The sequence below is a fragment of the Pseudomonas sp. D5(2026) genome (assembly GCF_057766845.1).
Map to the genome: position 1 here is coordinate 4,323,010 of NZ_CM173421.1, position 57,439 is coordinate 4,380,448.

The window sequence follows — 57,439 nt, forward strand, 5'->3', positions numbered from 1 at the left end:
TCTGGGTCTAATCGAAGGCGACTGCAATCACCCCGACCTGGAGGTTCAGCCGTGGGTCGAGGACGAACTGGTGGTGTTCTGTGCGCCACAGCACCCACTGGCGAAACTGGGCCGCGCCGATATCGAAAGCCTTTCGCAAGAGGCGTGGATCCTGCGCGAACAAGGCTCAGGCACGCGCCTGACCTTCGACCAGGCCATGCGCCATCACCGCGCCAACCTTAATATTCGCCTGGAGCTGGAACACACCGAAGCGATCAAGCGCGCGGTGGAGTCGGGCCTGGGCATCGGTTGCATTTCACGCCTGGCCCTGCGTGACGCCTTCCGCCGTGGCAGTCTGGTTCCTGTGGAAACCCCGGAACTGGACCTGCTGCGCCAGTTCTACTTCATCTGGCACAAACAGAAGTACCAGACCTCGGCCATGCGTGAGTTTCTCGAGCTATGCCGCAACTTCACTGCGGGCTTTACCCGCAGCGACGAAATCGTGCTGCCACCGATCGCTTAAAGCAGGATCACACCCCACACCAGCGCCACCATGGTCAGGGCCACCAGCTGTGCGGCGCTGCCCATGTCCTTGGCATTTTTCGACAGGGGGTGGCGCTCCAGCGAAATGCGATCGATGGCCGCCTCCACCGCCGAGTTGAACAGCTCGACGATCAGCCCCAGCAGGCAAACGGCGATCATGATTGCCCGCTCGGCGCGGCTGACCGGCAGCCAGAAGGCGATCGGGATCAGCAGCACGTTGAGCAGCACCAGCTGGCGGAATGCGGCCTCGCCCTTGAAGGCTGCACGCAGGCCGTCCAGCGAGTAGCCAGCGGCGTTGAAGATGCGTTTGAGGCCGGTCTGGCCCTTGAATGGCGATGTCATGTGAGTCACTTCACAGCAGAAAGGCCAGCAGACTAGACCGGCTCGGGTCAAAAAAGCGTGAAGCCACGCGCAGTCAGTTGCTGGCAACCGATTCAAGTTGTTGCAGCAGCAACGCAGCCTGGGTCCGGGTGCGCACGCCCAGTTTGCGGAAGATCGCGGTAACGTGAGCCTTGATAGTCGCTTCCGATACGCTCAGCTCATAGGCGATCTGCTTGTTCAACAAGCCTTCGCAGACCATGGTCAGTACGCGGAACTGCTGGGGCGTGAGGCTGGCCAAGCCTTCGCTGGCGGCCTTTGCCTCGGCCGAAACATCTACCTTTTCGAACGCCTGCGGCGGCCACCAGACCTCGCCGTCAAGCACCTTGCGCACCGCATCCTGGATCACTTCCAGGGTGCTGGACTTGGGAATGAAACCACTGGCGCCGAACTCGCGGGACTTGACCACCACGGCGGCCTCTTCCTGTGCCGAAACCATCACCACGGGGATCTGCGGGTACTGCCCGCGGAGCAGTACCAGACCGGAAAAACCGTAGGCACCCGGCATGTTCAGGTCCAGCAGCACCAGGTCCCAGTCGGCTTTTTCGCTCAGGCGGGTTTCCAGTTCGGCAATGCTTGCGACTTCGACCAGACGCACATCGGAGCCAAGCCCGAGGGTAACGGCCTGGCGCAGGGCGCCACGGAACAGTGGGTGGTCATCGGCAATCAGGATTTCGTATGTGGCCATCGATCTAAGGATCCTGTTCTGTGCCAGGCACTCGAGAGGAAGGGAAGCGCCCGGCGGGAATCGGCACCAAGGATGACGAGCACGGTGCAGGGTGATCAAGCCAATCGCCCTGCCGCCTCGCCCACCCCGGCTGCCAGCTCCGTCATTATGAACCAAAGCAGGGGTTATGCCCCTTGGACTATAGGAAGGTATGCAAACGCTGGTGGATGTCGTCCTGCTCGTCAAGCGGCAACCGCCGCTTGCCGCTCAGGTAATGCAGGCTGAACACATCCAGGTAGGCATCCAGCGCCTGCGAAGCCTGGCTGTCGCCAGCAAGGTCCAGGCACATGGCCGCAACTTCCGCCGTGCAGAAATGATCATCGCGCTTGGAGCGCCGCAGGCGGTAGCGCGACATCTGCTCGGCTTGCAGGCTCAACACCGGGAAGCGGTCCAGGTACGGGCTTTTGCGGAACATCTTGCGCGCTTCGGTCCATGTGGCATCCAGCAGGATGAACAGTGGACGCTTGCCCGGCTCGCGCACCACCTCGCTGACCACCCGTTCCTGGGCAACGAACTCGCCCGGAAATACGATATAGGGCTGCCAGCGCGGGTCATCGAGCAAGGCCAGCAGACGCTCGTCAACCGCAGTGCGCAACCAGCCGAAGGCCCAGGTGTCTTCGATCAGGTCGGCAATCAACCAGCCAGTGTTGGTGGGTTTCAGCGGCTCGGTGTCGTGCATCAGCAGGCACACACCTGCGTCAGCCTGCACCCGAGGCTTCCAGGCACACAGGCAATGGGTAGCGATGACCCGGCACTCCGGGCAACGCTCGGCACGCGAGCCACGGGCGATGAAAGGCTTGTTGCTGCGGGCCAGGCGTTCGGCACGCAGACGCGCTACCGCATGGCTCATGCCGGCAGGCCTCTGGACAGATTGGAAATGGGCACAAGGATGACTCGGAGAAAACAAGGCAGCCAGTTTACCAGAACGGGTGGCAATTGCTGTGCAGCCGGCACAGCGCTCCTTATAATCGGTTTTTTGCCGTGCCGGACCTCGCCGCACGCAATTCCACGGAACGCCGTTGACCCGCGCATGTCAAAGCGCCAGTCATCGAACCAGGAGAGACTCATGCTGCGCCTTATCGCCCCCGCCCTGAGCCTGCTGCTTGCCCTACCTCTGGCAGCTCAGGCGGCATCCAAGCAGGATTACGACCTGAACACCCTGCTGCAAAAGGTCGCCAAAGAGAGCAGCGTCGGCACCCCGCGTGCGATCAACGAGGACATCCTCGATCAGGGTTACACCGTTGAAGGCAAGGCGCTGGTCAACCATCTGAGCGTACGCCAGAGCCACGCAGAGCGCATGCAGGCCAACCCTGAGCAGGTGCGTAGCCAGCTCGGCGACAGCGTGTGCCGCAACAACGGCTTCCGCAACCTGATGTCCAAGGGCGCGGTCATGGTCTACCGCTTCACAGTCTACAAAACCAACCAGCCAGTCATGGACCAAGCCTTCGACAACGCCAGCTGCCTGGCCGGCAACAAGAAGAAGTAAGCACAGCGTTAACGCTACACCTTCTCGTCCTCATGAGCGCGCCAGCCACCTTCAGCGGCATCGGCGCGCATCTCCGCCAACAGCGCCTGCAAGTATCGCGACCGGCACTCCAGCCCCGACAGCCTGCGACGGCACTCGGCCTCAAGGCTCAGGTGATGCACCTGGGCGGCGTTCTCCAGCTGCTGGTAGAGCTGCCGGTCCACTTCGATGACCAAGCGATGCATACCGCCACCTCCTGCATCGACACATTTCGCTCTACCAGTTAACCAAACCCGTGCTGCCGATGGCCGCAGGCCGACAGGCGGCTGCGCCGATCACGTCGGCACGATCGGGCGCAAGGGTCTAGATTGAGGTCAGAGGTATTGGTGCAGAAGGAGACGTCGCATGCCTTACCATTCGAATGAACTGCTGTTCAGCCACTTCCGCGACAACAATATCGACCTGAGCAATATCGAAGCACAACTGCAACTGGTTGCCCCCAACAGCCCTAACCTGCCGCTCTACCGCGACATGATGCTGACCATCCTGCGCATGGCCCATGACGACAGCGACCGCTGGAGCGCCAAGATCACCCTGCAGGCCTTGCGCGAACTGGACCAGTCGTTTCGCACCCTGCAGCGCTACAAAGGCCGACGCAAGGTGACCGTGTTCGGCTCGGCACGCACCCCACCGGAGCATCCGATGTACGCCCTGGCCCGCGAACTGGGCGCCACTCTGGCGCGCTCCGACCTGATGGTCATCACCGGCGCCGGCGGCGGCATCATGGCTGCCGCCCACGAAGGGGCCGGCAGCGAGCACAGCCTGGGCTTCAACATCACTTTACCCTTCGAGCAACATGCCAACCAGACGGTGAACGGGACCGACAAACTTCTGCCGTTCCACTTTTTCTTCATCCGCAAGCTGTTCTTCGTCAAGGAGGCCGATGGCCTGGTGTTGTGCCCTGGCGGCTTTGGCACGCTGGATGAAGCGCTGGAGGTACTGACCCTGATACAGACCGGCAAAAGCCCACTTGTGCCAGTGGTGCTACTGGATTCGCCGGGCGACAGCTTCTGGCACGACTGCCTGGACTTCATCAGCCGCCAACTCGAAGAGAACCGCTACATCCTGCCCAGCGACCTGAAGCTGGTGCGGCTGGTACACAGTGCCGACGAGGCCGTGGAGGAAATCAACCAGTTCTACAGCAACTACCACTCCAGCCGCTGGTTGAAGAGCCAGTTCGTGATCCGCATGCATCACCCGCTCAGCGAAGCGGCGCTGTATGACATTCAGGAAGGTTTTGCCGACTTGCGCCTGAGTGGCAAATATCACCAGCAAGCGGATAGCAGCGCCGAACACGAAGTAGGCGATTACAGCCACCTGACACGCCTGTCATTCGCCTTCACTGGCCGGGACCAGGGGCGCTTGCGTGAGCTGGTGGATTTCATCAATCTGCCGGAGAACTGGGCAAAGCCAGAGCCCATGCATACCACGCAGAGGGCCAGGCAGGCGCTGAAAGTGAGTTGATGCTTTTTTGTAACAGTTCGCGTGTTACCTGCTGGGGCAACCTTGTGCTGCGCCTACACCTGATCGGTGGCCGGGCGCAGACCGCCCAAACCGATTATTCGCGACGTGCACGTCTCACTGTAGTTTCAAGCGTCAATAATCGTCGAGATCACGCCCGCTGAGCAGACGGCCGATCATGTCCATGGAGAACCCACGGTAAGCCAGGAACCGGGTCTGCTGGGCACGGCTGCGCGGATCTTGCGGGCGCTGCCCAGCAAACTTGCGCTGCCACACGTCTCGCATACGCTCGATCCAATTCACCTCACTTTCACGCAGGGCCTGGTCGATGTCTGCACGCGCCAAACCACGCTGGCATAGCTCTTCGCGAATACGCGCAGGGCCATAGCCAGAACCGGAACGATAACGGATGAAACTCTCAAGGTAGCGGGCTTCACTAAGCAGCCCTTCTTCGGCGAGCCGATCGAGTTCAGGCTCGATCAACTCGTCCGAAGCGCCGCGCTGACGCAGCTTGCGCGTCAGTTCGACTCGACCGTGCTCACGTCGTGCGAGCAGGTCCATGGCTGTCCGCCGGATGGCGACGGGGGTGTCGAGTACGGCAGACATATTCGGCTATCTACTGCGCAATCAATAACCGGCGTCAGCGTCGGCCATGTCATCGGCATCAGCTTCGGCAGCAGCTTTGCCGGCTTCAGCAGCAGCACCCGCTTTCAGCAACTTCTCACGAATTTGCTTCTCGATCTCGGCACCAATAGCCGGGTTCTCAGCCAGGTACTTGGCTGCGTTGGCTTTGCCTTGGCCGATCTTGTTGCCCTGGTAGGCATACCAGGCACCAGACTTCTCGACCAAGCCCTGAGATACCCCCAGATCAATGATCTCGCCGTTACGGTAGATACCTTTCCCGTAAAGAATCTGGAACTCAGCCTGACGGAACGGAGGCGAGACCTTGTTCTTGACGATCTTGACGCGGGTTTCGCTGCCGACCACCTCGTCGCCTTCCTTGACCGCGCCGGTACGGCGGATGTCCAGACGGACCGAAGCGTAGAACTTCAGGGCATTACCACCGGTAGTGGTTTCCGGGCTGCCGAACATCACACCGATCTTCATACGGATCTGGTTGATGAAGATGACCAGGCAGTTGGCGTTCTTGATGTTACCGGTAATCTTGCGCAGCGCCTGGGACATCAGGCGGGCCTGCAGGCCCACATGCATGTCACCCATCTCGCCTTCGATTTCGGCCTTCGGCACCAGTGCGGCCACGGAGTCGACAATGATCACGTCGACCGCATTGGAGCGCACCAGCATGTCGGTGATTTCAAGGGCCTGCTCACCGGTGTCCGGTTGCGAAACCAGCAGGTCATCGACGTTGACGCCCAGCTTGCCGGCGTACTCAGGGTCAAGGGCATGTTCGGCGTCGACGAAGGCGCAGGTGGCACCGTTCTTCTGCGCTTCAGCGATGACAGACAGGGTCAGCGTAGTCTTACCCGACGATTCCGGGCCGTAGATCTCGACGATACGGCCTTTTGGCAGACCACCGATGCCGAGGGCGATGTCCAGGCCCAGCGAGCCGGTGGAGATGGCTGGAATGCCTTGACGCTCATGGTCACCCATGCGCATGACCGCGCCTTTACCGAATTGGCGTTCGATCTGACCCAGGGCCGCAGCCAAGGCGCGCTTCTTGTTGTCGTCCATTGAAATCCTCACGTGTTCGACTTGGCCCTGACGGCCGGAATACCTGTATAAGTAGCCAGTATTATTCCACAGGCAGACGCCCGCGCAAACCCCTGTCGTCGATTTACTCGGCACCAAGCTGTAACAAGCCGTCTAACGCGGCGATCACCGTCTGTCGGCGCACCGCCTCGCGGTCACCGTCGAACTGCCGGCGTTCGCTGAACACCCGGCCGCCGTCACCCCAGGCCAGCCACACGGTGCCCACCGGTTTGGCTGGCGAGCCGCCGTCCGGCCCGGCCACACCACTCACCGCCACGGCGAAGCGTGCGCCACTGGCGGCCTGAGCCCCACGGACCATGGCTTCGACCACTTCCTGGCTGACTGCCCCCACCTGCCCGAACAACGCTTCAGGCACCCCCAGCTGGCGGGTTTTCTGGGCATTGGAATAGGTGACGTAACCGGCCTCGAACCAGGCCGAGCTGCCAGGTATGCGGGTGATGGCTTCGGCAATGCCACCACCGGTGCACGATTCGGCGGTAGTCACCTGTGCATTGAAACGGCGCAGGTGCTCACCCAGGCGGGTGGCGAGCGTGGTGATCGGGTCCATGTAGGGTGCTCCTGGTAGGCTGCCCTCTACCCTATCATTCCGGGGAGGGTGGACGGCACCCGATCTCACTGACGATAGACCACTCATGGCATGCATCAGAGCATCAGCGCAATTTTAAAGTACCCGCCGCCGCTCACTGATATTCAGCCAAATCCCGCAGCGGCTGGCCACAGCGCCCACAGACTCTACGTGAGATAACGATTTCTCCGACAAAAATGCGCTCGACCTCTATGGACCGGTGCCGGAACAGCCTACACACGATACGCCTGAACAAAATGACTACCTCAGAAGTTCAGCCGAAGCATGGTGCGCCAGATGTTTTTCAGAGGTGAGCGGCGGTGCTTCGCCCAGTTACGTTCCCACCATTCATCCTCATTGCGCACTACCTGCTCCAGGTCACTGCCTGCAACGGCGGCAGCATGCTGGCGGAACATCATGGGGAACACGCAATGCTGGCGGATCTTGTGTTTGACCAACACATCCACAGGCGTGCCATCATAGGGCGTCTCTGCCAGAATCCTGCAGCCCTCGCGGGACAGCACGTAAGCGTGCAGCGCAACAACCCGGCCCCTGGCGATGAACGGGAACCAAGTCAGCCAGGTTCGCCCCATCGAATAGCCCAGGTGCAGGGCCTCGAATCGCCGGGTCTGCATGAACCGGTTTACCCAGCGCACCTGCCAAGCCTTGAATTCATAGGCCTTGGCATCATCTTCAAAAATCAGAATCCTGTCGTGGCCATTGTCGAGCGCATGGCGGGCCAGTTGTTGATGCGACTCGTAGCACCCCCGCCTGGGGTCGCTGTTTTTTTCAACGACATGAAAGACCACTTGATTGTCGAGTTGCCGGCCGATGGTTTCGCGGAACAGGGCACGCCGGTCACTCCGCGTTTCGAGGGAAATACAAAATACCGCATCGACGTCAAAACGAATTCCGCTCACTGCTCTAATCAACCTTGCAATAGATGTTTACCGGGCCAGGTACCACCGCAGGTGAATGAGGCAGGCCACCCCTGATGATCAAGTTGCGCAATTCTCCACAGGGGGCACATGGTGTCAATAAGCCTTCATCGCGGTTGCCCGGTACTGCCTGCCCGGTACCCGTGGTAACCTATGCGACTTTAAAATCCGGTGGGTCTCGGCGTCGCAAACGCAACACAGAACGCCTCAAATTTGCCCCACAATGTTGAGACCTACTTTCTAAGCCATTGATGAATAAAGCAATCTCAGATCTTTCCGCACACACCCCGATGATGCAGCAGTACTGGAAGCTGAAGAACCAGCACCCGGACCAGCTGATGTTCTACCGCATGGGCGACTTCTACGAAATCTTCTATGAAGATGCGAAAAAGGCCGCGAAACTGCTGGATATCACCCTGACCGCCCGCGGTCAGTCGGCCGGCCAGTCCATCCCCATGTGCGGGATTCCGTTCCATTCGCTGGAAGGCTACCTGGCCAAGCTGGTCAAGCTCGGCGAGTCGGTGGTGATCTGTGAGCAGGTCGGCGACCCAGCCACCAGCAAGGGCCCGGTGGAGCGCCAGGTGGTGCGCATCATCACCCCCGGCACGGTCAGTGACGAGGCACTGCTCGACGAGCGCCGCGACAACCTGATTGCCGCACTGCTCGGTGACGAGCGCCTGTTCGGCCTGGCGGTACTGGACATCACCAGCGGCAATTTCAGCGTGCAGGAGATCAAGGGCTGGGAAAACCTGCTGGCCGAACTCGAGCGCCTGAACCCGGTCGAGCTGTTGATCCCCGACGACTGGCCCCGGGACCTGCCTGCGGAGAAACGCCCTGGCGCCCGCCGCCGCGCACCGTGGGACTTCGACCGCGACTCGGCACGCAAGGCCCTGTGCCAGCAGTTCGCGACCAAGGACCTCAAGGGCTTCGGCTGCGACAAGCTGACCCTGGCCATTGGTGCCGCCGGCTGCCTGCTGACCTACGCCAAGGAAACCCAGCGCACCGCCCTGCCGCACCTGCGTAGCCTGCGCCACGAGCGCCTGGATGATACGGTCATACTCGATGGTGCCAGCCGACGAAACCTTGAGCTGGACATCAACCTGGCCGGCGGGCGCGACAACACCCTGCAATCGGTGATCGACCGCTGCCAGACTGCCATGGCCAGCCGCCTGCTGAGCCGCTGGCTGAACCGCCCGCTGCGTGACCTCAAGGTGCTGCAAGCACGCCAGGACTCGATCCGCTGCCTGCTCGACAGCTACCGCTTCGAAAAACTGCAGCCGCAGTTGAAGGAAATTGGCGATATCGAGCGGATTCTCGCCCGTATTGGCCTGCGCAATGCCCGCCCGCGCGACCTGGCACGCCTGCGCGATGCGCTGGGCGCGCTGCCAGAGCTGCAGAACGCCATGACCGAGCTCGAAGCGCCGCACCTGGCGCGTCTGGCGGCCATTACCGGCACCTATCCAGAACTGGCCAGCCTGCTGGAACGGGCGATCATCGACAACCCGCCGGCGGTGATCCGCGATGGCGGCGTACTGAAGGCCGGCTACGACAACGAACTGGACGAGCTGCTGGCAATCAGCGAGAACGCCGGCCAGTTCCTGATCGACCTGGAAGCCCGGGAAAAGGCCCGTACCGGCCTTGCCAACCTCAAGGTCGGCTACAACCGTGTACACGGCTACTTCATCGAACTGCCGACCAAGCAGGCCGAGCAGGCCCCGGGCGACTACATCCGCCGTCAGACACTCAAAGGCGCCGAGCGCTTCATCACCCCAGAGCTGAAGGCGTTCGAGGACAAGGCATTGTCGGCCAAGAGCCGCGCCCTGGCCCGCGAAAAGATGCTCTACGACGCCCTGCTGGAAACCTTGATCAGCCACCTGGCACCGCTGCAGGACAGCGCTGCCGCCCTGGCTGAACTGGATGTGCTCAGCAACCTGGCCGAGCGCGCACTGAACCTCGACCTTAACTGCCCGCGCTTCGTCGACGAGCCTTGCCTGCGCATCGAGCAGGGCCGCCATCCGGTGGTGGAGCAGGTACTGACCACGCCGTTCGTGGCCAACGACCTGGGCCTGGACAACAACACGCGCATGCTGATCATCACCGGCCCGAACATGGGCGGTAAGTCCACCTACATGCGCCAGACCGCCCTGATCGTGCTGCTGGCGCACATCGGCAGCTTCGTCCCTGCGGCGAGTTGCGAGCTGTCGCTGGTCGACCGCATCTTCACGCGCATCGGCTCCAGCGATGACCTGGCCGGCGGGCGCTCGACCTTCATGGTCGAGATGAGCGAAACCGCCAACATCCTGCACAATGCCACCGACCGCAGCCTGGTGCTGATGGACGAAGTGGGCCGCGGCACCAGTACCTTCGACGGCCTGTCGCTGGCCTGGGCCGCCGCCGAGCGCCTGGCCCAACTGCGTGCCTACACACTGTTCGCCACGCACTACTTCGAACTGACCGTGCTGCCGGAGAGCGAGCCGCTGGTGGCCAACGTGCACCTGAACGCCACCGAGCACAACGAACGCATCGTGTTCCTGCACCATGTACTGCCCGGCCCTGCCAGCCAGAGCTACGGCCTGGCCGTGGCGCAACTGGCCGGTGTGCCGACGGTGGTCATCCAGCGAGCCCGCGAACACCTGGGGCGCCTGGAAACCACCAGCCTGCCGCACGAGCAGCCTGCGGCCGCAAAAGCCAAGGATGCGCCTCAGGTACCGCACCAGAGCGACCTGTTCGCCAGCCTGCCACACCCAGCCATCGAGAAGCTGGGCAAGCTGCAACTGGACGACATGACCCCGCGTCAAGCTATCGAAATGCTATATCAACTAAAGAACCTGTTATAACGGCGCCCACTACAAGCTGATAGAATCCGCCGCGGTTTGCTGGTGCTGCAGGTTATTAGCCTGGCCTGCAGCCACATCGCCGTAAACCGCGCGGCCCTGAGAGGAAGGGCCGCCGCCGTCGCCTGAGGAGAGAATTAGAAATGACCTTCGTCGTCACCGACAACTGCATCAAATGCAAATACACCGACTGCGTGGAAGTCTGTCCGGTGGACTGCTTCTACGAAGGCCCGAACTTCCTGGTCATCCACCCGGACGAGTGCATCGACTGCGCCCTGTGCGAGCCGGAGTGCCCAGCGCAAGCCATCTTCTCGGAAGACGAAGTGCCTGCTGGCATGGAGAACTTCATCGAGCTGAACGCGGAGCTGGCGGAAATCTGGCCGAACATCACCGAACGTAAGGATGCCCTGCCAGACGCTGAAGAATGGGACGGCAAGACCGGCAAGATTGCCGACCTGGAGCGCTGATAGCGCCCAGATGCGAAAAAGGCCCCTTGGGGCCTTTTTTGTTTTTCTGCGGGCAAAAAAAGGGGCGGTTTGACCCGCCCACATTTTTTCCGTAGTCCCTGCTTGTCCCAAACATCATCCTGATGAAATCGCTTCTTGCGATGTCCCTGGCCTTCATCCTGAAAGCCTGCGCATGTCCCTGTGCACAGTTCGAATACTAGCGGGTTGAGTCGGGCGGGCAAGCGCCAGACCTCACAGGGTATTTCCGAAGACACATTTGGTCAGCGGCGAATAAAGCATGATTTTCAATGACTTGTAAAAAACCAGCGCCAGGAAACGACAATGGTCTACTGAGACGTGCGTAGATAGCTTACAAAACGAGTAAGAAAAGGCTTACAGGCAATGTTACCGGGGTAGCGCAGTACATATTAGATATCTGTTCTGCCCTGAAGTGCCCCCCCCCCGACGTTCTCAAACTTTTCGCCCCACACACAAAAACGCCCCGAGGTCATCGGGGCGTTTTGAGTGACAGACCTTCGCTACTGGAACAGCGACTCACTGGACAGGCCATTCTTCTCAAGGATCTCGCGCAAACGCTTGAGCCCCTCTACCTGAATCTGCCGCACCCGCTCCCGGGTCAGGCCAATCTCCAGGCCAACATCTTCAAGGGTACTGCTTTCATGCCCACGCAGGCCAAAGCGACGCACCACCACCTCGCGTTGCTTGTCGGTCAGCTCACCCAGCCACTGATCAATGCTCTGCGACAGGTCGTCATCCTGCAGCAATTCGCACGGATCAGTCGGGCGGTCGTCGGTCAACGTATCAAGCAGGGTCTTGTCCGAGTCCGGGCCAAGCGAAACATCCACAGACGACACCCGCTCATTCAGGCCCAGCATGCGCTTGACCTCGGTAACCGGCTTCTCCAGCAGCGTGGCGATTTCTTCTGGTGAGGGTTCGTGGTCGAGTTTCTGGGTCAGCTCGCGCGCGGCACGCAGATAGACGTTCAGCTCCTTGACAACGTGGATCGGCAGGCGAATGGTGCGAGTCTGGTTCATGATCGCCCGTTCGATGGTCTGGCGAATCCACCAGGTCGCATAGGTCGAAAAACGGAAACCACGCTCCGGGTCGAACTTCTCGACCGCACGGATCAACCCCAAGTTGCCCTCCTCGATCAGGTCGAGCAGCGACAGGCCACGGTTCACGTAACGACGGGCAATTTTGACAACCAGGCGCAGGTTGCTTTCGATCATGCGCTTGCGGCCGGCAGGGTCACCCTTTTGCGACAAGCGCGCAAAATGCACTTCTTCTTCCGGCGAAAGCAGCGGCGAGAAACCAATCTCGTTGAGATACAGCTGGGTGGCATCGAGCGCCCTGCTGTAATCGATGTACTTGTGTTGCTTGAGCGAAGAGCCCGACTTGGCCCTCGTCCGAACCGAAGATACAGCAGGTTCGTCTGACACCACATCCGTTTCCAAAACGATGCCCGTCTCCATCAGGAGGACGTCATCATCGATGTCAAACTCCGGCACTTCTTTACTGAGAGCCATTGTTATAATCCTTTGCTGAGTTCGAACTCAGACTCGAGCGGCACCTTTATCCCTGGCAGCGCTTGAGCCTGTCCCCTCTACATCACAGGAACAGGCTGGGTACAACGATCAACGACGTGGCAGGAACTGGAGCGGATCGACGGGTTTGCCCTGGCGGCGAATCTCGAAATGCAGCTTCACCCGATCTGTGCCCGTAGACCCCATTTCAGCAATCGACTGCCCTGCCTTGACCTGCTGCCCCTCCCGAACCAACAGCCTGCGGTTATGACCGTAGGCACTGACGTAGGTGTCGCTGTGCTTGATGATGATCAGCTCGCCGTAGCCCCTCAAACCACTCCCGGCGTATACCACTGCACCATCAGACGCAGCAAAAACAGGCTGTCCCAAATCACCGGCGATATCAATGCCTTTATTCAAACTACCGTTTGAAGCAAATTTTCCAATCAGCACGCCGTTGGCAGGCCAAGCCCAGCCGCCTACCGCACGCTCCGCAGCCGGCACGCTGGCAACCACGGGCGCGCTGCCCGAAGAGGCCGGCGCGACTGGTTTACGGGTGCTGGCGGGCGCGGTTGCAGTGCTGCCCACAGGCCGCCGCGTGACCGTGGTGCGGCTTGACGAGGACGGGTTGGATACCACCGTGGTGCGGCTGCTGGAACCGCTGCTGAAACGGATCGCCTGCCCCGGGCGGATGGTATAGGGCGCCAGGATGCCATTGCGTGCAGCCAGCTCCTTGTAGTCCCAACCATAACGGAAGGCGATGGAGAACAGGGTGTCGCCTGGCTTGACGATGTATTGCCCGGAAGTCACCGCCGGGCGCTTGGGCACGGTGTTGTTGCGGTCGACCACCCGCGCGTTGTTGCTGCTGGTGCTTGAGCAACCCACCAGAAGCGCGCCCATGGCCAATGCAATCACCAGAAGCTTGAAACCCGACCCGTCCTTGCGCTGCCGAATGACTGTGTGACCCACCCGCGCTCCCCTCATGGTGCCGAAAATCTATATGAAGACAAGAAATGCAATATTGTTGCAATTATAACCAAGCCAGCCGGTATTGGCAGACGGGTACGAAAGACGGGCGAACCCCCCCGGCGCACGCTGTGCGTTAGCGCTTCGCACCGCCTGATAGACAGGGCGAAGCGACAAGAATTCGCCGGCGGCACAAAAATACACCGCGCCTCATGCCTGCACAGCTCAGATCAACAGACCTCAGGCCAGGGGACCATTGAGCAGTGGCACGAAACGCACAGCCCCCAGTACGCGACGGGAGAATCCATGCTCCTCGCGCACGATCAGCATCAGTTGCTGCACTTCGCCGGCAGGCCCTACCGGGATGACCATGCGCCCACCGGGTGCCAACTGGTCGAGCAGTGCCTGTGGCACTTCCGGCGCCACGGCGGTGACGATGATGCCGTTGTAGGGCGCAAGCGCCGGCCACCCCTCACAACCGTCACCCCAGCGGAATACCACGTTGCGCAGGTTCAGCTCCACCAGGCGCTCTTTGGCCCGGTCCTGCAGTACCTTGATGCGCTCTACCGAGAACACCCGCTCGACCAGCTGGGCCAGGATCGCCGTCTGGTAGCCCGAGCCGGTGCCAATCTCCAGCACCTTGTCCAGCGGCCCGGCCTCGAGCAACAGCTCGCTCATGTGCGCAACCATGAACGGCTGTGAAATGGTCTGGTTGTGGCCGATCGGCAGCGCGGTGTCTTCGTAAGCCCGATGGGCCAGCGCCTCGTCAACGAACAAGTGGCGCGGCGTACGACGGATTACGTCGAGCACCTGGGTGTTCGAAACACCCTCCTCGCACAAGCGCTGGATCAGCCGCTCCCGGGTACGCTGAGAGGTCATGCCGATGCCACGCCGCAGCATATCGTCCTCACGCATCAGAGCAGGCCCTCCAGCCAACCATCGAGCTGCTCGAAGGCATCATTGAAGGTGCGATCGAGTTGCAGCGGGGTAATTGATACGTAGCCTTGCATCACCGCGTGGAAGTCGGTGCCCGGGCCGCCGTCCTCGGCATCACCGGCCACAGCAATCCAGTAGCCTTCCTTGCCACGCGGGTTGACCACCTTGGTTGGCGCCGCCGCACGTGCCCGGTGACCGAGACGGGTGAGCTGGATGCCACGGATGTGCTCCAGCGGCAAGTTGGGAATATTGACGTTGAGTACGGTGCGTGGCGGCAACGCCAGGCGCGACTGTGCCTCGACCAGACGGCGGGCGATATAGGCCGCGGTCGGCAGGTTGTCCGGCAGGCGCGACAACAGCGAGAACGCCAGCGAGGTACCGCCGAGGAAGCGGCCTTCCAGCGCCGCAGCGACCGTTCCCGAATACAGCACGTCGTCGCCCAGGTTGGCACCGAGGTTGATCCCCGACACGACCATGTCCGGCGTCTGCGGCAACAGCCCATTGAGCCCCAGGTGCACGCAGTCGGTCGGCGTGCCATTGAGGCTGATGAAGCCATTGGCCAGGGTCTGCGGGTGCAGTGGCCGGTCCAGCGTCAGCGAACTGCCGGCGCCGCTCTTGTCTTGATCCGGGGCGATCACTGCGCACTCGGCATAATCCACCAGCGCAGCGTGCAGCGCGGCGATGCCAGGTGCGGTAACACCGTCGTCATTCGAAATCAGAATACGCATGGGCTGTCCGTCTGCCCTGCCGACACCAGATCCACGACTTCACGCACCACCACGGTGGCGAAGCATCCGGCCGGCAGGACGAATTCCAGTTGCAGGATATCAGGCTCGGGATAATGCCACGTCAGGCCGCCAATAGGGAGCCGCAGAATTCGTCGTTCGTGATCCATGCCCGCCTGGGCCAACCACTGGCAAAGTGCCGGCTGGCGTGCGCCGATAGCGTTTTCCAGCTGGGCAGGCACAGCGCCCGCAGGTGAAGCGCCCTCCCCCCACATCGGCCCGGTCGGGTGCAGGTCGAGAATCGCCAGGCGCGGGTCGGCACATTCCGCCTCACCCGCCGGGAAGAAACTGCGGCTGTCGGTGAACGCCAGCAGGTCCCCGACCTGGGCTCGGGCCCAGCTACCGTCAGCGACACGCGCAGCCAGCAACTGATTGAACAGATAGCTGCGCCCGGCCGAAAGCAGCCGCGAACGCACGTTGCGCTGCTCAGGCAAAGCCTTGCGCGCGGCCCAATCGAGGGCGTCATGAACGTTGCCACCGCCGTGCCCGAAACGCTGAGTGCCGAAATAGTTGGGCACACCGTGCTGTCTGAGCTGTTCCAGGCGCGCATCCACCGCCTGGTGATCGGCAGCCAGGGCCGTCAGGCGCAAGGTGAACCCGTTGGCCGAATGCGCGCCACGCTGCAGTTTGCGCTGATGGCGCACCTGCTTGAGCACACGCAGGCTGGCATCCTCTGCACGCGACAGATCCGGGTCGGCCTTACCCGGCAGGTGCAGGCTGAACCACTGGCGGGTCAGCGCCTGGCGGTCCTTGAGGCCGGCGTAGCTGATGCTGCGCACCGGTACGCCAGCGGCGCGGGCGAGGCGTCGGGCGGCTTCTTCGGTGTTCAGATCACGCTTTTCGACCCACAGCCACAGGTGCTCGCCTTGGCCCGATAGCGGGATATCCAGGACTTCGTCAACCTGAAAGTCTTCGGCAACCGCTTTGAGGACGGCGGTACCCAGTGCTTCACCCGATGCGCGAGGGCCCAGCAGTTCCAGTTCGGTCATGCTGGCAGCAACAGGGCGACCGAATGCACGGCAATGCCCTCCTCGCGGCCGGTAAAGCCCAGCTTCTCTGTGGTGGTGGCCTTGACATTGATCTGGTCGAGTTCGACCTGCAGGTCTTCGGCGATCAGCTGGCGCATGGTTTCGATGTGTGGGGCCATTTTCGGTGCCTGAGCGACGATGGTGGCGTCAACGTTGCCGACCTTCCAGCCTTTGGCCTTGACGATACCGACCACATGGCGCAGCAGCGCGCGGCTGTCAGCACCCTTGAACTGTGGGTCGGTGTCGGGGAAATGCTTGCCGATGTCGCCCAGCGCCGCAGCGCCAAGCAAGGCATCACTCAGGGCGTGCAGCAGCACGTCACCGTCGGAATGGGCCAGCAGGCCGTATTTGTGGGGGATACGCACCCCGCCCAGGGTAATGAAATCACCGTCGCAGAAACGGTGCACATCGTAGCCGTGGCCAATACGCATAAAAAAACGCCCTGAATGAGTCAGGGCGTGATTCTACCTGCTTTTGAGGCAGTGGGGCGTGAGGTGATTGACGCGGCATTGTCGGCGCCTGGGAGATCGGCGCCGCCCGCGCGGCGCATCGCGAGCTGCGCTCGCTCCTACGTTTGTTTCGGGCCAGTTATTTCTGAGGGATTTGCGCGCGAGCATTTTGCTGCATGGCGCGATATCACGTTGGACGAACAAGGCGGTCGCGCGCATTGGCACAGGCGTTACTGGCCCGAAACAAACGTAGGAGCGAGCGCAGCTCGCGATGCGCCGCGCGGGCGGCGCCCGATCTCCCAGGCGCCGAAAAAGCTACGCCTTACACCCGCCCCAGTGCCACCGCATGATGACGCAGGTGCTCCTCGATGAAGCTGGCAATGAAGTAATAGCTATGGTCATAGCCCGGCTGCATACGCAGGGTCATTTCATGGCCACCTTTGCGTGCCGCCTGTTCCAGCGCTTCAGGCTTGAGCTGCTTCTCGAGGAAATCGTCACGGTCGCCCTGATCCACCAGCAACGGCGGGCATTGGCCAGCAGGGGTTTCGGCCAGCAGCACGCTGGCATCCCACTCACGCCAGCGCCCACGGTCTTCACCCAGGTAGCGGCTGAAGGCCTTCTCGCCCCACGGACAATCCATCGGATTGCTGATCGGCGAGAATGCCGACACCGACCGGTAGCGCCCCGGGTTGCGCAAGGCGCACACCAGCGCGCCGTGCCCACCCATGGAGTGGCCGCTGATGCTACGCTCGCCCGACGCCGGGAAGTGCGCCTCGATCAGGGCTGGCAACTCCTCCACCACATAGTCGTGCATGCGGTAGTGCTGGGCCCAGGGTTGCTGGGTGGCGTTGAGGTAGAAGCCAGCGCCCAGGCCGAAGTCCCAGGCACCGTCCGGGTCGCCCGGCACCTGCTCGCCACGCGGGCTGGTATCAGGAGCAACGATGATCAGCCCCAGCTCGGCGGCCAGACGCTGGGCGCCGGCCTTCTGCATGAAGTTCTCGTCGGTGCAGGTGAGGCCGCTGAGCCAGTACAGTACCGGCAGCTTTTCGCCCTGCTCGGCCTGCGGCGGCAGGTACACAGCAAACACCATGTCGCAACCCAGCACCTTGGAGTGATGCCGGTAACGCTTGTGCCAGCCGCCGAAGCTCTTCTGGCAGGAGATGTTATCCAGGCTCATGGCAGACCTCAGAAGTGGATCACGCTACGGATGCTCTTGCCTTCATGCATCAGGTCGAAGGCCTTGTTGATGTCTTCCAGGCCCATCGTGTGGGTGATGAAGGTATCCAGCGGGATCTCGCCTTTCTCGGACATTTCCACGTAGCTCGGCAGCTCGCTGCGGCCACGCACCCCGCCGAACGCCGAACCACGCCAAACCCGACCGGTCACCAGCTGGAACGGACGCGTGGAAATTTCCTGGCCGGCACCGGCCACACCGATGATCACCGACTCACCCCAACCCTTGTGGCAGCATTCCAGAGCGGCGCGCATCAGCTGAACGTTGCCGATGCACTCGAAGGAGAAGTCCACGCCACCATCGGTGAGGTCGACGATCACTTCCTGGATCGGGCGATCGTAATCTTTCGGGTTGACGCAATCGGTGGCACCCAGTTGGCGGGCGATTTCGAACTTGGCCGGGTTGATGTCGATGGCGATGATACGTGAGGCCTTGGCCTTGACCGCACCGATCACGGCCGACAGACCGATGCCACCGAGGCCGAAGATGGCCACGGTATCACCCGGCTTGACCTTGGCAGTGTTGAGTACCGCGCCGATACCGGTGGTGACGCCGCAGCCCAGCAGGCAGACCTTTTCCAGTGGTGCTTCTTTCTGGATCTTGGCCACGGAAATTTCCGGCAGCACGGTGTACTCGGAGAAGGTCGAGGTCCCCATGTAGTGGAACAACTCCTGGCCCTTGTACGAGAAGCGCGTGGTGCCGTCCGGCATCAGGCCCTTGCCCTGGGTGGCGCGGATGGCCTGGCACAGGTTGGTCTTGCCCGAGAGGCAGAACTTGCACTTGCCGCATTCCGGGGTGTACAGCGGGATGACGTGGTCGCCCACGGCGACCGAGGTGACCCCCTCGCCTACCGCTTCGACAATTGCACCACCTTCGTGGCCGAGGATCGATGGGAAGATACCTTCCGGGTCAGCACCGGACAGGGTATAGGCATCGGTGTGGCAGACACCGCTGGCGACCACGCGCAGCAGCACTTCACCGGCCTTTGGCATGGCCACGTCGACTTCGACGATTTCCAGGGGTTTCTTGGCTTCGAAGGCTACGGCAGCACGGGACTTGATCATCAAAGGTCTCCAGACAGTGGGTCGATTCAGTCTCGCAGTGTAATTCAGCGCCTTTTGATGAATAATCAGGCCAAAGACAAAACATTATTGCCATACAGGGATAATCAATGAGCAGCCGATGGGAAGGCATCGACGAATTTGTCGCCGTGGCCGAATCGGGCCAGTTCACTGCCGCCGCCGAACGCCTGGGGGTTTCCTCATCGCACATCAGCCGGCAGATCGCCCGGCTGGAGGAACGCCTGCAAACGCGCTTGCTGTACCGCAGTACCCGCCGGGTAACCCTGAGCGAGGCCGGGCAGACCTTCCTGCAGCACTGCCAGCGCTTGCAGGATGGCCGTGAGGAAGCGTTGCGCGCCATGGGCGACCTGGCCAGCGAACCCAAGGGCTTGCTGCGCATGACCTGCGCTGTGGCCTACGGCGAGCGCTTCATCGTGCCGCTGGTGACACGATTCATGGCGCTGTACCCGCAGCTGCGCGTGGATGTGGAGCTGAGCAACCACACCCTCGACCTGCTGCATGAAGGCATGGACCTGGCCATCCGCCTGGGCCGCCTGGCCGACTCTCGGTTGGTGGCCACCCGTCTGGCGCCGAGGCGCATGTACCTGTGCGCCTCGCCGGCCTATCTTGAGCGCTATGGCCGGCCACACAGCCTGTCCGAGCTGGCGCGGCACAATTGCCTGGTGGGGAGTTCGGACTTGTGGGCACTACAGCAGGATGGCCGTGAGATCAGCCAGCGGGTACAGGGTAACTGGCGCTGCAACAGTGGCCAGGCCGTGCTGGATGCGGCGTTACAAGGGATAGGGTTGTGCCAGTTGCCGGATTACTACGTATTGGAACACCTCAATAGCGGCGCGCTGGTGTCGCTGCTTGAGGCGCACCAGCCGCCGAATACCGCGGTTTGGGCGCTGTATCCGCAGCAGAGGCACCTGTCGCCGAAGGTGCGACGGCTGGTGGATTACCTGAAGGAGGGGTTGGCAGGGTTGCCGGAATACCGGTTCGGCTAACGGGATGTACTGCATGTACTGGCCTCGTCGGGTGAACCCGCGAAAAGGCCAGTACAGGAGAATGTTCAGCGTTTACCCGCCCAGCGCTGGCGCAACCATTCGAGATCTTCGGGCCGGGTCACCTTTATGTTGTCACTGCGCCCTTCCACGAGCCGCGGCGCCTGACCGGACCATTCGATGGCAGAAGCCTCGTCGGTGACCACCACATCCGACACCAGGCATTCGGCCAGCGCCCGATGCAACGCTCCAAGGCGGAACATCTGAGGTGTGTACGCCTGCCAGATCGTGCTGCGGTCCACAGTAGCACTCACCCGGCCATTACTGTCGGCGCGCTTGAGGGTATCGCGCGCCGGCACCGCCAGCAGACCACCCACCGGATCGTCCGCCAGCTCCGACAACAGCTTGTCCAGGTCGCTGCGTGCCAGGTTCGGCCGCGCGGCATCGTGCACCAGTACCCAGTCGCTGTCAGCCGCCCCTTGGGCATGCAGCATCAGCAAGGCGTTAAGCACCGAGTCAGCTCGCTCACGGCCACCTGCCGCGCGCTGGATGCGTGGGTCGCTGGCATAGCGCAGGCCAGGCCAGTACGGGTCGTCTTCGGCAATGCTGACCACCACGCCTTTAAGCGCCGGATGGCCAAGAAAACAGTCGAGGCTGTGCTCGAGTAGCGTCTGCCCAGCCAGCTCCAGGTATTGCTTGGGGCGGTCGGCAGCCATGCGGGCACCTACACCCGCCGCAGGAATCACGGCCCAGAAGGCCGGCAAGGTATCGATCATTTCTGTGGCAACTGGAAGAGGGTTTCGCCCTCTTTTACCATCCCCAATTCATGGCGGGCTCGTTCTTCAACGGTCTCCATGCCTTTTTTCAGCTCTAGCACTTCAGCATCGAGCACGCGATTACGCTCGAGCAAGCGCTCGTTTTCGGCATGCTGATCGGCAATCTGCTGCTTCAGTTCGGTTACTTGCGCCAGGCTGCCGCTACCCACCCACAGGCGGTACTGCAGGCCACCCAACAGCAAGAGCAGAACGAGGAACAACCAATAGGGACTGCGCATCACGTTATCCAGGTTAAAAAGGCTGCCGCGTTTTACTTCGGGGCCTCGAATAGCACGAAGCCTGGCCGAGGCCAGGCTTCGTCGACAGAAACCCGTTGGTACGTAGGAAAGTTCAGTACGAACGTTCCTACAACTTCGGCTGCTGCCTTTTTACCATCTCTTGCTTAACCGCGAAACTCGGCACGACCGCGGTAAACCGCTTTGGCGCCCAGTTGCTCTTCGATGCGCAGCAGCTGGTTGTACTTGGAAACGCGGTCGGAACGGCACAGCGAACCCGTCTTGATCTGGCCAGCAGCAGTACCCACAGCCAGGTCGGCGATGGTCGAGTCCTCGGTTTCACCGGAACGGTGCGAGATCACTGCAGTGTAACCGGCAGCTTTGGCCATCTGGATGGCTTCCAGGGTTTCGGTCAGCGAGCCGATCTGGTTGAACTTGATCAGGATCGAGTTACCAATGCCCTTCTCGATGCCTTCCTTGAGGATCTTGGTGTTCGTCACGAACAGGTCGTCACCGACCAGCTGGACTTTTTCACCGATCTTGTCAGTGAGGATTTTCCAGCCAGCCCAGTCGGACTCGTCCAGGCCGTCTTCGATCGAAATGATCGGGAAACGCTCGGTCAGGCCTTTCAGGTAGTCGGCGAAGCCTTCGGCGTCGAACGACTTGCCTTCACCGGACAGGTTGTACTTGCCGTCTTCGTAGAATTCGGAAGCCGCGCAGTCCAGAGCCAGGGTCACGTCGGTGCCCAGCTTGTAGCCGGCTTTTTCGACAGCTTCGGCGATGGCGCCCAAGGCGTCTTCGTTGGATGCCAGGTTAGGGGCGAAACCACCTTCATCACCTACGGCGGTGTTCAGGCCACGGGCCTTCAGTACAGCCTTGAGGTGGTGGAAGATTTCGGTGCCCATGCGCAGGCCGTCAGAGAAGGTCTTGGCGCCAACCGGCTGAACCATGAACTCCTGGATGTCGACGTTGTTGTCGGCATGCTCGCCACCGTTGATGATGTTCATCATCGGAACCGGCATCGAGTACTCGCCTGGGGTGCCGTTCAGGTTGGCGATGTGCGCGTACAGCGGCAGGTCCTGGTCCTGGGCAGCTGCTTTGGCGGCAGCCAGGGAAACAGCCAGGATGGCGTTGGCGCCCAGCTTGGCCTTGTTCTCGGTACCGTCCAGTTCGATCATGGCGCGGTCCAGAGCCTTCTGGTCGGAAGGGTCCTTGCCCAGCAGCAGGTCACGGATCGGGCCGTTGATGTTGGCGACGGCCTTCAGCACGCCCTTGCCCATATAACGGCTCTTGTCGCCATCACGCAGCTCCAGCGCTTCGCGCGAGCCGGTGGAAGCACCGGACGGCGCGCAAGCGCTGCCGATGATGCCGTTGTCGAGCAGTACATCGGCTTCCACGGTGGGGTTGCCACGCGAATCGAGAACTTCACGACCTTTGATGTCGACGATTTTTGCCATTGTTGTAAGCACTCCAGAATTGACGAAAACAACGCAGCTTAGAGAATTCTTGCCGTTCACCTGGCTGAGATTGCGATTGGCAGGCCAAGTGAAGGGAGCCCCTGACCGGCGGGTCAGGGGTGGAACGGGCAGTACTTTACCCGAGAAATGAGCTTTACGCGGTTTCTACCGTCGGAAAACTTTTCACCAGGTCGTCCAGTTGCTTGAGCTGGGCCAGGAATGGCTCCAGTTTGTCCAGGCGCAGCGCGCACGGACCATCGCACTTGGCGTTGTCCGGATCGGGATGCGCTTCGAGGAACAGCCCGGCCAGGCCCTGGCTCATGCCGGCCTTGGCCAGGTCGGTAACCTGGGCGCGGCGGCCACCGGCAGAATCGGCGCGACCACCCGGCATCTGCAGGGCATGGGTCACGTCGAAGAACACAGGGTACTCGAACTGCTTCATGATACCGAAGCCGAGCATGTCCACTACCAGGTTGTTGTAGCCGAAGCTTGAACCACGCTCGCAGAGGATCAACTGGTCATTACCGGCCTCTTCGCACTTGGCCAGGATGTGTTTCATTTCCTGAGGTGCGAGGAACTGGGCCTTCTTGATGTTGATCACCGCACCGGTCTTGGCCATGGCCACCACCAGATCGGTCTGCCGCGACAGGAAGGCCGGCAGCTGGATGATGTCGCACACCTTGGCCACCGGCTCGGCCTGATACGGCTCGTGCACGTCGGTAATCACCGGCACATTGAAGGTGCGCTTGATCTCTTCGAAGATCTTCAGCCCTTCTTCCAGGCCAGGCCCACGGTAGGACGTTACCGACGAACGGTTGGCCTTGTCGAAGCTGGCCTTGAACACATACGGGATACCAAGCTTTTCGGTAACCCGCACGTACTCTTCGCAGACCTTCATTGCCAGGTCACGGGACTCCAGGACGTTCATGCCGCCGAACAGGACGAACGGCTTGTCGTTGGCGATCTCGATGTTACCGACGCGAATGATCTTCTGAGTCATTGATCAGGCCTTGTTCTTCTGAGCCAGGGCTGCCTTGACGAAACCACTGAACAGCGGGTGGCCGTCACGCGGGGTGGAGGTGAACTCCGGGTGGAACTGGCAGGCGACGAACCATGGGTGGTCCTTGGATTCGACCACTTCCACCAGCGCGCCGTCTTCGGAACGACCGGAAACCACCAGACCAGCGTCCACCAGTTGTGGCAGCAGGTTGTTGTTCACTTCGTAGCGGTGACGGTGACGCTCGGTAATCACGTCCTTGCCGTAGCAGTCGTGCACTTTGGAGCCGGCAGCCAGCTGGCAGTCCTGTGCGCCCAGGCGCATGGTGCCGCCCAGGTCGGAAGCCTCGTCGCGGGTCTCGACGGCACCGGTGGCATCGGCCCACTCGGTGATCAAGCCGACCACGGGGTGGCCGCTGTTACGGTCGAACTCGGTGGAGTTGGCGTCTTTCCAGCCCATCACGTTACGGGCGAACTCGATGACGGCCACCTGCATGCCCAGGCAGATACCCAGATACGGCACCTTGTTTTCACGGGCATACTGCACCGCGGTAATCTTGCCTTCCACGCCACGCAGGCCGAAACCACCCGGAACCAGGATGGCATCAGCGCCTTCCAGCAGGCTGGTACCCTGGTTCTCGATGTCTTCCGAGTCGATGTAACGCAGGTTGACCTTGGTACGGTTGGTAATGCCGGCGTGGCTCATCGCTTCGATGAGCGACTTGTACGCATCCAGCAGCTCCATGTACTTGCCGACCATGGCGATGGTCACTTCGTGCTCCGGGTTGAGCTTGGCATCGACCACCTTGTCCCACTCGGACAGGTCGGCGCCATTGCACTGCAGGCCGAAACGCTCGACGACGAAGTCGTCCAGGCCCTGTGCGTGCAGTACGCCCGGGATCTTGTAGATGGTGTCGACGTCTTCCAGCGAAATCACCGCACGCTCTTCAACGTTGGTGAACAGCGCGATCTTGCGACGCGACGAAGCATCGACCGGGTGGTCGGAGCGGCAGATCAGCACGTCAGGCTGCAGGCCGATGGAGCGCAGTTCCTTGACCGAGTGCTGGGTCGGCTTGGTCTTGGTTTCGCCAGCGGTGGCGATGTACGGGACCAGGGTCAGGTGCATCAGCATGGCACGCTTGGAACCCACTTCGACGCGCAGCTGGCGAATCGCCTCGAGGAACGGCTGCGACTCGATATCACCCACGGTACCGCCGATTTCCACCAGGGCCACGTCGGCATCGCCGGCACCCTTGATGATGCGACGCTTGATTTCGTCGGTGATGTGCGGGATGACCTGGATGGTCGCGCCCAGGTAATCACCACGACGCTCTTTACGCAGCACGTGCTCGTAGATACGGCCAGTGGTGAAGTTGTTGTTCTGGGTCATGGTCGTGCGGATGAACCGCTCGTAGTGACCCAGGTCGAGGTCGGTCTCGGCACCATCATGGGTGACAAAAACTTCACCGTGCTGGAACGGGCTCATGGTGCCCGGGTCGACGTTGATGTACGGATCCAGCTTGAGCATGGTGACCTTCAGGCCCCGCGCTTCCAGGATGGCCGCCAGGGAAGCCGAGGCAATGCCTTTCCCCAATGAAGAAACAACACCGCCCGTGACGAATATGTAGCGCGTCATGAAAAACCCTAGAAGTCTGCGTTAAGGCGGCCAGCGCCGCCGGAGAAAGCGAAGGAAGGCCGAAGCCCCCGATCACCTGCGTCAATCACAGTGCATCTCGAAAAACTGCCGCGTCTGTACAGCCAGGGTATCCCCGGCATGGCGTTCGCTCGTCATTTCCAGAATCAGCTCGGCAAAAAACTGCTTGGTAATCGGCAACTCCTGTGTTTTCGCGGAACCCACAGAAGTTGTATCAAGAAGGGAGGGTAGTCTACCGGAATGTACCCTTCAGCTCAAACCTTGCGCGTTCGTCGGTAACTGCCAGTGCAGCTGGCAATCCGCCTGCACCAGCCCGGGCAGGTTGGCTACCGCCAGCAGGCATTCGCCGCGATACAGCAACGGCAGGCGCGAGCGCAGGAAATGCGGCACCTGCTGCTCGTTGAGCAGGCGCTTGAGGTCACGCCGGCCACGGCCGGGAACCTCCAGCATTTCACCACCCTGACGGTAGGCAACGCGCAACCCGCCCGGCACGGCTGCGCCAACAAGACGCACGCTACCATTGCCCGGCAACCGCAATGGCACATCAGGCTCGGGCCAGGCCAGCGAGCCAGCCGGTTGCTGTAGCCAATCACCGCTCAACCACCAGATGCGCCCGTGGCTACGTACCAACCGTCCATCGGCAAGCCGCCAGACTGGCCGGGCATCGGCAGCGGCATCGCGCAGGTCTGCCCAGCCGGCCCAGTGCCGGGTATCGGGCAAACGGGTGCGCTGGCTCAGCCAGTACTGCAAGGCATTGCGCTGACGGGCCGGCGATAACGTCAACAGGGCGGCCAGGTCGAGGGAATCCAGCCCCGGCCAGACGATGGGCGCCCCCTTACGCGCAAGCGCCAGATCCTCCCGGGCCAGTTCGTCCAGCAAACCCAGCGCCTCACCCAGATGTTCTGCTGCACGGGCGAAGTTCTGGCTGGCCTGAGGCCAACGTTGCTGCAAGTGCGGCATCACTTCGCCGCGCAGGTAGTTGCGGGCGAATTGTGTGTCGGCGTTTGACGGGTCATCGATCCAGACCAGCCCTTGGGCTTTGCCGTAGTCCTGCAACTGCTGCCGGGAACAACCCAGCAACGGCCTGACCAGGCTGCCCCGCCCTAATGCCCGCTGCACCGGCATGGCTGCCAGGCCGCGCAGGCCCGCGCCGCGCAACAGGCGGAACAGCAGGGTCTCGGCCTGGTCGTCGCGGTGCTGGCCAGTGAACAGGATGTCGCCCGGGCCGAGGACTTGCCTGAAGGCGGCATAGCGGGCGTCGCGAGCGGCCTGCTCAAGACTGGCGCCGGGACTGACCTGGACGTGGATGACCTGGAGCTCGATGCCAAGATTGTCGCAGATGGCTTGGCAGTGGGCGGGCCAGGCGTCAGCAGCGGACTGCAGGCCATGATGGACATGAATGGCACGCAGCGGGGGGGATGTGTGCTGGCAAGCGAAGTCGGCCAGCTGGTACAGGAGGACGGTGGAATCGAGGCCGCCAGAGAACGCGATGAACCAGGTGGGGGCGTTGAGCCAGGGGGCGAGATCAATCATCAGGACCTCGAAAGGTTTGATGCCGCATTCGCGGGTAAACCCGCTCCCACAGGGGCCGTGCATTCCCTGTAGGAGCGGGTTTACCCGCGAACACCGGCGAAGCCGGTGCCGTCAATCACAAGGGCCACAAAAACGGCCCCCGGGGCAAATCAGAATCAGAGACCGTAGCTCATCAGGCGCTCGTAACGGCGGGCCAGCAGCGCGTCGTTGTCGAACTTGCCGAGCATGTCCAGCTGCTGCACCAGATCGGCACGAATGCTTTCGGACATCTTGGCCGGGTCACGGTGGGCGCCGCCCAGCGGCTCCTGGATGACCTTGTCGACAATGTTCAGGCTCTTCAGGCGCTCGGCGGTGATACCCATGGCTTCGGCCGCGTCTGCTGCTTTGTCGGCAGTTTTCCACAGAATGGAAGCACAGCCTTCCGGCGAGATAACCGAGTAAGTGGAGTACTGCAGCATGTTCAGTTGGTCGCACACGCCAATGGCCAGTGCCCCACCGGAACCACCCTCACCGATCACGGTAGCGATGATCGGAGTTTTCAGGCGTGCCATGACACGCAGGTTCCAGGCGATGGCTTCACTCTGGTTGCGTTCTTCAGCGTCGATACCCGGGTAGGCGCCCGGCGTGTCGATGAAGGTCAGGATCGGCATCTTGAAGCGTTCGGCCATTTCCATCAGGCGACAGGCCTTGCGGTAGCCTTCCGGGCGCGGCATGCCGAAGTTGCGACGCACTTTCTCGCGCACTTCACGGCCCTTCTGGTGACCAATGACCATGACCGGCTTGCCGTCCAGACGCGCAGTACCACCCACGATGGCGGCGTCGTCAGAGAAGTGACGGTCCCCGTGCAGCTCTTCGAACTCGGTGAAGATGTGCTCCAGGTAGTCCAGGGTGTATGGACGACGGGGGTGACGGGCCAGGCGGGCGATCTGCCAGCTGGTCAGGTTGCCGAAGATGCTTTCGGTCAGGGTGTTGCTCTTGTCTTGCAGACGGGCAATTTCATCGCTGATGTTCAGCGAGTTGTCGTTACCCACCAGGCGCAGGCCTTCGATCTTGGCTTGCAGGTCGGCAATCGGCTGTTCGAAATCGAGGAAATTCGGGTTCATAGTCATCCGTCTTGGGTCTACGGCCAGGCGGCCGGCCGGTTGATCCGTTTGGCGCCATACCTTAAGGGATCAGGCGCATTCAGGTCGAGATTAAATTTTTGTCGGTTCAACGATATTGCAGGAAGACGTTCTCACGCCCGAACTGGTCACGCAGCGCCTGAATCAGCCCATCGGCCGGGTCTATCGCCCACTGCTCGCCAAACTGCAGCATGGCCTTGGCGTCGCTGCCGGTGTACTCCAGCGTGATCGGGCAAGCACCACGATGGCGGGTGATCAGCTCGCCCAGCCACTTCAGCCGGTCGCCTTTCAGTGCGTCGTGCGCCACCTTCAGGCGCAGGCTCTCAGCCAGCTTGGTGCGCGCGTCTTCCATGGTCATCACCTGCTTCACCCGCAGGCGCAAGCCCCCGGAGAAGTCGTCATTGCTGACCTCGCCTTCCACCACCACCATGGCATCGGTCTGCAGCAAGGACTGTGCCGCCATGAAGGCATCGGCAAACAGCGATGCCTCGATCCGCCCGGAACGGTCATCCAGGGTGACGAAGCCCATCTTGTCGCCCTTCTTGTTCTTCATCACCCGCAACGCAATGATCATGCCGGCAATGGTCTGGGTTTCGCGCGACGGCTTGAGGTCGACGATGCGCTGGCGGGCGAAGCGGCGAATTTCGGTCTCGTACTCGTCGATCGGGTGGCCGGTCAAGTACAGGCCAAGGGTGTCTTTCTCCCCCTTCAAACGCTCCTTGAGGGTGAGCTCGCGCACCTTGCGATGGTTGGCATAGACGTCGACATCTGCCGCGTCGAACATGCCGCCGAACAGGTCGACATGGCCACTGTCAGCGGTGTGCGCAGCCTGCTCGGCTGCCTTGATGGCCTCGCCCAGCGCCGACAGCAAGGTTGCCCGGTTGATGTCGATGTTGGCGTGGTAGGCCTTGATCTCGTCATGGAAGTGCGGGCCAAGGCGGTCCAGCGCGCCACTGCGCACCAGCGCATCAAGGGTACGCTTGTTGACCCGCTTGAGGTCGATGCGTTCACAGAAATCGAACAGGTCCTTGAACGGACCACCCTGGGCACGGGCCTCGACAATCGCCTCCACCGGGCCTTCGCCGACGCCCTTGATGGCGCCAAGGCCGTAGACGATCCGGCCGTCGTTGTTGACGGTGAACTTGAAGTCCGAGAAGTTCACGTCCGGCGCGTCGAGGCGCAGCTTCATGCTGCGCACCTCCTCCACCAGCACCACCACCTTGTCGGTGTTGTGCATATCCGCCGACAGGACCGCGGCCATGAACGGCGCCGGGTAGTGGGTTTTCAGCCAGGCGGTCTGGTACGACACCAGGCCATAGGCAGCGGAGTGGGATTTGTTGAAGCCGTAGCCCGCGAACTTCTCTACCAGGTCGAAGATGTTACCGGCGAGGTCCGCATCGATATTGTTGGCTACGCAACCTTCGATGAAACCACCGCGCTGCTTGGCCATTTCCTCGGGCTTTTTCTTACCCATGGCTCGGCGCAGCATGTCGGCGCCACCCAGGGTGTAACCCGCCATCACCTGGGCGATCTGCATCACCTGTTCCTGGTACAGGATGATGCCGTAGGTCGGCGCCAGTACTGGCTTGAGGCCTTCGTACTGGTAGTCGGAGTGGGGGTAGGCCAGCTCGGCGCGGCCGTGCTTGCGGTTGATGAAGTCGTCCACCATGCCCGACTGCAGCGGGCCCGGGCGGAACAGCGCAACCAGTGCGATCAGGTCTTCCAGGCAGTCGGGCTTGAGCTTCTTGATCAGCTCCTTCATGCCACGCGATTCAAGCTGGAACACCGCCGTGGTTTCGGCCTTCTGCAGCAGCTCGTAAGTCTTGCGGTCGTCCAGCGGGATGAAGTCGATGTTGAGGTCGGGCAGGTTCTTCTTGGCCTGCTCGCGGTTGATGATCTCCATCGCCCACTTGATGATGGTCAAGGTACGCAGGCCGAGGAAGTCGAACTTCACCAGGCCGGCGGCCTCGACGTCATCCTTGTCGAACTGGGTTACCAGGCCACCACCCTCTTCATCACAGGCGATCGGCGAAAAATCGGTGAGCTTGGTCGGTGCGATAACAACACCACCGGCGTGCTTGCCGGTACCCCGGGTCACACCCTCCAGCTTCAGGGCCATGTCCCAGATCTCACGGGCGTCTTCGTCGCCCTTGAGGAAGTCGCGCAGGATTTCTTCCTGCTCGTAGGCCTTCTCCAGAGTCATGCCCACTTCGAAGGGGATCATCTTCGACAGGCGGTCGGCCAGGCCATAGGATTTGCCTTGCACCCGCGCCACGTCACGTACCACTGCCTTGGCGGCCATGGTACCGAAGGTGATGATCTGGCTCACCGCATTACGACCGTAGGCCTCGGCCACGTAGTCGATCACCCGGTCACGGCCGTCCATGCAGAAGTCGACGTCGAAGTCGGGCATGGAAACACGCTCAGGGTTGAGGAAGCGCTCGAACAGCAGGTCGTAGGCCAGCGGGTCGAGGTCGGTGATCTTCAGTACGTACGCCACCAGCGAGCCAGCACCCGAACCGCGGCCCGGGCCAACCGGTACATCGTTGTTCTTGGCCCACTTGATGAAGTCCATAACAATCAGGAAGTAACCGGGGAAGCCCATCTGGATGATGATGTCCAGCTCGAACTTCAAGCGGTCCAGGTAGACCTGACGCTTTTCTTCATAATTGGGCGTGGTCTCTTTCGGCCACAGCACCGCCAGGCGCTCTTCCAGACCTTCGTGGGACACATGCCGCAGATAGTCGTCGATGCCCATACCGTTGGGCGTGGGGAAGTCAGGCAGGAAGTACTTGCCCAACTGCACCTGGATGTTGCAGCGCTTGGCGATTTCGACGGTGTTGGCGATGGCGTCGGGCAGGTCACTGAACAGCTCGGCCATTTCCTCTGCCGACTTCAGGTACTGCTGGTCGCTGTAGCAACGCGGACGGCGCGGGTCGTCGAGGGTCCAGCCCTCGCCGATGCATACGCGGGTTTCGTGGGCGTCGAAGTCCGTCTGCTTGATGAAGCGCACGTCGTTGGTAGCCACCAGCGGGGCGCCAAGCTTGTCGGCCAACGCCACCGCCGCATGCACGTATTCCTCGTCGCGTGCGCGATTGGTGCGCTGCACTTCAACGTAGAAGCGCTCGGGGAACATGCCCATCCAGTCCTGAAGTAGCGCTTCGGCTTCATCTTGCCGCCCAGCCAGCAAGGCCATGCCGATGTCGCCTTCCTTACCCGCGGAAAGGGCAATCAGGCCCTCGCTGGCGGGGGCGATCCATTCACGCTGGAGGATGACCAGGCCGTTGCGCTGGCCATCGGTCCAGCCGCGCGAGATCAATTCGGTGAGGTTGCGATAGCCCTTGGGGTCCATGGCCAGGAAGCAGATGCGTGACAGCGGGGCTTCCGGGTCGGCACCGGCCAGCCACAGGTCGGCACCGCAGATCGGTTTGATACCGGCGCCCATGGCAGTCTTGTAGAACTTCACCAGCGAGCACATGTTGCTCTGATCGGTGATGGCGACCGCCGGCATGTTCATCCCGGTCAGCGCCTTGGCCAGCGGCTTGATCCGCACCAGGCCGTCAACCAGCGAGAATTCGGAGTGGACGCGCAGGTGAACGAAGGAAACCGACATGGAAGATCCTGTAGCAGTGCTTAACGACAAGGGCGGGATTGTAGCCTAACTAGGGGCTTTTTTTGGGGTTGCTTTGCAGCCCTTCGCGGGCACCCCCGCTCCCACAGGTACGGCACCGCTGCTCAGACCGATGAATCCTGTGGGAGCGGGGGTGCCCGCGAAGGGCCGCAAAGCGGCCTCAATAGGTCAGATCAGGGAATCGCTGACGCCTTCGCGCGCTTCCCAGGCCGCCCGCACAGGGGCGAAGGATCGCCGATGAATGGGCGTAGGCCCAAGGCGCGCCAAGGCCTCGAGATGCACCGGGGTCGGGTAGCCCTTGTGCCCGCCAATGCCATACCCCGGGTAGATCAGTTCAAAAGCGCTCATCTCCCGGTCACGGGTCACCTTGGCCAGGATCGATGCCGCCGCAATGGCCGGCACCTGGCTGTCCCCCTTGACCACCGGTGCTGCAGGCACAGCCAGCTTCGGACAGCGATTGCCATCGATCAATGCCAGCTTCGGCGTAATGTGCAAGCCCTCCACTGCCCGCTGCATGGCCAGCATGGTGGCCTGCAGGATGTTCAGGCTGTCGATTTCCTCGACTTCGGCGCGGGCGATGCAGAAGCTCAAGGCCTTTTCGCGGATCTCGTCGAACAGCGCCTCACGCTTGGCCTCGGTGAGTTTCTTCGAATCGTTCAGACCGAGAATCGGCCGTGCAGGATCAAGAATCACCGCCGCCGTGACCACCGCGCCACACAGCGGGCCGCGGCCCACTTCGTCAACGCCGGCGACCAGGTCTTCTACCAGGTTGAAGTCCAGTCCAATTTGCATGTCAGCGGTCCTTGAGCAGGGCCAGTACCGCCTCGGCCGCCTGATTGGAGGCGTCACGGCGCAGGGTGCGGTGAATTTCGTCGAAACGTTCGGTCTGCTGGCTTCCATCGCGCACCAGCGGCGCCAAGGTGTTGGCCAGCGCTTCGCTGGTAGCGTCGTCTTGCAGCAACTCGGGCACCAGCTCTCGCTGGGCCAGCAGGTTCGGCAATGACACGTAAGGGCTTTTCACCAGACGCTTGAGAATCCAGTAGGTCAAGGGCGCAAGGCGGTACGCCACCACCATCGGCCGCTTGTACAGCAGCGCCTCGAGGGTGGCGGTGCCCGAGGCGATCAGCACCGCGTCACAAGCCGCGAGGGCTTGGTGCGACTGGCCATCGAGCAGGGTCAGCGGCAGTTGGCGCCCTTCCAGCATCTGCTCGATCTGGGCACGCCGCGTGGCGTTGGCGCAGGGCAACACGAAGCGCACACCCGGCACTTGTTGACAGAGGCGCTCGGCGGCGTCGAGGAATAACGCGCCCAGGCGCCCTACTTCGCCGCCCCGGCTGCCCGGCATCAGTGCCACCACCGGCCCCTCGCCCAGGCCCAGCGTGGCACGCGCGGCAGAGCGGTCGGCTTCAAGCGGGATGGTGTCTGCCAGCGGGTGGCCGACAAAACGCACTGGCACACCCTGCTCTTCGTAGAACCGCGCCTCGAACGGCAACAGCGTCAGCATCAGGTCGCAACCCTCGCGAATCTTCAGCACGCGCTTCTGCCGCCAAGCCCACACTGACGGGCTGACATAGTGCACGGTCTTGATCCCGGCCTGACGCAGCTTCAGCTCGATATTGAGGGTGAAGTCAGGGGCGTCGATGCCGATGAATACGTCGGGCTTTTCTTCGATCAGGGTCTGGATCAGCAACTTGCGGCGCTTGAGCAGCTCGCGCAGACGCCCCAGCACCTCGACCAGCCCCATGACGGCCAGACGTTCCATGGGGAAATAGGATTGCAGGCCTTCGGCTTCCATCAAGGGGCCGCCAACCCCGATGAAACGTACGTCGGGATGGCGCGCCTTGAGGGCGCGCATCAAGCCTGAACCAAGAATATCGCCACTGGCCTCACCGGCGACCAGCGCTACGCAAAGCTGGGCCATATCAGCGCGTGATGCCGCGAGCGGAGCTCAGGATCGACTGACGGAACAGCTCGACCTCGGGGTGTTGCGCGGCAGGTTCAGCCAGCTCCTTGAGTGCGTCTTCGACGGTCAGGCCCTGACGGTAGACAATCTTGTAGCAACGACGCAGCACATGGATCACCTCGTCGCTGAAACCGCGGCGGCGCATGCCCTCGAAGTTCATGCTGCGGGCTTCGGCCGGGCTGCCGAACACGGTAACGAAGGCCGGAACGTCCTTGCCAATCGCCGTGCCCATACCGGAAAACGCGTGGGCGCCAATGTGGCAGTACTGGTGAACCAGGGTGTAACCGGACAGGATCGCCCAGTCACCCACATGCACATGACCTGCCAGCGCCGTATTGTTTACCAGGATGCAGTGGTTGCCGATGACACTGTCGTGGCCAATGTGGGCATAGGCCATGATCAGGTTGTGGTCGCCCACGGTGGTTTCCGCACGGTCCTGAACAGTACCGCGGTGGATGGTAACCCCTTCGCGAATCACATTGTGATCGCCGATTACCAGGCGCGTCGGCTCACCCTTGTACTTCAGGTCCGGGGTGTCTTCACCAATCGAGGAAAACTGGAAGATACGATTGTGCTTGCCGATGCGGGTCGGCCCTTTGAGCACAACATGCGGGCCGATAACGGTGCCCTCCCCGATTTCTACATCAGGGCCAACGATCGACCAAGGGCCGACCTCGACGCCGTCGGCCAGCCTGGCCGACGGATCGATAATGGCCCGAGGATCAATCGAATTCATAGGGATCGTTCCGCGCAGGTGATTTCTGCCGAGCAGACCGGCTTGCCGTCGACCAGGGCGCGGCACTCGAACTTCCAGATCATGCTTTTACGGCTGAGGAACTTGGCTTCCAGCACAAGCTGGTCGCCCGGCAGCACCGGCTGACGGAAACGCAGTTTGTCGGAACCGACAAAGTAGTACAGGGTGCCATCGGCCGGCTTGGCATCGAGCATCTTGAAACCAAGGATGCCGGCCGCCTGGGCCATGGCTTCGATGATCAGGACACCCGGCATGATCGGGTGTGCCGGGAAGTGGCCATTGAAAAACGGCTCGTTGATGCTGACATTCTTGTAGGCACGAATGCTCTGGGCCTCGAAGTCCAGATCCGTCACACGGTCTACCAGCAGGAACGGGTAGCGGTGAGGCAGGTATTCGCGAATCTCGTTGATGTCCATCATTTCGGTGGGGAAGCCTGTAATAAGAATAGGGAGCGCAGGTGCTGACCACACGCTCCTTTTGCAATCCAAAGAGGAGCCAGCTAGCGACTGTTCACTCTTGCTCAGGGAATGGTATCAGCCTTCTGATGTCGGCAGGCCACCTGAGGTCACGGTATCGACGCGTTTTTCCAGCTGCTGGAGACGCTTGGCCATGTCGTCCAGGTGGCGGATACGCGCGGCGCTCTTGCGCCATTCAGCCAGCGGCTGCATGGCAGTGCCGGAAGAATAGGAACCCGGTTCAGTGATCGAACGGGTAACCATGGTCATTCCGGAAACGAAAACGTTATCGCAAATATCGATGTGCCCAACCAGCCCCACACCACCGGCCAGCATGCAGTGCTTGCCGATGCGCGTACTGCCGGAGATTCCGACGCAAGCGGCCATGGCAGTGTGATCACCGATCTGAACGTTGTGAGCGATCTGGATCTGGTTATCCAGCTTGACCCCGTCGCCGATCCGGGTGTCGGACAGCGCGCCACGGTCGACTGCAGTATTGACACCGATCTCAACGTCATCACCAATGGTGACGCCGCCGATCTGTGCAATCTTGCGCCAGATGCCCTTCTCGTTGGCAAAGCCGAAGCCCTCGCCGCCGATCACGGCACCCGACTGAATGACCACACGCTTGCCGATGGTTACGTCGTGATACAGCGTGACCCGCGGTGCCAGCCAACCGCCCTCGCCGATCACGCAACGTGCGCCGACCACGCAGTGTGCACCCACGCTGACATTGGCCGCGATGCGCGCACCGCTTTCGATGACCGCGAACGGCCCGATGCTGGCACTGGCATCCACCTGCGCGTCCTCAGCTACCACGGCGCTGGGATGAATACCCGCCACAGCCTTGGGTTTGGGGTCGAACAGGTGGGAAATGCGTGCGTAGGCCAGGTACGGATCGGCGACGATCAGTGCATTGCCGGCAAAGCCTTCGGCATCCGCCGCCTTCAGCAGCACTGCAGCCGCCTGGCTGTCGTCCAGGAATTTGCGGTACTGCGGGTTGGCGAGGAAGCTCAACTGACCGGGGCCAGCCTCCTGCAAGGTGGCCAGCCCGGTAATCTGCAGCGCCTCGGGCCCCTTGAGGGTGGCTCCAAGTGCCTCGGCCAGCTGGCCTAGCGTCATGGTCACACTCATATCAACGGGCTTGGTTCATGCGCTCGATGACTTGGCGGGTGATGTCGTACTGAGGCTTGACATCGATGACCGCACCACGCTCGAGGACCAGGTCGTAGCCGCCCTTCTTGATCACTTCCTCGACAGCGCCATCCAGCTTCGGCTTCAGCTGCTTGAGCATGTCGCGATCAGCAACGGCCTTGGCTTCGTTCAGCTCCTTGGACTGGAACTGGAAGTCGCGAGCCTTTTGCTTGAACTCGAGCTCCAGGCGCTCACGCTCCTGCTGCTGCATCTTGTCGCCGCCCTTGATCAGGCGGTCCTGGATGCCCTTGGCACTGCTTTCCAGGCTTTTCAGCTTGGTCAGTTGCGGACCGAACTTCTTCTCGGCATCCACCGCATACTTCTTGGCGGCATCCGACTCGAGCAGGGCCATCTGGTAGTTCAGGACGGCAACCTTCATTTCGGCGAAAGCCGGGGTGGCGACCAGCGCCGCGGCCACTACGGCCAGTTGAGCCAATTTACGCACGATGCACTCCTGGATAAACCGTTGTCGTTAAGCAGGGGCCGACCTTAGAAGGTCTGGCCCAGAGAGAATTGGAACACCTGGGTATCGGCATCGTCCGGCTTCTTGACCGGCATTGCCAGACTGAAGCTCAACGGGCCCAGAGCGGTAATCCAGGTCACGCCCAGGCCGACCGAACTGGCCATGCCCGAGAACCCGACCTTCTCGCAATCAGGTTTGTTGCCGCAATTGGTGTCGAACACGTTACCCACGTCCCAGAACACGGAGGTGCGCAGTGAACGCTGGTCCTTGACGAACGGCAGCGGGAACAGCAGCTCGGCACCGCCCTGCACCAGCACGTTACCACCAAACGGCAACGGATCCTGATCCGGGTCGCGGATAGTGCCCGGCTTGCCGCCATTGGCCTCGCCGCGGCTAGGCGTACTGCGTGGGCCCAGGCTGCTGTCCTTGAAGCCACGGACAGAGTTGAAACCACCCGCGAAATAATTCTCGTAGAACGGCAGGCCAGAGGTGCTGCCGTAACCATCACCATAGCCCAGCTCGGTATGCAGGCGCAGGGTGTAGTCGTTGGTGATCGGTTTGAACAGCTGGCCACGGTAGTCAAGCTTGAAGAACGACAGGTCGCTGCCCGGAATGGTGGACTCCAGGGTCAGGCTTTGCGAGTGACCACGGGTGGCCAGTACGCCTTTGTTCAGGGTCGACTCGGACCAGCCGATCGAGGCCTTGAAGTTCAGGAAATTGTCACCTTCCTGCTCGAGGAAGTCGAAAATCTCGTCAACGGTGTACTTGCCGGTCTTGATCTTGTCCTGCTGCACGCTCAGGCCGTAGGTCAGGCGCGAAGTCTCGCTGATCGGGTAGCCCAGGCTGACGCCGGCACCGTAGCTGTCCACCGCATAGCTGGCGACGTCGACGTCGAGGTCGTCGTAATCGGTGCTGCGGTAGAAGGCGTTATAACCCAGGCTGACGCCATCGGCAGTGAAGTAGGGATCAACGAAGCCAAAGTTGTAGCGGGTCTGGTACTCCGAACGGGTCAGACCGACGGATACCTTGTTACCGGTACCGAGGAAGTTGCTCTGGCTGATCGAACCACCGAGGATCAGGCCGGCGCTCTGGGCGAAACCGACGCTGGCGGTGATCGAACCAGAGGCCTGCTCTTCGACGCTGTAGTTGACGTCGACCTGGTCGTCGGTGCCTGGCACCTGCGGGGTCTCGACGTTCACTTCCTTGAAGTAGCCCAGACGCTCCAGACGGGTCTTGGACTGATCGATCAGGTAGGTCGAAGCCCAGCCACCTTCCATCTGGCGCATTTCGCGACGCAGCACTTCGTCTTCGGTCTTGGTGTTGCCGCGGTAGTTGATGCGGTTGACGTAGGCACGCTTGCCCGGGTCGACCACGAACATGATGTCGACGGTGTGGTCCTGGTCGTTCGGCTGTGGCACGCCGTTGACGTTGGCGAAGGTATAGCCTTCGTTACCCAGACGGCGGGTGATCAGCTCGGACGTGGTGGTCATCACCTTGCGCGAGAATACCTGGCCCGGTTGCACCAGCAGCAGCGACTTGACCTGGTCTTCCGGCACCTTGAGATCACCGGACAGCTTCACGTCGCGAACGGTGTATTTCTCGCCTTCGTTGATGTTGACGGTGATGTAGACGTGCTTCTTGTCCGGCGTGATGGACACCTGGGTGGAGGCAATATCCATGTTGATGTAGCCGCGGTCCAGGTAGTAGGAGCGCAGGCGCTCCAGGTCACCGGAGAGCTTTTCACGGGCGTACTTGTCGTCGTTCTTGAAGAACGACAGCCAGTTGGTGGTCTTCAGTTCGAACAACTGCCCCAGGGTCTCGTCATCGAATACGTTGTTACCAACGATGTTGATGTGCTGGATGGCAGCAACGGTGCCTTCGTTGATCTTGATCTTCAGCGCCACACGGTTGCGCGGCTGCGGCACCACTTCGGCGTCGACCTCGGCCGAGTAGCGGCCCTGGGCCACGTATTGGCGCTGCAGCTCGTTACGCACGCCTTCGAGGGTGGCGCGCTGGAAGATTTCGCCTTCGGCCAGGCCCGATTGCTTCAGGCCCTTCATCAGGTCTTCGGTGCTGATCGCCTTGTTGCCTTCAATCTCGATGCTCGACACCGACGGGCGCTCGACCACGTTGATGATCAGCACATTGCCATCGCGGCTCAACTGGATGTCCTGGAAGAACCCGGTCTTGAACAAGGAACGAGTCGAGTCCACCAGGCGGCGGTCGTCGGCCTGGTCGCCAACGTTCAGTGGCAAGGCACCGAACACACTGCCGGCGGAAACCCGCTGCAGGCCGTTGACGCGAATATCGGAGATGGTGAAGGACTCGGCGTGAACTTCAGCGATCATCAGTGCGGACATGACCGCAGTTAGCAGCAGACGTTTCATGAAGTCCTTTTATTCCAACTGGCAATAAACAACCTGCCGTCACAAACGACAGGTTCGCAATTGAGCGAAGCTTTATAGTCGACCCAGATCGTTGATCAGGGCGAGCAACATCACCCCTATGACCAAACTGATACCGATCTGAACCCCCCAACCTTGCACCCGATCCGACAGCGGACGACCGCGCGCCCACTCGACCAGGTAAAACAGCAAATGCCCCCCATCCAGCACAGGTATGGGCAGCAGGTTAAGAACCCCCAGGCTTATGCTCAGGTAGGCCAGGAAATTCAGGAAATCCCCCACGCCGGACTGGGCTGAAGCGCCCGCCACTTTAGCAATGGTTATCGGTCCACTCAAGTTTTTTACCGAGAGCTCCCCGAACAGCATTTTCTTCAGCGATTCAAGGGTCAGGACACTCATGTTCCAGGTACGCGACAAGCTCTCACCCACCGCATCCAGCGGGCCGTAGCTGATCTCGCGGAGCATGCTGGCAGGCCATTCGCCACCCTTGACGCCAGCGCCAAGATAGCCACCCACTGCCTTGCCCTCACCTTTGCGGGCCAGGGTCACCGGCAACTCCAGGGTTGCGCCATCGCGCTCCACACGAACCACTACCTTGGCATCCGGGCGGGCACGCACGCTGTCGACAACTTGCTGCCATTCGGTCACTGCCACATCATCCAGAGCCAGCAGCTTGTCCCCGGTTTTCAGGCCGGCAGCGGCAGCTGGCCCCTTCGGATCGATCTCAGCCAGCACCGGCGTGATCGCCGGCCGCCATGGGCGCAGCCCCAGGGACTGAATCGGGTCGGGCTCGTCGGCGCCCTTGAGCCAGCTGTCCAGCTTGACCTGCAACTGACGCTCGTTGCTGGCGCCCTCATCACGCACGCCAATCTGCAAGGTACCGCTCTCACCCAGACGACGAACCAGCTGCAGATTGACCGCCGACCATCCGTTGGTCGGCTTGCCGTCAACTGAGACGATTTCCTGACCCGCGGTCAGCCCGGCCGATGCTGCCAGGCTGCCACTGTCGACCGCACCGATAACCGGTCGGATTTGCTGGGTACCCAGCATCGCCAGCACCCAGAAAAACAGGATAGCCAGCAGAAAGTTGGCAATCGGGCCTGCGGCGACAATCGCTATACGCTGGCGCACCGATTTGCGGTTGAACGACTGCCCGGCCAGCGCTGGCGGCACATCGCCCTCGCGCTCGTCGAGCATCTTGACGTAGCCGCCCAGAGGAATGGCCGCAACAACGAACTCGGTGCCGTAGCGGTCATGCCACCGCAGCAGCGGCGTGCCGAAACCGACCGAAAAACGCAGCACCTTGACGCCGCAGCGGCGCGCCACCCAGAAGTGACCGAATTCGTGGAAAGTGACCAGCACACCCAGAGCCACGAGGGTGCCGATAATCATGTAGAGCGCTGTCATGTCCATCTCCGAATGATGTTCAGCGGGCCGGCATTGCTGCCCAGCCCCCTCACGAACCTTGGCGGGCCTGCATCAGCGACCGTGACGCCTCAGCCATTCACGGGAAAGCTCCCGGGCACGCTGATCGGCGGCAAATACCGCATCCAGCGAAGGCAGTGGCACGACGGGTTCCTGGTCGAGTACCTGTTCGATCATACCCGCGATCTCCGGGAAACGGATGCGCCGTTCAAGAAATGCCTCGACGGCAACTTCGTTGGCTGCATTGAGCACGGCAGGCGCGCTGTTGCCTGCCTCGGCAGCCTGCCGCGCAAGGCGCAGGCAAGGGAAGCGTTGTTCGTCGGGCGCCTGGAAATCCAGACGGGCGATGGCGAACAGGTCCAGGGGGGCGACCCCGGAATCGATCCGTTCCGGCCAGGCCAACGCGCTGGCGATCGGCGTACGCATGTCCGGGTTGCCCAGTTGCGCGAGCACCGAACCGTCCACGTAGTCGACCAGTGAGTGGATCACGCTTTGCGGGTGCACCACCACCTCAACCTTGGACGGCGCGGCATCGAACAACCAGCAGGCCTCGATCAACTCGAGGCCTTTGTTCATCATGCTGGCCGAATCCACGGAGATCTTGCGCCCCATGGACCAGTTAGGGTGAGCACAAGCTTGCTCCGGGGTCACGTCCAGCAGCGCCTCGACCGGCGTCTCGCGGAACGGCCCACCAGAAGCGGTAAGCAGGATCCGGCGCACACCGACAGCACTCAGGCCACGGGCGTAGTCGCCAGGCATGCACTGGAAGATAGCGTTGTGTTCGCTGTCGATCGGCAGCAGCACGGCACCCTTTTGCCGCACCGCCTCCATGAACAGCGCGCCCGACATTACAAGTGCTTCCTTGTTGGCCAGCAACACCTTCTTGCCTGCCTCGACTGCCGCCAGCGTGGGACTTAGACCGGCAGCACCGACAATGGCCGCCATCACTGCGTCCACTTCAGCGGCCGACGCCACCTGGCAAAGTCCGGCCTCGCCTTCCAGCACCTCGGTGGAGCAACCGGCTGCAGCCAGACTTGCGCGTAACCTCACCGCTGCTTCGGTGCTCGGCACCACAGCGAATGCCGGGCGATGACGCACACATAACGCCAACAACTCGTCGATGCGCGAATAGCCAGTGAGGGCAAACGCTTGATAACGGCCAGGGTGACGCGCAATCACATCCAGCGTGCTCAGGCCGATGGAGCCGGTGGCCCCGAGCACGGTAATACGTTGCGGGCGACTCACATCACACCCCATTCGGCAGCCCACAGCAGCACCGCAAAGATCGGAATTGCCGCAGTCAGGCTGTCGATGCGATCGAGCACACCACCATGCCCAGGCAGCAGATTGCTGCTGTCCTTGATGCCGGAGCGACGCTTGAACATGCTCTCGGTGAGATCACCGACCACCGAGGACATCACCAGCAACGCAGCGCCCAGCAGGCCCAGCAGGATCTGACCAAAGCCCCAGTCGCGGCCGATGCCGACACCCAGGGTAATCAACAGGCTGACCGCCAGCCCACCATACACGCCTTCCCAGCTCTTGCCCGGGCTGACCTGCGGGGCCAGCTTGCGCTTGCCGAACGCCCGGCCAGAAAAGTACGCACCGATGTCGGCAGCCCACACCAGCACCATGACGGACAGGATCAGCCAGTTCCCCAAGGGCCAGTGCTTGAGCAGCACCAGCCCCTGCCAAGCCGGCAGCAGCACCAGCAGACCGATCAACAGCCGACAGGCAGCACTGGCCCACAGATCGCTGCTGCGCGGGTAGGTAAGCACCAGCCAAGTGGCCAGCCCCCACCAGATCACCGCAGCGCCCAGCACCCAGGGTGCCAGCTCCGGAAGGATGTGCAGCAGCATCAGCGCCCCGGCGACCACCACCGCATAGGCGATGCGCAGCGGCTGGGCCATAAGCCCGGCAAGGCGTGCCCACTCCCAGGCGCCGAGGGCCACCACGAAGCCGATGAACAGGGCGAAATCCCCGCCATTGAGCAGAAAGAAACCGCCCAGCGCGACCGGCAGCAGGATCAGCGCAGTAATGATGCGTTGTTTAAGCATTAAGCACGAGCTCCAGCCTCGACCTGCTCGCTGGTCTTACCGAAGCGGCGCTGGCGCGAAGCGAAATCGGCCAGGGCTTTGCGCATGGCCTCGTGTTTGAAGTCCGGCCAGTAGAGGTCGGAGAAGTACAACTCGGCATAGGCCAGCTGCCACAGCAGGAAATTGCTGATGCGGTGCTCGCCGCCGGTGCGAATGCAAAGATCCGGCAACGGCAGTTCGCCGGTTGCCAGGCAGGTCTGCAGCAGACCCGGGGTGATGTCCTCCGGGCGCAGATGCCCAGCTTGCACTTCCCGCGCCAACCGTTGGGCAGCCTGGGCGATGTCCCACTGGCCACCGTAGTTGGCTGCTATCTGCAGAATGAAGCGGTTGTTGCCGGCGGTCGCTGCCTCGGCCTCGCGCATGGCGGCCTGCAGCTCAGGATGGAAACGCGAACGGTCGCCGATGATGCGCAGGCTGATATTGTTCTCGTCAAGGCGCTTGGCCTCACGGCGCAGAGCCGAGAAGAACAGCTCCATCAGCGCACCGACTTCTTCGGCAGGGCGCTGCCAGTTCTCGCTGGAGAAGGCGAACAGGGTCAGCACCTCAACCCCGGCCTTGGCACAGACTTCGATGACCGCGCGAACGGCATCCACACCCGCCTTGTGCCCGGCCACGCCAGGCAGCAGGCGTTTTTTCGCCCAGCGGTTGTTGCCATCCATGATGATCGCGACATGACGCGGCACCGAGGACGGCGCCGCTGGCTTGGTCTTTTCCATTAAAAAACCCCGGCCTTAGACGGCCATCAGGTCCTTTTCCTTGGCTTTGAAGGCGGCATCGACTTCAGCAACGAACTTGTCGGTCAGCTTCTGGATCTCGTCAGCGGCGCGACGCTCTTCGTCTTCGCTGATTTCCTTGTCCTTGGTCAGTTTTTTCAGGTCAGCCAGAGCGTCGCGGCGCACGTTGCGCACGGCCACCTTGGCATCCTCGGCAACACCGCTGGCCTGCTTGGTGTAGCCCTTGCGGGTTTCCTCGGTCAGGGCCGGCATCGGTACACGGATGGTAGTACCGGCGCTGGACGGGTTAAGGCCCAGATCGGAGGTGAGGATAGCCTTTTCGATGGCAGCGCTGAGGTTCTTGTCGTGAGCGACGATCTTCAGGGTGCGGGCATCTTCGACGGTGATCGCGGCGACCTGGTTCAGCGGCATTTCGCTACCCCAGGCGGTAACCTTGACGCTGTCCAGGATGCTTGGGTGAGCGCGACCGGTGCGGATTGCAGCCAGGTTGCGAGACAGGGCTTCGATGGACTTGCCCATGCGCTCCTGCGCGTCTTTCTTGATGTCGTTGATCATGCTTGGCCTTCCTCGATCAGTGTACCTTCAGCGCCACCCACCACGATGTTCAGCAGGGCGCCAGGCTTGTTCATGTTGAATACCCGCAATGGCATCTTGTGGTCACGGCACAGGCAGATTGCGGTCAGGTCCATCACACCCAGCTTGCGATCCAGAACCTCATCGTAGGTCAGGTGATCGAATTTCTCGGCGTGCGGGTCCTTGAATGGATCGGCAGTGTACACGCCATCGACCTTGGTCGCCTTCAGCACCACGTCAGCATCGATTTCGATGGCGCGCAGGCAGGCCGCGGAGTCGGTGGTGAAGAACGGGTTGCCGGTACCGGCGGAGAAAATTACCACATCCCCGGAGTTGAGGTGACGAATAGCTTTGCGACGATCGTAATGATCGGTGACACCCACCATGGAAATGGCCGACATTACCAGGGCCGGGATGTTCGAGCGCTCCAGCGCATCGCGCATGGCCAGGCCGTTCATCACGGTAGCCAGCATGCCCATGTGGTCACCCGTGACGCGATCCATGCCGGCTGCGCTGAGCGCAGCGCCGCGGAACAGGTTGCCACCACCGATCACCAGGCCGACCTGAACACCGATCCCTACCAGCTGGCCAACTTCAAGCGCCATGCGATCCAGCACTTTCGGGTCGATCCCGAAGTCTTCCGAGCCCATCAGGGCCTCGCCGCTAAGTTTGAGCAAAATGCGTTTATAGCGAGGTTGGCGACCACTCACCTGCTGAGCCATTGCGAGTCTCTCCTGCGGCGTACTTTTAGAAAATTCGTGCGGGCTGTTTGCAGCCTGCTAACTGTAGCGTGGCACCGCTTCGGTGCCAGCGAAGAGGGAGTCGTATAAACCCCTCTCCGTTTTGACAAAGAGGCTGCGCGCGTGAGCGGGCAGCCTCTTTGGGGCGACAGACGGGGCTGTCTTACTGCTTGGCAGCAGCTACCTGAGCGGCAACTTCAGCAGCGAAGTCGTCGACTGGCTTCTCGATGCCTTCGCCTACTTTGAAGTAGGTGAAGGAAACGATTTCAGCACCGGCTTTCTTGGCCAGCTCGCCAACCTTGACTTCCGGGTTCATGACGAAGGCTTGCTCTTTCAGCGAGGCTTCGGCCTTGAACTTGGTGATACGGCCGTTGATCATGTTCTCAACGATGTTTTCCGGCTTGCCGGCGATCTTGTCGGCGTTCAGCTGCAGGAAGACATTCTTCTCGCGCTCGATGGCCTCGGCGGAGATTTCCGACGAATCCAGGAACTCAGGGTTCGAAGCTGCAACGTGCATGGCGATGTTCTTCGCCAGCTCAACGTCACCGCCTTTCAGAACGACGACAGCGCCGATCTTGTTGCCGTGCAGGTAGGCACCGACAACGTCACCCTCAACGCGCACCAGGCGACGGATGTTGACGTTCTCGCCGCACTTGGCAACCAGGGCTTCACGAGCAGCTTCGCGCGAGGCGATCAGCGGGGCGGCGTCGGTCAGCTTCTGGGCGAAGGCTTCTTCGAGGCTTTCGGCCACGAAGTTCTTGAAGTCGTCTTGCAGGGCCAGGAAGTCGGTCTGCGAGTTCACTTCCAGCAGGACGGCAGATGTACCGTCGGTCTTGACGGCGATAGCGCCTTCAGCAGCGACGTTGCCAGCCTTTTTGGCGGCCTTGATGGCGCCCGAGGCACGCATGTCGTCAATGGCTTTCTCGATGTCGCCGCCGGCCTTTTCCAGGGCCTTTTTGCAATCCATCATGCCTTCGCCGGTACGCTCGCGCAGTTCTTTTACCAGCGCTGCAGTAATTGCTGCCATTTCAAAATCCTCTTGGAAAGTTTTTCAACCATTCCACCCGTCAATCACGGGCGTTCAATTCTGCAAATCCGCTGCTTTGATTTCAGCAGGCCCATGATGCGGGGCCGATGCTGACAGCAGGATTTCAAGGTGGCAAAAAGGGGGCAGAGCCCCCTTTTTGCGTGCCAAGTAGACGCTAGCGCCTATTACTCAGCAGCAGGTGCAGCCGCTTCTTCAGCGTAAACTTCGGTGCCGCCGGCAACGTTGTTGCGGCCGCGGATGACTGCGTCAGCCATCGAAGTCATGTACAGCTCGATAGCGCGAATGGCGTCATCGTTACCTGGGATGATGTAGTCAACACCTTCCGGGCTGCTGTTGGTATCGACAACGCCGATAACCGGGATGCCCAGCTTGTTGGCTTCGGTGATCGCGATGCGCTCGTGATCAACGTCGATAACGAACAGAGCGTCTGGCAGACCGCCCATGTCCTTGATGCCACCCAGGCTGCGATCCAGTTTTTCCAGGTCGCGGGAGCGCATCAGGGCTTCTTTCTTGGTCAGCTTGGCGAAAGTGCCGTCTTCGGCCTGGGTTTCCAGGTCGCGCAGACGCTTGATCGAAGCGCGGATGGTCTTGTAGTTGGTCAGCATGCCGCCCAACCAACGGTGATCAACGTATGGCGAACCGCAACGAGCTGCTTGCTCGGCAACGATCTTGCCGGCGGAACGCTTGGTGCCGACGAACAGGATCTTGTTCTTGCCCTGGGCCAGGCGCTCTACGAACGACAGAGCGTCGTTGAACATTGGCAGGGTTTTTTCCAGGTTGACGATGTGGATCTTGTTACGCGCGCCGAAAATGTACTTGCCCATTTTCGGGTTCCAGTAACGGGTCTGGTGGCCGAAGTGCACACCGGCCTTCAGCATATCGCGCATATTGACTTGGGACATGATAGTTCCTTGATAAGTCGGGTTGGGCCTCCACGTATCCCAATGACCAACCCGCGAATTCTGCAACTCGGGGCACCCAGGTCATCGTGTCGACACGTGTGTGGGTTAAGTACTGACGGGGTCGTCCCCGAAAGCGGCGCATTTTATACCACAGACCGCGAGCGAACGGAACCCGGATACTGTTGCGTCTGTCAGCACTTTTTGCAGCACCCCGGCTTTCGCGCCAGAATGCCAGCTGTAGACAACAGCATGGCCGCCTTTATCCCGACCGATCGGCGCCCTGCTCTGCTAGAATCCGGCCTTTCCCGTTTGTTCGCGCCGTGCACGGCGCCGTAGAGAGCCTGTAATGACCGTCACCATCAAGACCGCAGAAGACATCGAGAAGATGCGCATCGCTGGCCGCCTGGCCGCCGAAGTGCTGGAAATGATCGAAGAACACGTCAAGCCCGGTATCACCACCGAAGAGCTCGACCGCCTGTGCCACGACTATATCGTCAACGTCCAGCAGGCCATCCCGGCACCGCTCAACTACAAGGGCTACCCGAAGTCGATCTGCACCTCGATCAACCATGTGGTCTGCCACGGCATCCCCAACGACAAGCCGCTCAAGGACGGTGACACGCTCAATATCGACGTCACCGTGATCAAGGACGGCTACCACGGCGACACCAGCCGCATGTTCCACGTCGGCAACGTGCCGGTCTGGGCCGAGCGCCTGTCCAAGGTCACCCAGGAATGCATGTACAAGGCCATCGAGCTGGTGAAGCCGGGCTGCCGTCTGGGCGACATCGGTGAAGTGATCCAGAAGCACGCAGAGAAGAACGGTTTCTCGGTGGTACGCGAGTTCTGCGGTCACGGCATCGGCAAAGTGTTCCACGAAGAGCCGCAGATCCTCCACTACGGCCGCGCTGGCACGGGTATGGAGCTGAAGGAAGGCATGACCTTCACCATCGAGCCGATGATCAACCAGGGCAAGGCCGACACCAAGGTGCTGGGCGACGGCTGGACCGCCATCACCAAGGATCGCAAGCTCTCGGCCCAGTGGGAACACACTCTGGTGGTGACCGCGACCGGCTACGAGATCTTCACCCTGCGCAAGGACGACACCATCCCGCGCACTTCGGCCTGACCGCACCCCGACAGGCCACCCACGACAGGAACGTGACGCGATGCCCCAGGTGGACCCCGAGCTGTTCGACCGTGGCCAGTTCCAGGCGGAACTGGCCCTCAAGGCGAGCCCCATCGCCGCCTTCAAGAAAGCCATCCGCCTGGCCGGCGAGGTGCTCGACAAGCGTTTTCGCGCCGGCAGCGACATCCGCCCGCTGATCGAGGCCCGCGCCTGGCTCGTCGACAATATACTGCAACAGGCGTGGAACCAGTTCGACTGGGGCGACCAGAGCGGCATTGCCCTGGTTGCGGTGGGCGGCTATGGGCGCGGCGAACTGCACCCGCACTCGGACATCGACCTGCTGATTCTGCTAGGCGCTGCCGAGCACGAGCAGTACCGCGACGCCATCGAGCGCTTTCTTACCTTGCTGTGGGACATTGGCCTGGAAGTCGGCCAGAGCGTGCGTACCGTCGACGAGTGCGCCGAACAGGCCCGCGCCGACCTGACGGTGATCACCAACCTGATGGAAAGCCGCACCATCGCCGGCCCCGAGGCCTTGCGCCAGCGCATGCTGGAAGTCACCAGCACCGCACACATGTGGCCGAGCAAGGAGTTCTTCCTGGCCAAGCGCGCCGAACTCAAGGCCCGCCACCACAAGTACAACGACACAGAGTACAACCTCGAACCCAACGTCAAGGGTTCGCCAGGTGGCCTGCGCGACATCCAGACGGTACTGTGGGTAGCCCGTCGCCAGTACGGCACACTGAACCTGCATGCACTGGCCGGCGAAGGCTTCTTGCTGGAAAGCGAGAACGAACTGCTGGCTTCGTCCCAGGACTTCCTCTGGAAAGTCCGTTATGCCCTGCACATGCTGGCCGGGCGCGCCGAAGACCGCCTGCTGTTCGATCACCAGCGCAGCCTCGCCACGCTGCTGGGCTACAGCGACGAAAACCCCAAGCGGGCGATCGAACAGTTCATGCAGCAGTACTACCGGGTGGTGATGAGCATCAGCCAGCTGTGCGACCTGATCATCCAGCACTTCGAAGAAGTTATCCTCGCCGACGAGGAAAGTGGCAGCACCCAGCCGCTGAACGCGCGGTTCCGCCTGCATGACGGCTATATCGAGGCCGCCAACCCGAACGTGTTCAAGCGAACGCCGTTCGCCATGCTGGAAATCTTCGTGCTGATGGCCCAACACCCCGAGATCAAGGGCGTGCGTGCCGATACCGTGCGCCTGCTGCGCGAACACCGCCACCTGATCGACGACACGTTCCGCACCGATATCCGCAATACCAGCCTGTTCATCGAGCTATTCAAGTGCGAAATCGGCATCCACCGCAACCTGCGCCGGATGAACCGCTACGGCATTCTTGGCCGTTATCTGCCAGAGTTCGGCCTGATCGTCGGGCAGATGCAGCATGACCTGTTCCACATCTATACGGTCGATGCGCACACCCTCAACCTCATCAAGCACCTGCGCAAGCTGCAATACACGCCGGTGTCCGAGAAATTCCCGCTGGCCAGCAAGCTCATGGGGCGCCTGCCCAAACCCGAGCTGATCTACCTGGCCGGCCTGTACCACGACATCGGCAAGGGTCGCCAGGGCGACCACTCGGAAATCGGTGCAGTGGACGCGCAGAAGTTCTGCGAACGGCACCAGTTGCCGGCCTGGGACAGCCGCCTGATCGTCTGGCTGGTGCAGAACCACCTGGTGATGTCGACCACCGCTCAGCGCAAGGACTTGTCCGATCCGCAGGTGATCAACGACTTTGCCCTGCACATGGGCGACGAGACACGCCTTGACTACCTGTACGTGCTGACTGTGGCGGACATCAACGCCACCAACCCCAGCCTGTGGAACTCGTGGCGCGCCAGCCTGCTGCGCCAGCTGTACAGCGAGACCAAGCGCGCCCTGCGCCGTGGCCTGGAAAACCCGCTGGACCGCGAAGAGCAGATTCGCCAGACCCAGTCGTCAGCGCTGGATATCCTGGTGCGCGAGGGGACCGACCCGGACGACGTCGAGCAGCTATGGGCGCAACTGGGCGATGACTATTTCCTCAAGCACACCGCCGCCGACGTGGCCTGGCACACGGATGCGATCCTGCAGCAACCGGCCGATGGCGGGCCACTGGTACTGATCAAGGAAACCACCCAGCGCGAGTTCGAAGGCGGCACGCAGATTTTCATCTATGCCCCCGACCAGCATGATTTCTTCGCCGTGACGGTGGCGGCCATGTCGCAGTTGAACCTGAACATCCACGACGCCCGGATCATCACGTCGAGCAGCCAGTTCACCCTCGACACCTACATTGTGCTGGACAACGACGGTGGCTCGATCGGCGACAACCCGCAACGGGTCAAGCAGATTCGCGACGGCCTGACCGAAGCGCTGCGCAACCCTGAGGACTACCCGACCATCATCCAGCGCCGGGTACCGCGCCAGCTCAAGCACTTCGACTTCCCGCCGCAAGTGACCATCCTCAACGATGCTCAGCGGCCGGTGACCATCCTCGAAATCACCGCGCCAGACCGCCCGGGCCTGCTGGCCCGGCTGGGACGGATTTTCCTGGAGTTCGACCTTTCGCTGCAAAACGCCAAGATCGCCACCCTCGGCGAGCGGGTAGAAGACGTGTTTTTCATTACCGATGCCGACAACCAACCGCTGTCAGACCCGCAGTTGTGCAGCCGCCTGCAGGAGGCCATCGTGCAGCAACTGCAGGCCGGCCAAGGTAGCGACACCAGCCAGACCCGCGTGACCTTTTAACGATTAGACGATTGACGAGACCTTGCGCCGATGAACCATGCCTTGACCCAGCTTCAGCCCTATCCGTTCGAAAAGCTTCGTGCCCTGCTGGGCAGCGTGACGCCTGCGGCGGACAAACGCGCCATCGCCCTGTCGATCGGTGAGCCGAAGCACGAATCGCCGGCGTTCGTCGCCCAGGCCATGGCCGACAACCTCGACAAGCTGGCGGTTTATCCCAGCACCATCGGCTTGCCAGCCCTGCGCCAGGCCATCGGTCAGTGGTGCGAACGACGCTTTGGCGTGCCGACCGGCTGGCTGGACGCCGACCGCCACATCCTGCCGGTCAACGGCACCCGTGAAGCACTTTTCGCCTTCACCCAGGCCGTGGTCAACCGCGCCGATGACGGCCTGGTGGTAAGCCCCAACCCGTTCTATCAGATCTACGAAGGCGCAGCGCTGTTGGCCGGCGCCACCCCGCACTACCTGCCGTGCCTGGAAAACAACGGTTTCAACCCGGACTTCGACGCCGTACCGGCCGAGGTGTGGAAGCGTTGCCAGATCCTGTTCCTGTGCTCGCCGGGCAACCCTACCGGTGCGCTGGTGCCGATGAACACCCTGAAGAAGCTGATTGCCCTGGCTGACGAGCACGACTTCGTGATCGCCGCCGATGAGTGCTACAGCGAGCTGTACTTCGACGAAGACGCACCACCGCCAGGCCTGCTGACGGCATGCGCCGAGCTTGGTCGTAGCGATTTTGCGCGCTGCGTGGTGTTCCACAGCCTGTCCAAGCGCTCCAACCTGCCGGGGCTGCGCTCGGGCTTCGTCGCTGGCGATGCCCGGATCATCAAGCCGTTTCTGTTGTACCGCACCTACCACGGCTGCGCGATGCCGGTACAAACCCAACTGGCCAGCATCGCCGCCTGGCAGGACGAGGCGCATGTGCGCGAGAACCGCGACCAGTACCGGGCCAAGTACGACGCCGTGCTGGATATTCTGCAGCCGGTACTGGACGTGCAGCGCCCGGACGGCAGCTTCTACCTGTGGGCCAAGGTACCGGGCGACGATGCCGAGTTCACCCGTGACCTGTTCGAAGCCCAGCATGTGACCGTGGTACCGGGGTCGTACCTGTCGCGTGAAGTGGACGGGGTGAACCCGGGTGCCGGGCGCGTGCGCATGGCACTGGTTGCACCGCTGGCCGAATGCATCGAGGCGGCGGAGCGGATTCGCGCCTTCCTGCAAAACCGCTGATCAACCCCTTCGCGGGCACGCCCGCTCCCACAGGTACTGCGCTGATTTCAAGCTCAGCGCAGTACCTGTGGGAGCGGGCGTGCCCGCGAAGGGTCTTGATAGGGTCTACTTGACCTGCCCCAGGTTCGCCTCACTCATATCCAGCTCACCCAGTACTTGTCGCACCACCTCATCCCCCACCAGGTGCTGACGATGCAGGTTGTACAGCTCCAACCGCTGCGCCCTCAGGGCACGCAAGCGTAAACGCCGCTCCAGCAAGTCCATCTGTGCGGCCAGGGCCTTGGCTTCGGCACTGTCGTCGTAGCTTTCCAGCTCATCCCGGTATTCAGCCATCAAGCGCGCCTTCAACTCGGTCGCCAACGTTGCCTGCGCAGCATCCTGCGGTGCGTTGCTGTCGATCACCTCTTCTGCCTCCAAGGCATGAATCGCCGCCTCGGCCGTGCGCCGCCAGGCTTCCTGCACTTCCTGGTGCAAGCGCTCGTCCGGGCTCTTGGTCACCCCGCGCAGTAATATCGGCAGCGCGATGCAGGCGCTGATCAACGACAGCAGGATTACCCCCGCAGCAATGAAGATAAGCAGATCACGCTCCGGGAAAGCGGTGCCAGCCCCTATCAGCAACGGGATCGACATGACACCCGCCAGGGTGACAGCGCCGCGCACACCCCCCAAGGTCAGCAACCAGCAGGAACGCGCCGTAGGCATCAGCACCAGTGCCGGCTTGCCACGCCAGCGACGGACCACACCGATCGAGCGCCAGATACTCTGGACCCAGATGAACCGCAACACAATCAGTGCGGCAAAGATCGCCACCACGTCCAGGCATCGGTAGGCCAATGTCGGCCAGAGGGTCGCTTCGTGGCTGACCACAGCCTTGATGATGTCTGGCAACTGCAAGCCCAACAACAGGAAGATCAGGCCATTGAAGGCAAACTCCAGCAACGACCAGACACTGCGGTTGAGCAGGCGGGTACTGGTCTGACGCGGCAGCAGGTCGAGCCAGCTCTGCATCATGCCGGCCGCCACTGCCGAGAGAATACCCGAAACGCCCAAACGCTCGGCCAGCACGTAGGCTGCGAACGGCAGCAGCAACATGAACACCACATGGGTAGCCGGATCGTCCCAGCCCCGGGTGATCATCCACATGCGCAGGCGACCGATCAACCAGCTCAGTACCACGCCCACCGCAAGGCCGCCCAGTGCGACCAACACGAAGCTGAAGCTGGCGTCAGCCAACGAAAACACCCCGGTGATCGCCGCCGCCAGGGCGAACTTGAAGGTTACCAGGCCCGACGCGTCGTTCATCAGCGCCTCGCCCTGCAGCATGTGCATCAGGGGAGTGGGCAGGCGGTCCTGGGCAATGGCCGAAACGGCCACGGCGTCGGTCGGCGAAAGCACTGCCGCCAGGGCGAAGGCCACCGGCAACGGGATGCTCGGCAGCAACCAGTGGATGAAGTAACCGGCCCCGACCACGGTGAACAACACCAGCCCCACGGCCAGCGCCACTACCGGGCCACGAATGCGCCATAACTCACGCTTGGGGATGCGCCAGCCGTCGGCGAACAGCAGCGGAGGCAGGAACAGGAACAGGAACAATTCGGGGTCAAGGGCTACATGCAGGCCCAGCGTCGGCCACGCCAGCAAGGCACCGGCGGCAATCTGTACCAGCGGCAATGGCAGCGGGATCACACGGCCGACCAGCTTCGACAGGCTGACCAGGGTCAGCAGGATGAGGACGGTGTAGGCGGACTGCATCCGGTAAGGCTTCCTTTGAGAACCAGAAACGATAGCAAGGCGAAACATCGCCATTGGAACAATATGTTAGCGGCGACCGGCGAGCTGGGGCCGCTGCACGATAGTCGCAGGTGGAGGTTGAATATGTAACATGATGATACTTAGGTTTGATGGTAGGGCCTGCCTTGAGTCTTGTAGCGCCTGCGAGATTGAGCGCCGCCTGGTTCCCGGCTGAAGAGATTCAGCGCCTGTGAGATCGAGCGCCGCCAGGTTCCCGGCTTAAGACATTCAGCGCCTGCGAGATCGAGCGCCGCCCGCGCGGCGCTTCGCGGGTAAACCCGCTCCTACGTTTGTTTCGGGCAAGTTATGCCTGTGGCATCTGCGCGCGAACGCCTTGGCGCACGCCTCGATATCGCGTCGTACAAACAAGGCGGTCGCGCGGGTCTGGCACAGGCGATACTGGCCCGAAACAAACGTAGGAGCGGGTTTACCCGCGAAGCGCCGCGCGGGCGGCGCTCGATCTCACAGGCACTACAAGACTCAAGGCAGACCTAACCACGCCCCATCAAAACCCAAGACTTGCACACCCGTGGCGCTCCCTGTCTCGTTCCCGCATAATCCCGCGACTGACATCGAAAAACGGAGAGATTGGGGCGACTTGTACCCCCAATGTACACAATGACCTACACGCTCTACGGCATCAAAGCCTGTGACACCATGAAAAAGGCGCGTACCTGGCTCGAAGACAAAGCCATCGCCTACGAATTTCACGACTACAAGACCCAAGGCATTGACCGTGACAGCCTGAACCGCTGGTGCGACGAACACGGCTGGGAAGTCATCCTCAACCGTGCCGGCACCACCTTCCGCAAGCTGGACGACGCCAGCAAGGCAGACCTCGACCAGGCCAAGGCCGTCGAGCTGATGCTGGCCCAGCCGTCGATGATCAAACGCCCGGTGCTCGACCTTGGCGCGCGTACCCTGGTTGGCTTCAAGCCCGACCTGTACGCCGCTGCCCTGGCCTGAGCCCCTACCCTATTTCGCACGAGGTAATCACATGTCCAATACCCTGTTCAGCCTGGCCTTTGGTGTCGGCTCCCAGAACCGCCAGGGCGCCTGGCTGGAAGTGTTCTACGCACAACCCCTGCTCAACCCGAGCGCCGAACTGGTTGCTGCAGTAGCCCCTGTTCTCGGTTACGAAGGTGGCAACCAGGCCATCGCCTTCAGCAACGCCCAGGCCGCACAACTGGCCGAAGCCCTGAAAGGCGTGGACGCTGCCCAGGCCGCCCTGCTGACCCGTCTGGCAGAGAGCCACAAGCCGCTGGTCGCCACCCTGCTGGCCGAAGACGCAGCACTGAGCTCGACCCCAGAGGCCTACCTCAAGCTGCACCTGCTGTCGCACCGCCTGGTCAAGCCGCATGGCGTAAGCCTGGCCGGCATCTTCCCGCTGCTGCCGAACGTGGCCTGGACCAACCAGGGCGCGGTCGACCTGGCCGAACTGGCCGAACTGCAACTGGAAGCACGCCTGAAGGGCGAGCTGCTGGAAGTGTTCTCGGTGGACAAGTTCCCGAAAATGACCGACTACGTGGTCCCGGCCGGCGTGCGTATCGCCGACACCGCCCGTGTGCGCCTGGGTGCCTACATTGGCGAAGGCACCACCATCATGCACGAAGGCTTCGTCAACTTTAATGCTGGCACCGAAGGCCCGGGCATGATCGAAGGCCGCGTTTCCGCTGGCGTATTCGTCGGCAAGGGCTCGGACCTGGGCGGCGGCTGCTCGACCATGGGCACCCTGTCCGGTGGCGGCAACATCGTCATCAAAGTCGGCGAGGGTTGCCTGATCGGCGCCAACGCCGGTATCGGTATTCCGCTGGGCGACCGCAACACCGTCGAAGCCGGCCTGTACATCACCGCGGGCACCAAGGTGAACCTGCTGGACGAGAACAACGAACTGGTCAAAGTGGTCAAGGCCCGCGACCTGGCCGGCCAGACCGACCTGCTGTTCCGCCGCAACTCGCTCAACGGCGCAGTTGAGTGCAAGACCCACAAGTCGGCCATCGAGCTGAACGAAGCGCTGCACGCTCACAACTGAGAACCTTGCCGGGTTTGAGGTGTTAAGATCGGGTCTGGCGCCAATGCACCAGACCCGATTTTCATTCCAGGCCTCGCAAACATGTTCCAGCCCTCTCCCTGGCGTGCCGACTTCCCCGCCATCGCCGCCCTGCAACGGCAGCACCAGACCTATCTGGACAGCGCCGCCACCACCCAGAAGCCGCAAGCCTTGCTCGATGCCCTGAGCCATTACTACGGCCATGGCGCGGCCAACGTGCACCGTGCCCAGCATTTGCCCGGTGCGCTGGCGACCCAGGCCTTCGAAACCAGCCGCGACAAGGTCGCCGCCTGGCTCAATGCCGCAGACTCGCGGCAGATCGTGTTCACCCACGGCGCCACCTCGGCACTGAACCTGCTGGCCTATGGCCTGGAACACCGCCTGGAAGCCGGTGACGAAATTGCCGTCAGTGCCCTGGAGCACCATGCCAACCTGTTGCCCTGGCAACAGCTGGCGCACCGGCGCAACCTGCGCCTGGTGGTGCTGCCATTGGATGCCCATGGTCGTATCGACCAGGACCAGGCACTGCAACTGATCGGCCCACGCACCCGGGTGCTCGCCATCAGCCAGCTGTCCAACGTGCTGGGTACCTGGCAGCCGCTGCCAGCGCTATTGGCCCATGCCCGCGCCCAGGGCGCGCTGACGGTGGTCGATGGCGCCCAGGGCGTGGTGCATGGCCGCCATGACGTGCAGCAACTGGGTTGCGACTTCTATGTGTTTTCCAGCCACAAGCTGTACGGTCCGGACGGCGTCGGCGTGCTCTATGGCCGCAGCCAGGCTCTGCAGCTGTTGCGCCACTGGCAGTTCGGTGGAGAGATGGTGCAGTTGGCCGAGTACCACAGCGCCACCTTCCGTCCCGCCCCCTTGGGCTTCGAAGCGGGTACGCCGCCCATTGCCGGGGTGATCGGCCTGGGCGCGACACTGGACTACCTGGCCAGCCTCGATGCCCATGCGGTCGCAGCGCATGAAGCCAGCCTGCACCAGCACCTGCTGCGTGGCCTGGGCGACCGCGAGGGCGTGCGGGTGTTGGGCGCACCGCAGACGGCCCTGGCCAGTTTCGTCATCGAGGGCGTGCACAACGCTGATATCGCCCACCTGCTGACTGAACAGGGCATTGCCGTGCGCGCCGGTCACCACTGTGCCATGCCACTGCTGAAGGGGATGGGGCTGGAGGGCGCGATACGGGTGTCACTGGGTTTGTACAACGATAGCGATGACTTGCAGCGTTTCTTCGACGCGCTGGACCAAGGCCTGGAGCTGTTGCGATGAGCCTGCAGGAACAGGCGCAGCAAGCGCTGGAAGCTTTTCAACAGGGCAAAGGCTGGGAACAGCGTGCGCGGCTGCTGATGCAGTGGGGTGACCGCCTGGAGCCGCTGGCTGATGCCGAAAAGACCGAGGCCAACCGGGTGCATGGCTGCGAGAGCCTGGTGTGGCTGGTGGCCGAGCAGATCGAGGGCGTGTGGCGGTTCAAGGCCAGCAGCGATGCCCGCTTGTTGCGTGGGCTGCTGGCACTGTTGCTGGTACGGGTGCAGGGACTGGCCAGTGAGGAGCTGGCCGGGCTTGATCTGCGCGAGTGGTTTACCCAGCTCGGGCTGGAACGCCAACTGTCGCCGTCGCGCAGCAATGGGCTGCATGCAGTGTTGCAGCGGATGGCGGAGTTGGCGTCCAACCGCTGAATCGGCGCCGGTTTCTTCGCGGGCCTGCCCGCTCCCACAGGTACGGCATCATGCTTGAGAGAGAGGCAATACCTGTAGCGGCCGGCCCTGCGAAGATGCCCACGCGGTCTATTCAGGCTTGACCCGTTCCGACGGCCGGCGCGCGCCGGCCACCAGCTTCTCGATCGCCTTGCTCGCCGCCACCATGCCAAAGGTCGCGGTCACCATCATCACCGCTCCAAAGCCCCCCGAGCAGTCCAGACGCACGCCCTCACCGACAAAGCTCTTCTGCAGGCAAACGCTGCCATCACCCTTGGGGTAACGCAGCTGTTCGCTGGAGAACACGCACGGCACGCCATAGTTGCGGCTGACGTTACGCGAGAAGTTGTAGTCGCGGCGCAGCGTTGAGCGTACCCGCGAGGCCAGCGGGTCGTTGAAGGTCTTGTTCAGGTCGGCGATCTGGATCTGCGTCGGGTCGATCTGCCCACCCGCGCCACCGGTAGTGACAATGGCAA

The 57,439-nt window shown here is 61.8% G+C and carries 54 protein-coding genes (2 of these 54 running past the window's edge); 13 read left to right on the forward strand and 41 right to left on the reverse strand.

The features are described from left to right. Positions 1-502 carry the 3' portion of a LysR family transcriptional regulator FinR gene (gene finR, locus AC3B5Q_RS20015; RefSeq protein WP_003252379.1) on the forward strand. The gene continues 425 nt to the left of window position 1, outside the view, so the window shows 502 of its 927 coding nt (coding positions 426-927); its start codon lies beyond the left edge, outside the window; the stop codon is at positions 500-502. Here the strand turns inward: finR and AC3B5Q_RS20020 are convergent. The 3 genes from AC3B5Q_RS20020 to AC3B5Q_RS20030 all read right to left on the reverse strand — a co-directional run bounded on the left by AC3B5Q_RS20020 (position 499) and on the right by AC3B5Q_RS20030 (position 2,477). Next, on the reverse strand, positions 499-864 hold the full coding sequence (locus AC3B5Q_RS20020; RefSeq protein WP_010952700.1) for a diacylglycerol kinase: 366 nt from the start codon (positions 862-864) through the stop codon (positions 499-501). The genes finR and AC3B5Q_RS20020 overlap by 4 nt on opposite strands. 73 nt (positions 865-937) lie before the next feature. Continuing rightward, positions 938-1,588, reverse strand: coding sequence for a response regulator transcription factor ErdR (gene erdR / locus AC3B5Q_RS20025; protein ID WP_010952699.1), 651 nt, complete (start codon positions 1,586-1,588; stop codon positions 938-940). Between the two features lie 178 nt (positions 1,589-1,766). Further along, positions 1,767-2,477: a tRNA-uridine aminocarboxypropyltransferase gene (locus AC3B5Q_RS20030; protein WP_021785868.1), complete on the reverse strand. Its 711-nt coding sequence runs from the start codon at positions 2,475-2,477 to the stop codon at positions 1,767-1,769. Between the two features lie 216 nt (positions 2,478-2,693). On the opposite strand from AC3B5Q_RS20030, the gene AC3B5Q_RS20035 reads away from it, so the two are divergent. Then, positions 2,694-3,113, forward strand: coding sequence for a quorum-sensing-regulated virulence factor family protein (locus tag AC3B5Q_RS20035; RefSeq protein WP_021785869.1), 420 nt, complete (start codon positions 2,694-2,696; stop codon positions 3,111-3,113). 14 nt (positions 3,114-3,127) lie between these two features. Here AC3B5Q_RS20035 and AC3B5Q_RS20040 read toward each other — a convergent pair whose 3' ends face one another. Next, positions 3,128-3,337, reverse strand: a complete 210-nt coding sequence (locus tag AC3B5Q_RS20040; RefSeq protein ID WP_021785870.1) for a hypothetical protein — start codon at positions 3,335-3,337, stop codon at positions 3,128-3,130. 160 nt (positions 3,338-3,497) lie between these two features. Here AC3B5Q_RS20040 and AC3B5Q_RS20045 point away from each other — a divergent pair, with 160 nt between their 5' ends. After that, entirely contained in the window at positions 3,498-4,616 is a 1,119-nt protein-coding gene (locus tag AC3B5Q_RS20045; RefSeq protein ID WP_021785871.1) for an LOG family protein, read from the forward strand. Between the two features lie 132 nt (positions 4,617-4,748). Here AC3B5Q_RS20045 and recX read toward each other — a convergent pair whose 3' ends face one another. From recX to AC3B5Q_RS20065, 4 genes are all read right to left on the reverse strand, one after another. Further along, a complete protein-coding gene (gene recX, locus AC3B5Q_RS20050) occupies positions 4,749-5,219 on the reverse strand; it encodes a recombination regulator RecX (protein WP_021785872.1) in 471 nt (156 codons plus the stop codon). Between the two features lie 21 nt (positions 5,220-5,240). Then, entirely contained in the window at positions 5,241-6,305 is a 1,065-nt protein-coding gene (gene recA, locus AC3B5Q_RS20055) for a recombinase RecA (protein ID WP_021785873.1), read from the reverse strand. A 103-nt stretch (positions 6,306-6,408) separates the two neighbouring features. Then, entirely contained in the window at positions 6,409-6,891 is a 483-nt protein-coding gene (locus tag AC3B5Q_RS20060; protein WP_103469356.1) for a CinA family protein, read from the reverse strand. A 284-nt stretch (positions 6,892-7,175) separates the two neighbouring features. Beyond that, positions 7,176-7,829 (reverse strand): glycosyltransferase family protein, encoded by a 654-nt coding sequence (locus AC3B5Q_RS20065; RefSeq protein ID WP_021785874.1) that lies wholly within the window; start codon positions 7,827-7,829, stop codon positions 7,176-7,178. Between the two features lie 281 nt (positions 7,830-8,110). Between AC3B5Q_RS20065 and mutS the strand changes: the two genes are divergently transcribed. Both mutS and fdxA read left to right on the forward strand, forming a co-directional pair. After that, positions 8,111-10,684, forward strand: a complete 2,574-nt coding sequence (gene mutS, locus AC3B5Q_RS20070) for a DNA mismatch repair protein MutS (protein ID WP_028698024.1) — start codon at positions 8,111-8,113, stop codon at positions 10,682-10,684. Between the two features lie 140 nt (positions 10,685-10,824). Then, positions 10,825-11,148, forward strand: coding sequence for a ferredoxin FdxA (gene fdxA / locus AC3B5Q_RS20075; RefSeq protein ID WP_004375459.1), 324 nt, complete (start codon positions 10,825-10,827; stop codon positions 11,146-11,148). Between the two features lie 518 nt (positions 11,149-11,666). Here fdxA and rpoS read toward each other — a convergent pair. The 8 genes from rpoS to AC3B5Q_RS20115 all read right to left on the reverse strand — a co-directional run bounded on the left by rpoS (position 11,667) and on the right by AC3B5Q_RS20115 (position 19,133). Beyond that, positions 11,667-12,674 carry an RNA polymerase sigma factor RpoS gene (gene rpoS / locus AC3B5Q_RS20080; protein ID WP_021785876.1) on the reverse strand — a complete coding sequence of 336 codons (1,008 nt, stop codon included), beginning with the start codon at positions 12,672-12,674 and terminating at the stop codon, positions 11,667-11,669. Positions 12,675-12,782: 108 nt separating this feature from the next. After that, positions 12,783-13,640 carry a peptidoglycan DD-metalloendopeptidase family protein gene (locus AC3B5Q_RS20085; RefSeq protein ID WP_021785877.1) on the reverse strand — a complete coding sequence of 286 codons (858 nt, stop codon included), beginning with the start codon at positions 13,638-13,640 and terminating at the stop codon, positions 12,783-12,785. Positions 13,641-13,877: 237 nt separating this feature from the next. Further along, entirely contained in the window at positions 13,878-14,516 is a 639-nt protein-coding gene (locus AC3B5Q_RS20090) for a protein-L-isoaspartate(D-aspartate) O-methyltransferase (protein ID WP_162149611.1), read from the reverse strand. A 35-nt stretch (positions 14,517-14,551) separates the two neighbouring features. Next, positions 14,552-15,301: a 5'/3'-nucleotidase SurE gene (gene surE, locus AC3B5Q_RS20095; protein ID WP_021785879.1), complete on the reverse strand. Its 750-nt coding sequence runs from the start codon at positions 15,299-15,301 to the stop codon at positions 14,552-14,554. Then, entirely contained in the window at positions 15,289-16,347 is a 1,059-nt protein-coding gene (gene truD, locus AC3B5Q_RS20100) for a tRNA pseudouridine(13) synthase TruD (RefSeq protein ID WP_021785880.1), read from the reverse strand. The genes surE and truD overlap by 13 nt, the downstream gene beginning before the upstream one ends. After that, on the reverse strand, positions 16,344-16,817 hold the full coding sequence (ispF, locus tag AC3B5Q_RS20105; RefSeq protein WP_021785881.1) for a 2-C-methyl-D-erythritol 2,4-cyclodiphosphate synthase: 474 nt from the start codon (positions 16,815-16,817) through the stop codon (positions 16,344-16,346). The genes truD and ispF overlap by 4 nt, the downstream gene beginning before the upstream one ends. A gap of 340 nt (positions 16,818-17,157) precedes the next feature. Further along, positions 17,158-18,012 (reverse strand): S-formylglutathione hydrolase, encoded by an 855-nt coding sequence (gene fghA / locus AC3B5Q_RS20110; RefSeq protein ID WP_014592130.1) that lies wholly within the window; start codon positions 18,010-18,012, stop codon positions 17,158-17,160. An 8-nt stretch (positions 18,013-18,020) separates the two neighbouring features. Continuing rightward, positions 18,021-19,133, reverse strand: a complete 1,113-nt coding sequence (locus AC3B5Q_RS20115) for an S-(hydroxymethyl)glutathione dehydrogenase/class III alcohol dehydrogenase (protein WP_021785895.1) — start codon at positions 19,131-19,133, stop codon at positions 18,021-18,023. Positions 19,134-19,240: 107 nt separating this feature from the next. Between AC3B5Q_RS20115 and AC3B5Q_RS20120 the strand changes: the two genes are divergently transcribed. Beyond that, on the forward strand, positions 19,241-20,137 hold the full coding sequence (locus tag AC3B5Q_RS20120) for a LysR substrate-binding domain-containing protein (protein WP_021785896.1): 897 nt from the start codon (positions 19,241-19,243) through the stop codon (positions 20,135-20,137). A gap of 65 nt (positions 20,138-20,202) precedes the next feature. Here the strand turns inward: AC3B5Q_RS20120 and ispD are convergent, their stop codons facing one another. From ispD to rpsB, 23 genes are all read right to left on the reverse strand, one after another. Continuing rightward, positions 20,203-20,910, reverse strand: a complete 708-nt coding sequence (ispD, locus tag AC3B5Q_RS20125; RefSeq protein WP_021785897.1) for a 2-C-methyl-D-erythritol 4-phosphate cytidylyltransferase — start codon at positions 20,908-20,910, stop codon at positions 20,203-20,205. Continuing rightward, entirely contained in the window at positions 20,907-21,188 is a 282-nt protein-coding gene (ftsB, locus tag AC3B5Q_RS20130) for a cell division protein FtsB (protein WP_021785898.1), read from the reverse strand. The genes ispD and ftsB overlap by 4 nt, the downstream gene beginning before the upstream one ends. A gap of 164 nt (positions 21,189-21,352) precedes the next feature. Next, entirely contained in the window at positions 21,353-22,642 is a 1,290-nt protein-coding gene (eno, locus tag AC3B5Q_RS20135; RefSeq protein WP_021785899.1) for a phosphopyruvate hydratase, read from the reverse strand. Between the two features lie 154 nt (positions 22,643-22,796). Next, positions 22,797-23,642, reverse strand: coding sequence for a 3-deoxy-8-phosphooctulonate synthase (gene kdsA, locus AC3B5Q_RS20140; RefSeq protein ID WP_021785900.1), 846 nt, complete (start codon positions 23,640-23,642; stop codon positions 22,797-22,799). Positions 23,643-23,645: 3 nt separating this feature from the next. Beyond that, positions 23,646-25,274, reverse strand: coding sequence for a CTP synthase (gene pyrG, locus AC3B5Q_RS20145; RefSeq protein ID WP_012270851.1), 1,629 nt, complete (start codon positions 25,272-25,274; stop codon positions 23,646-23,648). Between the two features lie 267 nt (positions 25,275-25,541). Next, complete coding sequence (tilS, locus tag AC3B5Q_RS20150) at positions 25,542-26,825, reverse strand: tRNA lysidine(34) synthetase TilS (protein WP_279934660.1); 1,284 nt, start codon at positions 26,823-26,825, stop codon at positions 25,542-25,544. Between the two features lie 155 nt (positions 26,826-26,980). After that, positions 26,981-27,928 carry an acetyl-CoA carboxylase carboxyltransferase subunit alpha gene (locus AC3B5Q_RS20155; RefSeq protein ID WP_003252323.1) on the reverse strand — a complete coding sequence of 316 codons (948 nt, stop codon included), beginning with the start codon at positions 27,926-27,928 and terminating at the stop codon, positions 26,981-26,983. Between the two features lie 106 nt (positions 27,929-28,034). Beyond that, positions 28,035-31,559 (reverse strand): DNA polymerase III subunit alpha, encoded by a 3,525-nt coding sequence (dnaE, locus tag AC3B5Q_RS20160; RefSeq protein WP_021785904.1) that lies wholly within the window; start codon positions 31,557-31,559, stop codon positions 28,035-28,037. Positions 31,560-31,745: 186 nt separating this feature from the next. Further along, positions 31,746-32,369 carry a ribonuclease HII gene (gene rnhB / locus AC3B5Q_RS20165; protein WP_084850392.1) on the reverse strand — a complete coding sequence of 208 codons (624 nt, stop codon included), beginning with the start codon at positions 32,367-32,369 and terminating at the stop codon, positions 31,746-31,748. A 1-nt stretch (position 32,370) separates the two neighbouring features. After that, positions 32,371-33,498 carry a lipid-A-disaccharide synthase gene (gene lpxB, locus AC3B5Q_RS20170; protein ID WP_028698302.1) on the reverse strand — a complete coding sequence of 376 codons (1,128 nt, stop codon included), beginning with the start codon at positions 33,496-33,498 and terminating at the stop codon, positions 32,371-32,373. 1 nt (position 33,499) lies between these two features. Further along, positions 33,500-34,276, reverse strand: a complete 777-nt coding sequence (lpxA, locus tag AC3B5Q_RS20175) for an acyl-ACP--UDP-N-acetylglucosamine O-acyltransferase (RefSeq protein WP_021785907.1) — start codon at positions 34,274-34,276, stop codon at positions 33,500-33,502. Next, positions 34,273-34,713 (reverse strand): 3-hydroxyacyl-ACP dehydratase FabZ, encoded by a 441-nt coding sequence (gene fabZ, locus AC3B5Q_RS20180; protein ID WP_003252314.1) that lies wholly within the window; start codon positions 34,711-34,713, stop codon positions 34,273-34,275. Before fabZ ends, lpxA begins: the two co-directional genes overlap by 4 nt. A 114-nt stretch (positions 34,714-34,827) precedes the next feature. Then, positions 34,828-35,883: a UDP-3-O-(3-hydroxymyristoyl)glucosamine N-acyltransferase gene (lpxD, locus tag AC3B5Q_RS20185; RefSeq protein WP_021785908.1), complete on the reverse strand. Its 1,056-nt coding sequence runs from the start codon at positions 35,881-35,883 to the stop codon at positions 34,828-34,830. Position 35,884: 1 nt separating this feature from the next. Then, positions 35,885-36,388, reverse strand: a complete 504-nt coding sequence (locus tag AC3B5Q_RS20190) for an OmpH/Skp family outer membrane protein (protein WP_003252311.1) — start codon at positions 36,386-36,388, stop codon at positions 35,885-35,887. A gap of 44 nt (positions 36,389-36,432) precedes the next feature. Next, the gene (gene bamA, locus AC3B5Q_RS20195; RefSeq protein ID WP_021785909.1) at positions 36,433-38,793 is read right to left on the reverse strand and encodes an outer membrane protein assembly factor BamA; all 2,361 of its coding nucleotides are present in this window, start codon (positions 38,791-38,793) and stop codon (positions 36,433-36,435) included. 72 nt (positions 38,794-38,865) lie between these two features. After that, entirely contained in the window at positions 38,866-40,218 is a 1,353-nt protein-coding gene (gene rseP, locus AC3B5Q_RS20200) for an RIP metalloprotease RseP (protein ID WP_084850393.1), read from the reverse strand. Positions 40,219-40,290: 72 nt separating this feature from the next. Next, positions 40,291-41,481 (reverse strand): 1-deoxy-D-xylulose-5-phosphate reductoisomerase, encoded by a 1,191-nt coding sequence (gene ispC / locus AC3B5Q_RS20205; RefSeq protein ID WP_084850394.1) that lies wholly within the window; start codon positions 41,479-41,481, stop codon positions 40,291-40,293. After that, on the reverse strand, positions 41,478-42,293 hold the full coding sequence (locus AC3B5Q_RS20210; protein ID WP_021785912.1) for a phosphatidate cytidylyltransferase: 816 nt from the start codon (positions 42,291-42,293) through the stop codon (positions 41,478-41,480). Before AC3B5Q_RS20210 ends, ispC begins: the two co-directional genes overlap by 4 nt. Beyond that, on the reverse strand, positions 42,293-43,048 hold the full coding sequence (gene uppS, locus AC3B5Q_RS20215) for a polyprenyl diphosphate synthase (RefSeq protein WP_021785913.1): 756 nt from the start codon (positions 43,046-43,048) through the stop codon (positions 42,293-42,295). Before uppS ends, AC3B5Q_RS20210 begins: the two co-directional genes overlap by 1 nt. A 15-nt stretch (positions 43,049-43,063) precedes the next feature. Then, a complete protein-coding gene (gene frr, locus AC3B5Q_RS20220; RefSeq protein ID WP_003252296.1) occupies positions 43,064-43,621 on the reverse strand; it encodes a ribosome recycling factor in 558 nt (185 codons plus the stop codon). Next, the gene (gene pyrH, locus AC3B5Q_RS20225) at positions 43,618-44,361 is read right to left on the reverse strand and encodes a UMP kinase (RefSeq protein WP_003252294.1); all 744 of its coding nucleotides are present in this window, start codon (positions 44,359-44,361) and stop codon (positions 43,618-43,620) included. The genes frr and pyrH overlap by 4 nt, the downstream gene beginning before the upstream one ends. 181 nt (positions 44,362-44,542) lie before the next feature. Beyond that, positions 44,543-45,406, reverse strand: a complete 864-nt coding sequence (gene tsf, locus AC3B5Q_RS20230; RefSeq protein WP_003252290.1) for a translation elongation factor Ts — start codon at positions 45,404-45,406, stop codon at positions 44,543-44,545. A 185-nt stretch (positions 45,407-45,591) separates the two neighbouring features. Then, the gene (rpsB, locus tag AC3B5Q_RS20235; RefSeq protein ID WP_003252287.1) at positions 45,592-46,329 is read right to left on the reverse strand and encodes a 30S ribosomal protein S2; all 738 of its coding nucleotides are present in this window, start codon (positions 46,327-46,329) and stop codon (positions 45,592-45,594) included. 346 nt (positions 46,330-46,675) lie between these two features. Here rpsB and map point away from each other — a divergent pair, with 346 nt between their 5' ends. The 3 genes from map to dapC are packed head-to-tail and all read left to right on the forward strand — an operon-like array spanning position 46,676 to position 51,428. Further along, entirely contained in the window at positions 46,676-47,458 is a 783-nt protein-coding gene (map, locus tag AC3B5Q_RS20240) for a type I methionyl aminopeptidase (protein WP_021785914.1), read from the forward strand. A gap of 40 nt (positions 47,459-47,498) precedes the next feature. After that, positions 47,499-50,201: a [protein-PII] uridylyltransferase gene (locus AC3B5Q_RS20245; RefSeq protein WP_021785915.1), complete on the forward strand. Its 2,703-nt coding sequence runs from the start codon at positions 47,499-47,501 to the stop codon at positions 50,199-50,201. Positions 50,202-50,231: 30 nt separating this feature from the next. Continuing rightward, positions 50,232-51,428 carry a succinyldiaminopimelate transaminase gene (gene dapC / locus AC3B5Q_RS20250; RefSeq protein ID WP_084850395.1) on the forward strand — a complete coding sequence of 399 codons (1,197 nt, stop codon included), beginning with the start codon at positions 50,232-50,234 and terminating at the stop codon, positions 51,426-51,428. A 105-nt stretch (positions 51,429-51,533) separates the two neighbouring features. Here the strand turns inward: dapC and AC3B5Q_RS20255 are convergent, their stop codons facing one another. After that, on the reverse strand, positions 51,534-53,180 hold the full coding sequence (locus AC3B5Q_RS20255; RefSeq protein WP_012053546.1) for a Na+/H+ antiporter: 1,647 nt from the start codon (positions 53,178-53,180) through the stop codon (positions 51,534-51,536). Between the two features lie 657 nt (positions 53,181-53,837). On the opposite strand from AC3B5Q_RS20255, the gene AC3B5Q_RS20260 reads away from it, so the two are divergent. The 4 genes from AC3B5Q_RS20260 (at position 53,838) to AC3B5Q_RS20275 (ending at position 56,945) form a co-directional block, all read left to right on the forward strand. Continuing rightward, complete coding sequence (locus tag AC3B5Q_RS20260; protein WP_003252272.1) at positions 53,838-54,185, forward strand: ArsC family reductase; 348 nt, start codon at positions 53,838-53,840, stop codon at positions 54,183-54,185. Between the two features lie 31 nt (positions 54,186-54,216). Further along, positions 54,217-55,251, forward strand: coding sequence for a 2,3,4,5-tetrahydropyridine-2,6-dicarboxylate N-succinyltransferase (gene dapD, locus AC3B5Q_RS20265; protein ID WP_021785917.1), 1,035 nt, complete (start codon positions 54,217-54,219; stop codon positions 55,249-55,251). Between the two features lie 81 nt (positions 55,252-55,332). Continuing rightward, positions 55,333-56,538, forward strand: a complete 1,206-nt coding sequence (locus tag AC3B5Q_RS20270) for a cysteine desulfurase (RefSeq protein WP_021785918.1) — start codon at positions 55,333-55,335, stop codon at positions 56,536-56,538. Next, positions 56,535-56,945: a SufE family protein gene (locus tag AC3B5Q_RS20275; protein ID WP_319298693.1), complete on the forward strand. Its 411-nt coding sequence runs from the start codon at positions 56,535-56,537 to the stop codon at positions 56,943-56,945. The genes AC3B5Q_RS20270 and AC3B5Q_RS20275 overlap by 4 nt, the downstream gene beginning before the upstream one ends. Before the next feature lie 108 nt (positions 56,946-57,053). On the opposite strand, the gene tcdA is transcribed toward AC3B5Q_RS20275, so the two are convergent. Beyond that, positions 57,054-57,439 carry the 3' portion of a tRNA cyclic N6-threonylcarbamoyladenosine(37) synthase TcdA gene (gene tcdA / locus AC3B5Q_RS20280; RefSeq protein ID WP_162149610.1) on the reverse strand. The gene runs 424 nt beyond the window's last position, so only the last 386 of its 810 coding nucleotides appear in the window; the start codon falls outside the window, past its right edge; it ends in the stop codon at positions 57,054-57,056.

Coding starts and splice junctions, on each gene's coding strand:
- AC3B5Q_RS20020 (WP_010952700.1), bottom strand. CDS start 864: ATGACATCGCCATTCAAGGGCCAGACCGGCCTCAAACGCATCTTCAAC.
- erdR (WP_010952699.1), bottom strand. CDS start 1,588: ATGGCCACATACGAAATCCTGATTGCCGATGACCACCCACTGTTCCGT.
- AC3B5Q_RS20030 (WP_021785868.1), bottom strand. CDS start 2,477: ATGAGCCATGCGGTAGCGCGTCTGCGTGCCGAACGCCTGGCCCGCAGC.
- AC3B5Q_RS20035 (WP_021785869.1), top strand. CDS start 2,694: ATGCTGCGCCTTATCGCCCCCGCCCTGAGCCTGCTGCTTGCCCTACCT.
- AC3B5Q_RS20040 (WP_021785870.1), bottom strand. CDS start 3,337: ATGCATCGCTTGGTCATCGAAGTGGACCGGCAGCTCTACCAGCAGCTG.
- AC3B5Q_RS20045 (WP_021785871.1), top strand. CDS start 3,498: ATGCCTTACCATTCGAATGAACTGCTGTTCAGCCACTTCCGCGACAAC.
- recX (WP_021785872.1), bottom strand. CDS start 5,219: ATGTCTGCCGTACTCGACACCCCCGTCGCCATCCGGCGGACAGCCATG.
- recA (WP_021785873.1), bottom strand. CDS start 6,305: ATGGACGACAACAAGAAGCGCGCCTTGGCTGCGGCCCTGGGTCAGATC.
- AC3B5Q_RS20060 (WP_103469356.1), bottom strand. CDS start 6,891: ATGGACCCGATCACCACGCTCGCCACCCGCCTGGGTGAGCACCTGCGC.
- fdxA (WP_004375459.1), top strand. CDS start 10,825: ATGACCTTCGTCGTCACCGACAACTGCATCAAATGCAAATACACCGAC.
- rpoS (WP_021785876.1), bottom strand. CDS start 12,674: ATGGCTCTCAGTAAAGAAGTGCCGGAGTTTGACATCGATGATGACGTC.
- AC3B5Q_RS20090 (WP_162149611.1), bottom strand. CDS start 14,516: ATGACCTCTCAGCGTACCCGGGAGCGGCTGATCCAGCGCTTGTGCGAG.
- surE (WP_021785879.1), bottom strand. CDS start 15,301: ATGCGTATTCTGATTTCGAATGACGACGGTGTTACCGCACCTGGCATC.
- truD (WP_021785880.1), bottom strand. CDS start 16,347: ATGACCGAACTGGAACTGCTGGGCCCTCGCGCATCGGGTGAAGCACTG.
- ispF (WP_021785881.1), bottom strand. CDS start 16,817: ATGCGTATTGGCCACGGCTACGATGTGCACCGTTTCTGCGACGGTGAT.
- fghA (WP_014592130.1), bottom strand. CDS start 18,012: ATGAGCCTGGATAACATCTCCTGCCAGAAGAGCTTCGGCGGCTGGCAC.
- AC3B5Q_RS20115 (WP_021785895.1), bottom strand. CDS start 19,133: ATGATCAAGTCCCGTGCTGCCGTAGCCTTCGAAGCCAAGAAACCCCTG.
- AC3B5Q_RS20120 (WP_021785896.1), top strand. CDS start 19,241: ATGAGCAGCCGATGGGAAGGCATCGACGAATTTGTCGCCGTGGCCGAA.
- ispD (WP_021785897.1), bottom strand. CDS start 20,910: ATGATCGATACCTTGCCGGCCTTCTGGGCCGTGATTCCTGCGGCGGGT.
- ftsB (WP_021785898.1), bottom strand. CDS start 21,188: ATGCGCAGTCCCTATTGGTTGTTCCTCGTTCTGCTCTTGCTGTTGGGT.
- eno (WP_021785899.1), bottom strand. CDS start 22,642: ATGGCAAAAATCGTCGACATCAAAGGTCGTGAAGTTCTCGATTCGCGT.
- kdsA (WP_021785900.1), bottom strand. CDS start 23,642: ATGACTCAGAAGATCATTCGCGTCGGTAACATCGAGATCGCCAACGAC.
- pyrG (WP_012270851.1), bottom strand. CDS start 25,274: ATGACGCGCTACATATTCGTCACGGGCGGTGTTGTTTCTTCATTGGGG.
- tilS (WP_279934660.1), bottom strand. CDS start 26,825: ATGATTGATCTCGCCCCCTGGCTCAACGCCCCCACCTGGTTCATCGCG.
- AC3B5Q_RS20155 (WP_003252323.1), bottom strand. CDS start 27,928: ATGAACCCGAATTTCCTCGATTTCGAACAGCCGATTGCCGACCTGCAA.
- dnaE (WP_021785904.1), bottom strand. CDS start 31,559: ATGTCGGTTTCCTTCGTTCACCTGCGCGTCCACTCCGAATTCTCGCTG.
- rnhB (WP_084850392.1), bottom strand. CDS start 32,369: ATGCAAATTGGACTGGACTTCAACCTGGTAGAAGACCTGGTCGCCGGC.
- lpxB (WP_028698302.1), bottom strand. CDS start 33,498: ATGGCCCAGCTTTGCGTAGCGCTGGTCGCCGGTGAGGCCAGTGGCGAT.
- lpxA (WP_021785907.1), bottom strand. CDS start 34,276: ATGAATTCGATTGATCCTCGGGCCATTATCGATCCGTCGGCCAGGCTG.
- fabZ (WP_003252314.1), bottom strand. CDS start 34,713: ATGATGGACATCAACGAGATTCGCGAATACCTGCCTCACCGCTACCCG.
- lpxD (WP_021785908.1), bottom strand. CDS start 35,883: ATGAGTGTGACCATGACGCTAGGCCAGCTGGCCGAGGCACTTGGAGCC.
- bamA (WP_021785909.1), bottom strand. CDS start 38,793: ATGAAACGTCTGCTGCTAACTGCGGTCATGTCCGCACTGATGATCGCT.
- rseP (WP_084850393.1), bottom strand. CDS start 40,218: ATGACAGCGCTCTACATGATTATCGGCACCCTCGTGGCTCTGGGTGTG.
- AC3B5Q_RS20210 (WP_021785912.1), bottom strand. CDS start 42,293: ATGCTTAAACAACGCATCATTACTGCGCTGATCCTGCTGCCGGTCGCG.
- uppS (WP_021785913.1), bottom strand. CDS start 43,048: ATGGAAAAGACCAAGCCAGCGGCGCCGTCCTCGGTGCCGCGTCATGTC.
- frr (WP_003252296.1), bottom strand. CDS start 43,621: ATGATCAACGACATCAAGAAAGACGCGCAGGAGCGCATGGGCAAGTCC.
- pyrH (WP_003252294.1), bottom strand. CDS start 44,361: ATGGCTCAGCAGGTGAGTGGTCGCCAACCTCGCTATAAACGCATTTTG.
- tsf (WP_003252290.1), bottom strand. CDS start 45,406: ATGGCAGCAATTACTGCAGCGCTGGTAAAAGAACTGCGCGAGCGTACC.
- rpsB (WP_003252287.1), bottom strand. CDS start 46,329: ATGTCCCAAGTCAATATGCGCGATATGCTGAAGGCCGGTGTGCACTTC.
- map (WP_021785914.1), top strand. CDS start 46,676: ATGACCGTCACCATCAAGACCGCAGAAGACATCGAGAAGATGCGCATC.
- AC3B5Q_RS20245 (WP_021785915.1), top strand. CDS start 47,499: ATGCCCCAGGTGGACCCCGAGCTGTTCGACCGTGGCCAGTTCCAGGCG.
- dapC (WP_084850395.1), top strand. CDS start 50,232: ATGAACCATGCCTTGACCCAGCTTCAGCCCTATCCGTTCGAAAAGCTT.
- AC3B5Q_RS20255 (WP_012053546.1), bottom strand. CDS start 53,180: ATGCAGTCCGCCTACACCGTCCTCATCCTGCTGACCCTGGTCAGCCTG.
- AC3B5Q_RS20260 (WP_003252272.1), top strand. CDS start 53,838: ATGACCTACACGCTCTACGGCATCAAAGCCTGTGACACCATGAAAAAG.
- dapD (WP_021785917.1), top strand. CDS start 54,217: ATGTCCAATACCCTGTTCAGCCTGGCCTTTGGTGTCGGCTCCCAGAAC.
- AC3B5Q_RS20270 (WP_021785918.1), top strand. CDS start 55,333: ATGTTCCAGCCCTCTCCCTGGCGTGCCGACTTCCCCGCCATCGCCGCC.
- AC3B5Q_RS20275 (WP_319298693.1), top strand. CDS start 56,535: ATGAGCCTGCAGGAACAGGCGCAGCAAGCGCTGGAAGCTTTTCAACAG.